The organism is Aquimarina sp. AD10 (assembly GCF_003443715.1).
In the GTDB taxonomy this organism is placed as follows: domain Bacteria; phylum Bacteroidota; class Bacteroidia; order Flavobacteriales; family Flavobacteriaceae; genus Aquimarina; species Aquimarina aggregata.
The window spans coordinates 748358-806028 of sequence record NZ_CP031965.1; the positions used below are offsets into that span (position 1 = coordinate 748358).

Genomic DNA, 57671 nt, shown 5'->3' on the forward strand with positions numbered 1-57671 from the left:
ACGAGCCCTTCTTCTCTTAAAATAGTTATACCATTATTCATTATGGCATGCGTAGTTTCAGGGTACTTAGTTGCTGATTGTTCTGCTCTAGCTTTTAATTCTTGAGTAAGTGACATTTTTTTGATTTTAAGTTTATTGCCCCTTAGCCGAAAACATGACTTATACATTACATAATAAATGCTATAAAACTGTTAAGTTTTTATAGCTTATCTTTTAAATATTTACCAGTATATGAATCTTTAATTTTAATAAGTTCTTCTGGAGTGCCTTGTGCTAAAATTTTTCCTCCATTTTTTCCTCCTTCTGGCCCTAGATCAATAATGTAATCAGCACATTTAACAAGATCTAGATTATGTTCGATAACTAATATAGAGTGTCCTTTACCTATTAATTCATTAAATGATTTTAAAAGTTTTTTAATATCATGAAAATGCAGTCCAGTTGTAGGTTCATCAAAAATAAAGAGTGCTTTGTCTTTTGTGTTTCCTTTTACTAAAAACGAAGCTAATTTTATACGTTGTGCTTCTCCACCAGATAGGGTAGAAGAGCTCTGTCCTAATTGCACATAACCTAAACCAACATCTTGTAAAGGTTGAAGTTTTCTTTGTATTTTGGTTTGATTATGGTCTTTAAAAAAGTCTATAGCATTGTCTATAGTCATTGTAAGAATATCATGAATATTTTTATCATGAAAAGTAACTTCTAAAACATCTTTTTTAAAACGTTTACCTCCACAGGTTTCACATTCTAAATGTACATCTGCCATAAACTGCATTTCAATAGTTACTTCACCTTCGCCTTTACATGTTTCACATCTTCCTCCGTCTACATTAAATGAAAAATGTTTTGATTTATAATTACGAATACTTGATAATTTTTGATTTGCAAAAAGAGCACGAATATCATCATACGCCTTTATATACGTAACCGGGTTGGAACGTGATGATCTACCTATAGGATTTTGATCTATAAATTCCACATGTTTGATATTGCTGAAATTACCTTTTAGTTCTGTAAACTGTCCAGCTTTTTCTCCATATCCGCCTAGTTCTTTTAAAACAGAGGGATATACAATTTTCTTTACCAAGGTACTTTTACCACTTCCTGATACTCCTGTAATAGCAGTAAACATACCTAACGGAATTTTAACATCTATATTTTTAAGGTTATTCTCTCTTGCTCCTATGATTTCCAAATAATACTTAGACGTTCTACGTGTTTTAGGAATTTCGATTTCTAATTGTCCGTTAAGGTATTTTGCAGTTAACGAATCAGCTTTTAAAATGCTTTCAAAAGTTCCTGTAGCAACAACATGACCACCATAGGTTCCTGCTTCTGGACCAATATCAATAATTTCATCGGCTTCTTTCATAATATCCTCATCATGTTCGACTACAATAACTGTATTACCCAGGTCCCTCAAGGATTGTAGAACTTTGATAAGTTTTTCGGTATCTTTTGGATGCAATCCTATACTTGGTTCATCAAGAATATACATAGATCCAACTAAGCTACTACCCAATGAAGTGGCCAAGTTAATACGTTGAGATTCTCCTCCTGATAATGAATTAGATTTTCTATTAAGCGTTAGATAGTCCAGTCCTACATTTTGTAAAAAAGTTAATCTACTATTTATTTCTTTTAATAAACGTTTAGCAATTTGAGCATCATATTCGTTAAGCGTAATGTTTTTGAAGAAATCTGCTAATTCATTAAGTGGTTTTTCTACTAATTCTGTGAGAGTAGCACCAGAAATTTTTACATTATTGGCTTCTGGTCTCAGTCTTTTCCCTTTACATGTTGCACATCTTGTTTTTCCTCGATAACGAGATAACATGACTCTGTTTTGTATTTTGTATGCTTTAGCTTCTAACTCTGCAAAAAAATCATTAATTCCTTGAAAGTATTCATTTCCGTTCCAGAGTAATTCTTTATCACTTTCAGATAGTTCGAAATAGGGTTTATGGATAGGAAAGTCGAATTTATAAGCGCTGTTAACTAGTTGATCTTTATACCACCCCATACTATCTCCACGCCAAGGAAAAACTGCACTCTCATAGATGCTTAATGCTGTGTTCGGAACAACTAAATCTTCGTCAATCCCAATCACATCACCATACCCTTCACATTCAGGACAAGCCCCATAAGGGTTGTTAAAACTAAATAAGTGTATATTAGGTTCAAGAAAAGAAATCCCATCTAACTCAAACTTATTGCTGAACTGCCTTTTTTCTTGATCAGAAAGACGTTCTATATAACAAGTACCCTTACCTTCAAAAAAAGCAGAATCTACTGCATCAGCGAGACGATTATAAAAATCTTCATCATCTTTTTTTACAATTCGATCTACAACAAGAGCGACATTATCTTTTTCATTGATGTCGGCTTCTTCAATTCTAGATATTACATCATTTATTTTAATACGTGCAAAACCTTGTTGCTGTAAAACTTTCAGCTTTCCCTCTAAAGTTCTACCACTTTCTATAATAATAGGAGCTAGGAGGAGTAACTTTTCGCCTTCTTCAAAGGATTTTACATATTCAATAACATCGGTTACCCTATCTTTTTTAACCTGGTTGCCAGAAATTGGAGAATATGTTCTTCCGATTCGGGCAAAAAGTAACTTTAGATAATCATAAATTTCTGTTGTCGTACCTACGGTTGATCTTGGGTTGGTAGAGTTTACTTTTTGCTCAATAGCAATTGCAGGAGCGATACCTTTTATAAAATCTACTTTCGGCTTATTAAGACGTCCTAAAAACTGCCTTGCATATGATGATAAACTTTCTACATATCTACGTTGTCCCTCTGCATATAAAGTGTCGAATGCTAAGCTTGATTTACCAGAACCTGAAAGTCCTGTAATTACAACTAACTTGTTTCTAGGGATTACAGCGTCCATATCTTTTAGATTATGAAGCTTGGCACCTTTAATAATAATATTGTCTTTAGGATCTAGGGTTGTAATATCTTGAATCATAGTAAAAATGCGGTATGAGCGCAAAGATAATGATTACTAAATAAGTAATGTAACCTATTGATAATGAAAGTTAAGTTAAAAAAATTAACAGAAAATTGTTTGTTTTTCAAGGATAGTTACTATATTAGCCCCTCGTAAGAACCAATTTTAAAAAACCAAACTGCCTATAGCATACTTTTACTTTTTAAGTTTAACATAGCACGAGCCCCAAGCTTGTTTGTACTAAAATTAAGTCGAAGTATGAAAAATTACACACTCACAGACGCAGTTCTGGTGAACAACTACATTAAAGGAGAAGAAAGCGCCCTATCTGTTCTAATCGAACGACATAAGCAACGTATTTACAGTTTTATTTATTCTAAGGTTTTTGATAGAGATGTATCAGAGGATATTTTTCAGGATACTTTTATTAAAGTTATTCGTACTCTAAAAAACGGGAAGTATAATGAAGAAGGTAAATTTTTACCATGGGTAATGCGTATTGCTCACAATTTGGTAATCGATCACTTTAGAAAAGGAAATCGTATGCCTAAGTTTGAAGATAATGGTGAATTCAGTATTTTTTCTGTTATTAGTGATGGAAATTTAAATGCAGAAAGAAGAATCATTAAGGATCAGGTAGAAGAGGATTTACGTAATCTAATACAAGAGTTACCAGAAGATCAAAAAGAGGTTTTGGTAATGCGTATGTACAAAGACATGAGTTTTAAAGAAATTTCTGATAAAACAGGTGTTAGTATTAATACAGCACTAGGAAGAATGAGATATGCTTTAATCAATCTGAGAAAGGTTATAGAAAAAAATAATATAGTTTTAACAAACTAATAACATTTTAATACAATAAAGTATATTAAGCCCCGTTATACTCTTAAATAACACATAAATTTAAGATTCCTAATATGGCAAAATTTTACTTTAAGTCTTCAAAGAAAGAAGAAAATCATTTAGTACCAAATAGAAGAACAATAGACTTTCTTCTAAGCTATTCAAAATCGTTAAAAGTTGTAGAATACAACAACTTGAAATTTGAAACGATTTTAAACTAAACTTATTAAGGCCTATTTTTTAATAGGCCTTTTATTTTTTTTATACTCTTCTAGCACTGTCTTTCTACCTATTGTTTTGGTAATAATATCTTTTTCTAAATCCCATCCTCTTGCAGGAGAATATTCACGACCATACCATATAATCTGAAGATGCAAATCATTCCAAAGTTCTCTTGGAAAAAGCCTTTTAGCATCTTTTTCTGTTTGTGTAACGTTTTTTCCATTTGTAAAACCCCAACGGTACATTAATCTATGAATATGAGTATCAACAGGAAAAGCAGGAACACCAAAAGCTTGAGACATAACTACACTTGCGGTTTTATGTCCAACTGCTGGCAACTCTTCTAAAGCTTCGAAACTTTGTGGTACTTCGCCATTATATTTATCTATTAAAATTTGTGATAAACCATGAATACCTTTTGATTTCATAGGACTTAGCCCAACAGGACGAATAATGTCTCGAATTTCTTCAACGGTTAATCTAACCATCGCAAATGGATTGTCTGCTCTGTCAAATAATAAAGGAGTAATTTTATTTACGCGTACATCGGTACTTTGTGCACTCATTAATACGGCTATAAGCAAGGTGTATGGATCTTTATGGTCTAGCGGAATTGGTATTCGGGGATATAGCTCTTGTAATGTTTTGATAGTAAAGTCTATCTTTTCCTGTTTGGTCATATTATGAGAAATAATTTATGCTAAAATATTAAATTATTAAAGGAGTCTAATACGAGATAATCATTAAATTTTTGATAAAACTAAAATCAAATTCCAATTTTTGTTTTATTTTTATCTTCAAATGTTAAACAAAACTTTTTAAATACATTAATATAATGACAACATTAAAAACAGGGGATAAGGCTCCAGAATTTTCTGCAGTAGATCAGGATGGCAATACAATAACGCTTAATGATTATAAAGGAAAGAAATTAGTAGTGTTCTTTTATCCTAAAGCAAGTACCCCTGGGTGTACAGCAGAAGCTTGTAATTTAAGGGATCATTATCAGACTTTTCAAAATCAAGGGTATGAAATTCTTGGAGTAAGTGCTGATAGTGAAAAACGTCAGCAGAATTTTAAAAATAAATATGAATTACCTTATCCATTATTAGCAGATGAGGATAAATCGGTTATTGAAGCTTTTGGTGTATGGGGCCCTAAAAGATTTATGGGGAAAGAGTATGATGGTATTCACCGAACAACATTTGTTATAGATGAAAACGGAATTATTTCAGAAGTAATCTTAAAGGTGAAGACCAAAGAGCACGCTGCTCAAATACTTTAGGTAGTTTGAAAATATATCTAATCAGATATTAACGAAATTTAAAATTTATATTCATTGCTTAAAAATTAATATCATTATTATTTCATGATAACATTATTTTAACATTATTTATAGTAACATAATAATGTATTAAGGACATTAATTTATGACATATAGACCGAATGTCTGTAAATGATCGGTTAAATTAAATTTTTTAAATCAATGATTATGTTACGAAACCTTTTAGAATTAAATGGTGTTAAAAAATTAAGCAAAACAATTCAATCTAAAGTTTCTGGTGGATCTGTAGGTCCTTATGAAGATTGTGAGAATGATAATTTCTGTGATTGTGGGTATGATCCAAATGATCCAACAGTACATATTCTACAGGATTGTTAATAATTTTAAGTATCCAATATTATAAGAAAAGCTGTATTTTTATACAGCTTTTTAATTTATATTTATGTAATACATGAGAATGGTAATAGCCCGCTTAAGGTTTTTATTTCAATACCTCTTTCTTGTGTTTTATGTTCTAAAAGAATTAGTATTGAAGAATACAAAGGTATTCACCGAACAACATTTGTTATAGACGAAAACGGAATTATTTCAAAAGTAATCTTAAAGGTGAAGACCAAAGAGCACGCTGCTCAGATATTATAAATTTTAAAAACGCCTACAAATACTATTTGTAGACGTTTTTTTTGTTATTCAGCAATCTCTTGGGTTTTATATCCGAAAAAATTATTCGCTTTAATCATTTCGGGAATAAGATCTGGTAATTGCTCTTCCCATCCTGGTTCCATATCTTGAATTTTCTGTAATACCTCTCTAGAAAAGATATCCATAATCGTGGGATCGTAATCTGTAATGTCTTGTAGTTTCCCATTGTATTTAAAGAACTTGTATAATTCTTTCATACGTGGGTGTACTTTTAGATTGTCACTATCAGTAAGACTGCCTGTTTTATGATTTTTAAGAGGATATAGATATACTTTTAAATCTTTAAAGAATAACTTGCCAAATGCTTCTAGTATACCACCGCTAAGGTGTCTGTAATACTTTTCATCAAATATATCAACCAAGTTATTTATCCCCATTGCTAAGGCCATTCGTTCTTTGGTATAATTTGAGAAATACTCTACTACTTTGTAATATTCTCTAAAGTTTGAAATCATAACTGTTTGTCCCAAAGAGCACAATAGTCTTGCTCGCGCCATGAAATCTTCTTCATCAATTTCGCCTTCTGCTCTAAGATTAGATAAAGTGATTTCAAAAATCACAACAGTCTTATCCTTTTTTACCTTATTCTCGTTCAAAAACATGTTGAGCGATTTCTTGTAAATATCCATATTAACCTTTGTAACAGGCCTAAAACTTCCTCTTAAGGCTAGAATATTTTTTTTGTATAGTATAGCAGCAGGTAAGATGTTGTTACCATCAGGACCAAACATAACCGCTTCAGTCATACCGTTTTTGACTAATTGTAAGCTCATTAGTCGATTATCTACCTTGGTAAATCGAGGTCCAGAAAAATTGATAGTATCAATTTCTATTTGATCTTTATCTAAATGATCATAAAGATATCGTAATAACTTTTTAGGATTATCATATTTGTAATATGCTCCATAAATCAAGTTAACCCCTAAGATACCCAAAGTCATTTGTTGTAATTTGGCATCATTTTCATGGAAACGAATATGGAGTGTGATTTCATTGTACCCCTCATTAGGCATTGTTTGGTAGCGAATTCCTACCCAGCCATGGCCTTTATACTTTTTTGCAAAATCAATAGTGGCTACTGTGTTTGCATAACTAAAGAAAAGTTTATTAGGATGTTTTTCACGAGTAATTCTTTGTTCAACAAGGCCTACTTCATGTTTTAGCATTTTTTTTAATCTAGCCTCGGTAACATATCGTTTATCATTTTCGATACCATAAATGGCATCACTAAAATCTTTGTCATAGGCACTCATTGCTTTTGCAATTGTACCTGATGCACCACCGGCTCTAAAAAAGTTTCTAACAGTTTCTTGGCCGGCGCCAATTTCGGCAAAAGTACCGTAGATGTTTTGGTTAAGGTTTATACGTAAAGCTTTACTCTTTATTGAAGGGACAGATTCAAATTCTTTATCTCCCATTATCGTAATAGGCATAGTAAAAAGGGCTTTTTTTGTTTAACGTAAAGGTAGTAATACCGTAATAATTAAAAAAACTTGGGCGTAATTTTCTATAGTTTATATTATGAATAAATAATAATTAGGAGATTCACATAATTATTGCCAAAAAAATATAATTACATTTGCCATAATCTTAGTCTTATGGATATAACATTTCTTGGTACAGGAACATCACAAGGTATTCCAATAATAGGAAGTACGCACCCTGTTTGTTTAAGTAATGACCCTAGGGATAAACGCCTTCGTGTTTCTGTTTTAATATCCTGGGAGGATTACAATTATGTTATTGATTGTGGTCCAGATTTTAGACAGCAAATGCTCTCTAATAATGTATCGAAAATCGATGGTATTATTTTTACTCATGAGCATGCAGATCATATTATGGGATTAGATGACATACGCCCCTTTTTTTTTAGACAAGGTGATATTCCTGTATTTGCTCATAAAAGAGTGCTTGATTCTCTTAGAATAAAATTTGATTATATTTTTGCATCAGAAAATAAATATCCGGGAGCGCCCAGCGTTGTGGAGCACCAACTAAATAACCAATCCTTTTCGCTGGGCAATCTTGATGTAATGCCAATTAATACAATGCATAATCGTTTGCAAGTATTTGGATTTAGATTTAAAGATTTTGCTTATTTAACAGATGTAAAAACAGTAGAAGATGAGGAAAGAGAAAAACTAAAAAATTTAAAAGTACTAGTGGTCAATGCTTTAAGAATAGAGCCTCATCATTCGCATTTTAATTTAGAAGAAGCATTAGAATTTATAAAAGAAATTAATCCAGAAAAAGCTTATCTCACTCATATAAGTCATATGTTGGGATTTCATGCTGAAGTTGAAAAATTATTGCCAAAAAACGTATTTTTGGCCTATGACAATTTAAAAATTACTATATAAAATATGAAAAGTAAAATTTTTCTATATCTATTTATTTTTACTGCATTATTCGTACTTTTTCAATTCATGAATGCTAAAAAGGCTAAAGAATCTTATGACGCAAAAATTGAAAATTTACAAGCTAAAATCACGACCAAAGAAACAGTTATTGATTCTTTGGTAGAAGTTACTTTGGATCAGACTTATTTTTCTTTAGAAAGTAATGAAGATGCCGCAGCCTATTTTGAAGAATTAGGGTATGAGCCTGGTAAATTGGCATTAACTATAAGTGATCAGATTATTGGTCAAAACAAGCCTGGTAAGGATAATCCTATTGTACCTTTTGCGGGTATGGAAGGAAGTATGGCTATTAATAAGGTACGTTTACTAAACCATAGGTGGATAATTGCCGATTTTACAGATGGTGTGTATTGGGGTGAACTTTTTATTTCTTATGAAGTTAGAAAAGATGGAGTTGTTGATTTTGAGGTAGAAAAGTCATTTTTATATCCCAAAGATTAAATTACAATATAATTTATAGATAAATAAAAAGCTGCTTTGTGTAAAAGCAGCTTTTTTTGGTTTGTAAATGTGTTAGGATTGATTAGGCAGTATTTTCTTTATTTTTTAATGAGTTTCTTTTTTGTAAATACTCCATCAATTTCGATAATAGCAATATAAATGCCTTGAGAAACTTTTTGATTTAAGTCGTTTGTAGCATTCCAGATAAAACTTGAAGCATCTGTGCTTTTTTCATGAACCAAAAGCTTTTTAACTACCGCTCCAGAAATATCATAAATCGTTATAGATACATCATTGCCTTTGCTAATGTTTGAAAACGTTACCTGTTCATCAAATGTATTTGGATAAGCTTTTATATCATTAACCATTGTCTCATTTTTAATGCCTTTAGGATTTCTCCAACGTCTCCCTAAGGGTTGGTCTAGCCACAAAAGAATAAACTCATTATCATCGGGTAATCCTGTACCAACATGTCTACCCACACTAAATGGATAGTTGTTGTCATTTAATACTCCTATCAAAAATGGATTAAAAACCACGACACTTTCTATAGTCACAAATGGAAATGCAAAGTCTTTTCCGATACCTATATCGCCTTCTAAACCGGGAAGAGAAATTTTACGTCTGTCATTTATTTTTAATAAATCAACATTTAGTCTTTTTTCAATTTGTCTTTTATTTTGATCTAATTGGATTTCATATATAGCTTTAAATCCATTTAAATCTCCTTGAGAACCATCACGTTCGATAATTAGACCTCTAGTATTACTAAACATAATGAAATCACCTATGGCACTTGCTTTTTCATTTAATGGATAATCAAATGAATTACCATTATATTTTTTATTTTCCAAGTCAAACTCATGAATTAGTAAACTGTTTGAGCTAGAACCTTCTAATGATTTTTCTAGTAAAGGAAGAAGTTTTGTGCCATCTGTACTTAATGCCATACCTTCAAAACCACCACTGCTTTTTATACGAAATGGAGTTTCTTGACTTGTATTTCTGTAGGGCCAGTATAACCCTGCTAACCAAGGCGTATTTTGTCCATTTTGATCTTGTAAATTTGTTCCGTCTCCAGCATCTCCAACTTTAGGGAAATCACCAAACAAGCATACTGTTCTAATTTCAGGATACTGTTTATGAGCAATTAATAACGTTCTAAAGTCAAAACTTTGTATATCTGCACGATCAGTAAGGTTGTTGGCTACGATTACATCTGCAATCGCTTTTGTGAAGGTTTCTGGATCTACAGTTCTATCAGAAAAGATGTCACCGCGATCATCTGTATCTGTTCTTGGGTTTATTTTTGTTTCGATATTAAAACGAACTTTCGAAGCATTTTTCCAGCGTTTAGATGCTTGGTTTGTAGTACTACCTGGTCCATTTTTATAATATTCAATATAGAAAGAAACAAAATCAAACAATTGTTGTAATGATGGCATTACATAAGGATCTATTAATTCGTTCTGTTTTGCAAAAGCAACGGCTACAGGAGATAAAGTTAAATCATTGGTCTGAGCTGGTCTACCGTTTAAGATTTTATCTGCAATGAATGTTTTTTGAATTTGGTCAAAAGTTAAATCTTTTACTAATACTTCGTCATCAAATTCATAGGTGGTTCCATCTGCTTTACGAGTTTTGGACGCTTCTATATGTGGATCATGGTCTAGAATAGGTACACCGTCTAGAGTAATTCCGCAATCAGTTTCAAGGGTAGGCATCAGAAAATCCAGTGCAGCTTCCATTGCTGGTAACGTGTTTTCTGGACGTAGATTCCTTGAGCCTCTATGTCCTTGAGCATCAAATATATTAACATCAATTAATCCATTCGCGTCTATATAATCCGGTTGTCCGTCTTTGTTTTTGTCAAAATTCTGAACAGCTTCTAATAAGATATCAGGACGATCAGATATAATACCTTGTACACCTAATTCAAGAAGTAAGTTCATATTCTCAAGATCATTTACGGTGTAAACAACGACCTGATGTCCTGCCTTGTTTAAAGAAGAAACATTATGTAGTTCACTGGAAGCTTTTTTAAGCCCTGCAGGTGGGTTTTCTCTACTGTTAACACTAGTGTTTTCATTATTATCATCTAGCATTACAAACCAAGGAGACATTACAGGTGATTTACTTCCGTTTGTTTTAGCATGAGCACGCATGGCATTCATTATTCTAAGTGCACTTGATTCTTCGCTAAATGGGTTTTGTTTGGCTCTAAGTTCTTTTCCTGGGTTTTCGTAATCTGGCAGAGGAATAGGAGGATCTAACAAAATTCCATCTTTATCAAAATGTAATAAAAATGGTCCAAATTCATCACCTATCCAATAATCACCATTTTTAGTCCTTTGGACAGATTCTATATCAAAGTCAGCACCAGTCAATACTCTAGACTCGCTAAAGTGATTTGTTATAGCAAATGGTATTAAATTATTTGGATCTCTTAATTCTATAAATCCTTTGGTTTCGATTGTTCCATTTCCGCTTAAAAAAAAAGTTTTAAATTTTGGTTTAATGCGATACAACCTTAAGTTGTAATCTGATGAATTTTCAATACTACCAAAACCATTGTCAGATAACGCTATAAAGGTACCATCATAATTATTTACTATTGCAGAAAAACCTTGTATAGGTTGTTTGTTTAAAAAAGGAACTGGTTGTTGATTGATTAATCCTGAACCTATGTATTGTCCTGAGGAAGGTCCTTCAGAAAAACTAGCAGCGGGTAGGATAGCTCGTGCTACTAATATATCTCCAAAGTTAAAAAAGGACTTCCCAGTTCCTTTTGGATGTACGGCATTATTAAAATAGGTGTCTTTAGGAATATTGAAATCTAATTTTTCTTCTTTTTTAGAAGAAACTTGAGCGTGGGCCAACTGTGCAAAAATAAATGCTGTGCATATGAGTAAGAATAGCGAAGGGCTGGCTATTATCTTACCAGAAAAAAAATGACGTTTCATGTGTTATATATTAAGATTTATCAGGTTAATTATACCCTAAAATTAAGGCTATTGTATGACACAATTGTTTAGCTTTTTTAAATAAATTATTAGCTAAATGTTATGTGCTTTATGATTGTGTAATCGACCTGTATTTCAGTAAATTGTAGACTCATTTTTTTACGCAATCGTTGTAGTGATATTTTGTCATTTATAAGCTATCTAAGACATTTTGTTGAAAATTTGATAATTCCACGCTACTATATCTTCCTTTATTATAGTTTTATAGGGATTCTCTTATATTTGATTGCTTTTCAGTAAACATTAAATAGATTACTTTTATGAGAAAGAAGATTAATACCTGTTGTGTTTTATTAACAGTAATAGCGCTGATCATATGTTCTTCTTGTAAAGAGAAATATGAGGGAGAATATCAAGGTTATAAGGTTAATGATAACTCTATCGAAATTTTTAAAGATTCTGGGAGATATCTCATTAAATATTACTCAGATAAGATTGTAGAAACGTCTTTTATTCCGTTAGGAGAGACCTTTAACCCCACGTCTCATGCAGTCGTTAAAGAACAATTGAAGACTAAAGTGATTGTGCATGAAAATGATAGCACATTAACTATAGAGTCAAATGGTATTGATATTCATGTTAAAAGAAATCCTTTTGTTATATCGTATACGTATAAAGGAAAGAAACTAATTTCAGAAAATAGAGGATACCAAAAAACAGATTCTACAGAAGTATTAGATTTTATGCTTGATGACACCGAAGTAATTTACGGAGCAGGATCAAGAGTTGTGGGAATGAATAGAAGGGGGAAACGATTACAACTATACAACAAGGCACATTATGGATACGAAACACAATCTGAATTGATGAATTTTACAATGCCATTGGTGTTATCATCCAAAATGTACGCAGTGCATTTTGATAATGCTCCTATAGGGTATTTGGATATAGATAGTAAAGGGGATAATGTTTTACAATATGAAACTATTGGCGGAAGAAAAACATACCAAATAGTTGTAGGTAATGATTGGAGAGATTTAATAGATCAATACACCAATCTTACAGGTAAACAACCATTGCCGCCACGATGGGCTTTTGGTAATTTTGCAAGTAGGTTTGGATATCATTCAGAGAAAGAGACAAGAGAAACAGTTGCCAAATTTAGCCAGGATAGTATTCCGTTAGATGCAGTGATACTAGATATTTACTGGTTTGGTAAAGATATCAAAGGACATATGGGGAATCTTGAATTTCTTAAAGATTCGTTCCCTACACCAAAAAAAATGATTCATGATTTTGCTGAACAAGGAGTAAAAACAATATTAATTACAGAACCATTTATACTAAGTTCTTCTAAAAAATGGGAAGAAGCTGTAGAAAAGAAAGTTTTAGGGAAAGATAGTACTGGTAATCCTTATACGTATGATTTTTATTTTGGAAATACTGGTATTATAGATATTTATGATCCTAAAGGGAAAGAATGGTTTTGGAATGTGTATAAGAAATATACCAAAGATTTTGGAGTTGCCGGTTGGTGGGGTGATTTAGGAGAGCCAGAGGTGCATCCAAAAGATTTGCTGCATGCTACCGGCAAAGCAGATGAAGTTCATAATGTTTATGGTCATGATTGGGCCAGATTAGTACAAGAAGGGTATCAAAAGGATTTTCCTGAACAAAGGCCTTTTATTTTAATGAGAGCAGGATATTCTGGTTCTCAACGTTTTGGTATGATCCCTTGGTCAGGAGACGTAAATAGAAGTTGGGGAGGACTAAAACCGCAAACAGAAATCGCATTGCAAATGGGTATGCAAGGTATGGGATATATGCATTCTGATCTTGGTGGTTTTGCTGGAGGAGAAGTTTTCGACCCGCTATTATATACGCGCTGGTTACAATATGGAGTATTTCAACCTATATTTAGACCTCATGCCCAAGAACATATTGCACCCGAACCTGTTTTTCATGATAAAAACACTAAAGCATTGGCTAAAAAAAGTATAGAGTTAAGGTATAGTTTACTACCATATAATTATACGATCGCCTTTGATAATAATCAAACAGGAATTCCTTTAATGAGACCATTATTTTTTGAAGAACCTGAAAATAAAGAACTCTTAGAAACTAGTTTTTCGTATTTATGGGGAGATAATTTTTTAGTAACTCCAGTCGTACAATCAGATATAGTATCTATGGATGTGCCTTTTCCTAAGGGTAGTAATTGGTTTGATTTTTATACCGATAAACAATATGCTGGTGGTGTTTTTAGATCTGTAGAAGTAGTAGAAGACCATATTCCTGTGTTTGTAAAAAGTGGATCTTTTATACCTATGATAAAACCAATTCAAACGACCAAACAGTATACGACTAAAGAGCTAGTTTTACATTACTATCATGACGCTTCTATAACAAACAGTACAGGAAAAATGTATGATGATGATGGTAAGACTCCTAATGCTTTCGAAAAAGGAGCGTATGAAATACTGAATTTTACAAGTAGGTCAACTAAAGATCAATTAACTATTGAACTGTCTGCAGAAAAAGGAGCGTCTCATAATCCTATTGAACGCAGCATTGCAATAAAAATTCATAATATCCAAAGTAAGCCAAAGGCTTTATTTATAGCTGGAGAGAATTCTTTGTTTAAATGGAATAAAGATACTAAGATGTTGATAGCTATCATATCGTGGAAATCTTCAGAAGTTAAAACGGTAGAAATTTCTTTGTAAATTTAACATAATGGTAAATGGTTAAATTTATATGGAGATGAATCATGGAAAAAAATAAATCAGTAGAAGAGTATATTGAGAGAAAAACTGAATGGAAGGACGCTCTTGAATTATTACGTTCTATTATGCTTTCTACAGAAATGAAAGAAACTATTAAATGGGGTAGTCATGTGTATACTGTTAATGGCAAGAACGTTGTAGGCTTAGCAGCTTTTAAATCTTATGTAGGCATTTGGTTTTATCAAGGTGTATTTTTAAGTGATAAAGAAAAATTGTTGATCAATGCTCAAGAAGGAAAGACAAAAGGATTGCGACAATGGCGTTTTATTGCTAAAGACGAAATACATCGCGATGTAGTACTTAAGTATGTTAAAGAAGCTATCCAAAATCAAAAGCATAATAAAGAGATACTACCAGAAAAGTCTAAAGTAATTGCAATGCCTTTAGAATTAAATATCTTATTAATTTCGAATAAGGATTTAGAAAAAAGTTTCAAAGAATTGACTCTATTTAAACAAAAAGAGTACATCGAATATATAAGTAATGCAAAAAGAGAAACAACGAGATCTACAAGGTTAAAAAAAATAACTTCGATGATACTAGAAGGTATTGGGTTAAATGATAAATATAGATGATATTTTGAGAATTTTGATCTTCAAAAAAATAATATTAAGACTATTTTGCTGTTGTTTTTTATTGCTGAATAATGCATGCGCTCAAGAAAATCTAAATCCATTAACCGAGTTGCCTCTTCAAATAAAATTAGGAAAAACTACCTATTCAGAAATAAAGGATAAAGGAGATTGTTTTAGAAAAAAAATGATCAATCAAAACGATTATATCTGTAAAACGATGTCTGTTGATATGGATAATGAAAGATACACTCTTAGCTTAGATGATGATCAAAGAGTAAATACTTTATATTTTTCTGACGAAAATAATATGACCAAAGCCTCAATACTACCAAAAAATTGGAAAAACCTCGGTTTGTTTTTAAGAAAAGGAGCTAGTGGTAGAGGTACTTCTAAAAAAGATTTTATTGCAATTATAAAAAGTCTAGGTATTAAGGATTTTATAGAAAAATGCGAGAAAGAGGATTGTAAATTTATATATGTAAGATTTAAGCTAGATAATGTATACTATAGTGCTATTTTCCGACAATATTCTACATGGGGTTTTGAATCAGGTCTTAAATCATTCTATATTAGCACAGTATCTTATTAATATTTTTTTAATAAACCGATAGGCATTGTATTCTTGAACTAAAGGTTTGTTTTGTTTCTAATTAAAAATAGATTAACATTTTATTTGTAGGAAAAAAGCGTACGTTCGCTTTTGATTCTACTTTGTCTTGAGTAGTGTGAAATTATGGTTAATTTTATGCAGTATTTAGATTACGGTAAATATAATCAAATCCTTATTTTAAATAAGGTTAAAACGTAACTTTGTCATGTAAATGTTAAGATATGATTAACTCCTGTTTTTAATTACGTTGGACCCTTGTTTCGTCATTGTAAACTATTAGATTAGTAGTGTGGTTGTAGGAATTTTGACAACTGCGCACCCAAAATAAAGTTTAAAAATGACAAAAGTAGAACATCACAAAGTGAAAGAGATTAAAGAAAACTCTCTATTCGAAAAAAGAATGTACAATTTATTTAGCGCTTCAATAAGCGATCAGGTTTCTCTACCGGATTTCAGAAAATTATTTTCAAAGTATGAGAAAATGGATGCTTATATTATGAAGAAAAATGGCCAGGATATTGGCATGTCTTATTTTATGCTATGTAAAAACCCAAATCGTAAAAAAGATATATATGTGCGTTTAGGTTTAGGTATTATAGAAGAAGAAAGAGGAAGAGCACATTTTCCTAAAAAAATAATTTTGAAAACAATGCTTAAAACTAAATTTCAAAATTTATTTAAAGACGTTTTTATGGTAGGAATAACAATGAATCCAATTGTGTATTCTGCAACGTGTAAGTATTGGAAATACTCGTATCCAAGTCCTGTATTAGAAAAATCAGCACCTATAAAACAAGCTAAAAATAGAATACTGAGTAGGTTTCATATGAATGAAGTAGCAAACGATGTTATTGGAGTGCCTTTTCGAATCACTGAAGTTGAAAAAGTTAAAAAACAGCTCTCGGTTGTTCAGAGTACTAACCCATATATTAAATTTTTTAATTCTAAAATAGGAAGTGATGAATGCGATAAGGGATTATTAAGTATTGTACCAATTGATACAGCAAATTTATGCATAGCGGCTAAAAGAAAAACAAAAGCGGATATAAAGAAGTTTTATGATAAAGTATTTGAAGAAAAACTGAAACCCATGCTAAAAGAATATAGTGCGGCCGGTTAAATTTTGAATGCTCCTATAATTACCCTTGTTAATTTGTTAATAAATAGCATTCTGTATCTTAATGATGCAGGATGCTATGCCTATTATTTATTTTAAGAAAAGTAACGCCTCTTCTAAATCACAATGCAGTAATTTTTTGCTTATACTATTTAGTTTATGTATTGGGCCTTCAAAATGATACGTATTGTGGATATGGATTATCTGCTCTCCTGTTTTTAATGCTTTTCCCGATGCAGTAGTTTCTAGTTCAAAAAATGTGGATACTCCTTGATTTCCATCATTATTATAAGAGTTGATTACATCCCCACCAAAAAGGATAGGGGAATTTTTTTCTGTACTACTTAAAAATTTTCCTTTAGGATTAAAAGAAAATGTTACTATGGTTAATACATTATTTTTTGCATCAAAATTTCCTAGTATTGGAATTACATTCTTAGATTTAACTCCAATTTTACTTCGATAAGAACCATCTGTTTTGAAGTAAATGACTTTATTGTTAATAGAGACTCTGTCATTTCCAAATTCACTTAAGTATTTTTGTACAGTTACAGTAGAATCATTAGCAGAAGTATACGGAAAAATACCTACAGATTTTTTATTTCCTTTAAACATTCCTAATACCCAAGGTGCAATTAATCCTTTAGATGCATCCCAATTTTCACCAATATTAGTTATACTATTTTTTGAACCAAAACCAACATATGAAATGGATTTTGGGATTTTAATCTTTAATTGTTCTTCAATTGTTGATTTTGAAAATAGTGAAACATAACGCTCTATTTTAATCATAAACGAAGTACCTATATTATTTTTAATTACTGCTTGTTTATTAAATGTTGCTGTCGTATCCGTTTTGTTAATTAAGTCAAAAGCTTCGATTTCCAGGAGTTTGGGGATAGTCCAATTATTTGATTTAATTTCTTTTTGATCATAATATAATGTAAAAGAACTTCCTAAAGGATTTAACCAAAAACGATCCTCTCCGCCATATGATTTTTTAGCAGTAGTAATTGCATTAGATCTAAGAGTATTTTCGTTTAACCACCCATAACTTCTTCCTTTTATGCCTTTTGAAGTACTAGTTAGTACGCGCCCTTGATACTTAGGGCTAACTAATATTTGTGCTTGGTTTTTGGTAAGTACGATACTATTGTTCTCTGATGTTTTTACCAGTTCCAGGTCATATCCAAAGGTATTCTTACCATATCCCTGCGCTAGAATTGAATAATTATGGTATACTGAAAATAACAATAAGTTGTATAAAAACAATTTTGATATATACATAAAAGATAAGGTGATTTGTGAAAATGTAAAATACTAAAATAGAATAGATTAATAGTATATGCTAGGTTGTAAAAAACGATTAGTGGTATAAAATGAGTAAAATGTTCTACAAGTACATTATCTTAAATTTTAAATTAGTAGCAATTGAAATTTAGTCATTTCGAAAGTGAAATTTTTAATCTATGAAAAGAATTATTGCCATTTTACCAGACTTCATTTCTATTGGGTTTAATTCATTTTCCTTAAAAACCGAAGAGGAACAGTTTTGGAATTGGTTTATAAAAAACCAAGAAAAATTGTATAGCGATGAAATACGATCTGATTTGAAAACAAAACTGAATAAAGAGTTATCTAATAGACTTAAACGATTTGGTTCTAGTATAAAGGGAATCTTAAAAGTAAAAAACACGAACGGAATTAAAGAGTTGATTATATCAGCGCAAGGAGTAGAGGAATTTTTTCCTAAAATTGCTAGATTGGTAAATAATTCTCCAACATTAAACAATTGGAAGTTTACTGCTCTTATACAAAGAACCTCAATAGAATCACTAATTAAATTTAGATATCCTCAGGCCACACATCAAGCTGTGCTAGTTAATAAAAATATTAAATGTAGACCCTTAGATATTGTGTTCGGTTTTGAAGATATACGATTTACGTATACAGAAGTTTCTAATCGGCTAAATTTAGATGTATTTATACCTAGTTATAATGGTGATGAACATAAGTATAGAATTAAAAGACTTTTAGATGATTTATTGGGTGAATATGACTTCGCGATAGAAATAGGTATTATTAATTGTATTTCGTTAAAAGAAGGGGATGAGGCTATGGGATATCCTATTGGTCATTTAAGAACGGTAGTTGACCAAAGAAAGTTAGAAAGAAAAAAGAGAGATTATCCGCCTGTAATTAATATGGTGAATACACATCCTTTACATAAGGAATGTAAATCTTTTCTGTAGGATTTGTATTTGTTATGAAAAGTAAAATCTGCATACTGGGATTATTTTTTTTATCATTTGTTTTTGGATCATTAAGGACGCAAACTACTGAAGATCGTTTTTGGAATTGGTTTGTTAAGAATCAAGATGTGTATTATAGTCAGACTTTTAAAAGAGTTGATAATATTTCAGGATATAAAGACTATAATGAAAGAAATAAAAATTATAAAAGGTTATCTGATAAACTTAGTCAAATAGATCCGTATTTGATTCCTGTTTTTCGACCGGTAGACACGAATGGAATTAAGGAATTGTTAATTTCTGCAAATGGGTATAAACCTACTTTTCCTAAAATAATAAAACTTATTAGAAAATCTCCGAAGCTTAAAAATTGGAAGATTACTGCATTTGAACAGAGAAATTTAAACGATTCTATTAAAGTAGGATATGCCAGTAAAGAACGTGCCGTAGTGGTGATTGACAAAGATACCCTACAAGGTGGGTATATAAGTATACAAATAGGTTATGAGGATGTCTTTTTTAAATATTCGAATCAATCAAAAGAATTGGATTTAAATATCTACGTGCGTAATTATGAAGAAGGTTTGATAAAGCATGGAAGAAAAAATGCAGTTAAAAAGCTTTTAAAAAATTTACTTGGCGAATATGATCTAGAAATGGAGATAGATTGGATTAATTACATCAAATTAGATGAAAATAATATGAATGGACTATATCCAATCATTCGACTCAGAGAATTAATTGACAAAAGAAAATTAGAAAGAAAAGGATTATTTAATACTTCGCAGAATTGAGATTAAAATTCGTTGTTCAAAATTAAAAATATTAAATATTGTTCATAAACTAAATTCTTGCGCTTAGCCATTCTTTAAATTGATAAAAATTTTGTGGAGCTACACCATGACCAACAGGAAATTCATTTAAATTAGTAGTTATTCCAAGTTCAGCAAAGCGTATTGGAGCTTTTCTTGCCCAGTCAACAGGTATTACTTGATCAACACTACCGTGGGAACAGTAGATATTTAGCTTCGCGAAATCATTTTTTTCATAATCTTGTTTTAAAATATCTTCATTTAAATATCCACTTAATGCAATCACATTTTTTATTTTTTCAGGATAAGAAAGAGCGACAGAATAGCTAAGAATGGTACCTTGACTAAATCCTAACAGGGTTACATTTTGAGAGTCTAATTGATAAGCCTGTACCGCTTCATCAATAAAACCAGCTATTTTATCTCTAGATTCAATGGCTTGTTTGTCATCACTAAACTTACCTTGGGTATCATCAAAATAGATGGCATACCAGGCATTACCATATGGTTGCATCGGATATGGTGCACGTACTGAAATAATAAAAAGCTCTTCTGGAAGTTCAGGAGAAAAAGAAAAAAGATCATTTTCATCGCTTCCATAACCATGAAACATAAATAATACAGGAGTTTTTTCTTTTTTGATTGTTGGTTCCTTAATGATATGGTGTAGAGATAGTGTTTTAGTTTGCATTTTTTTTCTTTTTATATCAATCAAATTTGATAAAATCTAGATTGATAAAGCTTGTAATTGTTTAAACTTTTAAATATGAAAAAATGTATTGTTTTTTCTTAAATATAAGTCTAGATTTTGGATTTTATTTCTTAACTTTTAAATACACAAATAAACAATATTTAAGCCACTAATTATGAAAAAAATTACTTATTTATTTTTCTTATTTCTCGTCCATTTTGGTTTTTCTCAAACACAAGAAGATTTCGAAAAAAATATGAAAACTATTGTAGAATCAATGAAAATAGATCAAACTGACAAGATTTTTGATATGTTTTCTGCCGATTTACAAAAAACACTCACCAAGGAAAAACTAAAAGAAATCGTAGGTGCTGCAATCAAAGAATTCGGAAAACCAATAGAATTTGACTTTATGTTAGACGACAATGGATTACGACGTTATCTTATCCAAACAGATAGGGATTCATTTATGCTTGATGTGGCCATGTCGGCGGACCTAAAAATAAATAAGTTGCAGATAGAGTAATTTAACTTATTTAATAAAATTAAACCATTGCTGGAAATACTTTCCTAGTATAGGCACTTCTTTTTGTTCTTCTTTTATAGCTGTTATAAGGCCATAAACCCATAAGACTAAAATAAAAATATAGAATGCAGAGGATATAAGGATAGAATCAAAAATGGTAACCAATGCGCCTAATATGTAAAAAGATATGTTTACTCCAAGTGCTTGTCTAATATGAAAGTTAGCGAATAAATTTTTATCATCCTGATTCATAAAATAAGCTATAATAGTACCAATAATAGTAATGTAGGCTACTATAGCAGCTGTTTTTCCTTGTTTTGCGTAGTCAGATTGCATGATTGATGTATTTGCGTTAATATCTAAATTCTTACTTGTATATAGCGCATATGTACTATTACTTAAGGATCATTTTTTTGTTTGCAATAATACCATATGATTGACCTTTTAAAGATTTTCCCAAAAAAGCACTATTTTTTGATGTGGATAAGATGTCCTTTTGATCGAAAATCAGTTCTTTTTTTGGTGAAAATAAAGTCAAATTTGCAGTACTACCTTTATCAATGGTGATATCTTCAATTCCAAAAATTTCTTTACCATTGGTTAGTAAATTTATGCAGGTTTCAATATCAAAGATAGAGTTAAGTACTCCAAAAGCGCTTTCTAAGCCTATTGTTCCGTAGCTGGCACTATCGAATTCTACTTTTTTATGTTCAATATCAATAGGTTGGTGATCACTCGTTACCATATCAATTGTTCCTTCTTGTATTCCCTTATGTAAAGCAGTGATATCTTTTTGCGTTCTTAATGGTGGTTGCACTTTGTAGTTAGCATCAAATTTTACAAGCTCATTATCTGTTAATTTAAGATGATGAGTAGTAACACTACAAGTAACTGCTAATCCTTTTGTTTTAGCTTCTTTAATTAAGGCTACAGATTTGGCCGTAGAAATAGTCGGAATGTGTAATTTCCCTCCGGTATACTCTAATAGAAATAAGTCTCTAGTTACTTGTAATTCTTCTGCAAGAGATGGTATACCTTTAAGACCTAATAGTGTACTTTGTTCTTCTTCATGAACCATTCCTTTTCCTGCTATACTATTATCTTGAGGGAAAGATTGTACTAGCCCATTAAAATTTTGAGCATAAAGTAGTGCTATTTTTAATAAATTAGGATTTGCAATAGCCTTTTTGTAATCACCAAATGCAACAGCACCAGCTTGTTGCATATCATAAAGTTCTGCTAGATCTTTTCCTTCAGATTTTACTGTAAGCGCACCAATCGGGTAAAGATTTACAGCATGTTGTTGTGATTTTACAGTAAGAAACCCAATAGATGCACTAGTATCTGTGATGGGTAACGTATTTGGGTTTAATGCAATACTTGTAAAGCCACTTTTAGCGGCAACATCAAGACCATGTAAAATAGTTTCTCTTTCTTCATAACCAGGTTCTCCGAAACTAACGCTGCTATCAAACCAACCTCGAGATACATGTAAGTCTGCAAGGTTTATTTCTGTAATATTTGGTATTGATTGTAAAGTAGAATCTATATCCGTAATAATACCATCTTCAATAAGAATATCTACTGTTTTATTATTGAAAGGTGATGTAGAATCAATTACAGTAGCAGACTTTAGTAAGACGTTCATTTTAGAAATTTTAATAATAATATTTCGATTAACAGGAATATCAGCGCAAAAATAACAAACCATTTCCAAAGTTCATTAATACTAGTCTCTTCTTTTATTTGATCAAAAAGTTCTGTTACCGAGCTATTTAAAGTATAGTTCTCGTTAGAGCTTAGCGAATAATATTGTAAGTCACTCTCTGAACTATCATAATTATAGCTAACATATTGAATAATTTTATTCTTATCCTGTAAAGAATAAATTCCGGATTTTGCGGGGATATCTTCTGTTGTAATACGCACCTTTGTAGGAAAACTTTGCTGTAATGGGATGCTGTTTTCTTGATCTGAAATCAACGAGATAATACCATCCTGCCCCAGAGAAATAGGCACATCATAAGAGTTTGAACGACCAATAGTATAAGAGATATCACTTAATTGTAAACTCTGTTTCCCTATATTGTAAAGCGTAGGAACAATTAAAGGAGAATTTTTAAAATTGGAGTTCTTAGTGTTTATTGCAGCAGTAAAAATGTATAATGAATTGGTCTTGTATAAAAATGGACTATTGTCTTCAAAAGACAATACAACATTTGTAGCGTTGGCTTGATAATAACTATTTACTTTTGGGTATTGAAAATTTGTTATAGTTTTATCAAAAACTCCTTTATAAAGTGGGTGTGAAAAATTAATTTTTGTAATTTTTTTCTCTTGAACTTTAGGAGCTAAAAGGCTCTGAGCAGAAAACGAATTTATAAATTGCTGATATGATACTAAATCTCCTTCTTCAGAAGGGATAATACATACTGTGCCTCCTTGTTCAACAAAAGGTTTTATAGCATTGATTAATGATATAGGAATTTGTTTCACTTCATTAATTATAATAAGATTAGCATCGCTAATATCATTATAATTAAAAGACTCTGTTGCATTACTAACCAAAACAAATTCATCGGTTGTAAAAATGTTTTTTATAAAATTATCATTTTCCCCATTTATGGCTACAACCTTAATCTTTTCAGGTGCATTAATCGTAAAAAACCTAGAATTATCAAATGTAATAGCGGGGTCTTCAAGAGTAACTCGACCATTAATTTTTATACCTTCATCTAAACGAAATTCGGTAGTGGCACTGCCATTTCTAGGAATTGAAACGGCTGTTTTTGCAATTAGCTTATCATCATTATACAGTGCAATTGATGTATTGTCAGCATTAGCATCTGTATCACTTACAAGCACTTTAAGAAAAAGCTCATTATCTGTATTTCGTTGTAAAAATAGACTGTCGATAGAGATATTTTGTTTTGTTACAGGTTTTAACTGTACAAGATTTGTCTGTGAACTTGCATCTGTTGGTAAAGAAAATGGCTCTTCTTTTTGTTGAAAATCAGAAATCATAATAATTCTTTTATTCGTTTCTGATGTCAATCCTAAAGTTTGTTTCGCCTTAAGAAACGCGGCATTATATGGTATTTGATTTGAGCTATATTCTAATTGAAGCAAATCATTTTGAATATCTTTTTTTGTAACATTGGTGAAAGTCTCTGTATTCGTAAAAATAGATACAGTTTCATCTTCGGGGAGCTCACTAAGAATGTCTTGAACAGCTCGTTTAAGTAAAGAACCTTTTGATCCTTTAGCCTGCATACTAAAAGAATTATCAAGGTAAATGGCAGTTTCATTCTTCTTTCCAACAACCTTTTCCGAAGCTAAAAATGGTTGAGCAAAAGCAATAATAATTCCAGTTAATGCTAGCAATCTGGCTAGAAGCGTTAGCCATTTCTTGATCTGTGAACTCTTACGAGTCTGAATTGTAACAGATTTAAGAAATTGCACATTGGTAAAGTCAACTTTTTGAAAACGTCGTAGCTGAAATAAGTGAACTAATATAGGAATGATAAGTGCAAAAAGAGCATAAAGAAATTCTGGGTGTTTAAATTGCATTCTTATAAAGTTAATATATATGATCAGTGTATCAGTTAGTTACAGAATATTGAAAGTAATTCTATAAACAACTAGTAAACGATTTCCTCTAAATTGAGGAATAAACTCGTTTTAGAGTAAAAAGTATATGTAAATATAGAGAAATTAAAGATAGTGACAGCTTAAGGATATAGTAATTTATTTAGCTTTAAACAAGGTTAAAATTGTATTGCAAAGCGTAACAAAGATTAGAGCAATTATTTGGCTAAAAAAAGTTTTTTTAATTATCTAATAACTAGTTCAGTAAAGAGATGAGTGTTTCAGAAACTAACTAATTTAGAAGATGGAAATGATTTAAATTAAACAGATTTTAAAATGTGGATATATAAATGTTTACCAATTTATCAGAAATATAATTAACTTGGTAACTCCATTATTTTTTTAATAATAATGGTATTTGTTTAATAATTAACGAACGTAGTAGTGTAAAGAATAAGAAATGAAAAAACAAAATAAGCGAATGCGAGTAGGAGAAGGAAGAATTAGTGGTGCCATATCAATTTTTCTTGGTTCTTTATCCTTAACTAGTATTTTATGTTTCAAATTTCCAGAACAGTTAACAACACCAGAGTTTCGAGAAGTGTATACTGCAGATATGGTCGAGAATTTAATGTTTGGAGCCATTATAGCGACTTTTCTTTTTGCTTTAGTGAGTATCCTTCTTAATAAAAATAAGAGTAATGCGGTTATAGGTATTATTCTAGGGGTATTAGCTATAGCTGTTGGTGGACTAACTGTTGAAGGAAGAGCCGTTGAAAAAGTAAGTTGGAGTATTGGTTTGGATTGGCTTATTCTAGATCTGTTTATTATGGCATTATTGTTTGTTCCTATAGAATTAGCTTTTCCAAAAAACAAATTGCAATCCAAATTTCATGATGAATGGCGAACTGATCTTATTTATTTTGGAATAAGTCATTTGGCTATTCAATTGTTTGGAGTTTTAACTAAAAAACCTGCTGTAGCTTTTTTTGGATGGATGAACCTGGAGCAGGTACATGAATGGGTTTCTGGATTACCCTTTGTAATTGAGTTGTTTTTGGCTTTACTTGTTACTGATATCTTTCAATATTGGGCACATAGATTTTTTCATTCTCATCATTATTTATGGCGATTTCATTCAATACATCATTCAACGCAAAATATGGATTGGCTTGCAGGTTCAAGAACTCACTTTATAGACATATTTTTTACACGAAGCATGTCATATATTCCACTTTATGTACTAGGATTTTCAACACTAACATTTAATGTATATATTGTATTTATAGCAATTCATGCAGTTCTGATTCATTCTAATACAAGTATTAATTTTGGTATTTTAAAATATATAATAACAACTCCGCAATATCACCATTGGCATCATTGTGAAGAACCAGAACATTATGGAAATAATTTCGCGGTTGTGTTTCCTTTTATTGATAAAATTTTTGGGACCTATTACTTACCTGGTAAGGAATGGCCCAAGGGTACTGGATTAATTGACGCCTCCTTTCCTAAAGGATTTGTTAAACAATTAGCTTTTCCTTTTACTAAAAGCCCATTTAAAAATGATCTTTTGCCAGAAGAAAAAAGTAAGAGATAGAGGAAATAAATTATTATATAAATAAATGTCTTAAAGGAAGTTTATATAATGATATCATATAAACTACTTCAATATAAACGTTGTTATAGTAACAAATTTGGTATTCTCATGACTGTGTAATTTGTTTTAAGGTAACAAATAGGTTTATAAAGGTACATATATTTAGTATTGCAAATATTTCTTAAAAACTAAAAATGAATGAAAATTTAATAGCCATAGCATTACTCCTGATATATTTTTCACCTGTATTTTACCAATTGATCATAGTTATAAAAGAAAATAAAAAGGGAAATAAAATTCCATTGAAGAAATTTTTCAAGTTTGTCAAGTATAGTTTTTTGATTTTAATTCCTTTGTTCATTGGATTAATAGTTTTAAATAATAATAACTATTTGAATTATGAAAGCCCCTTAACTTTTGATAAATATGATGAAATAACGTTTAAAAATTTTAGGGGTTTAGAATTTTTTAAAAAGTCACTATACGGTAACGAAAGGTTTGCTTATGTTGTTACTTCAATTGAAAGTGAAGTCAATGATAATTCTGTAATTGTTCAATCCTTATTTTATCCTTCACGTTCATTTGTTTATAAAAAAAACACTAATAGTAAAGAGCTTTTGAACCATGAAAAATACCATATTAAGATAACGGAATTGTTTGCTCGAAAAGCAAAGAAGAATATATCTAATTTAAGCACTTTTGATAAAGATGTTATAAAGAAAATAATTGAAGACGCAAAAACAAAAGAAAGAATTTTTCAAAAAGAATATGACTATAATACTTTTCACAGTTATGTTTTAAGTGAACAAAAAAGGTATGAGAAAATAGTAGACAGTTCATTAACTTTGCTAAGCAAATATAAAAAACCAAAAATCATAATTAATGATAATAATTAGATACTTCTTTTTAGCATTTCTTTGCTTAACCTTAATTAACTGTAAAACAGAAGATCATAAATTTCCTTTAGACAAAAGATATTGGGATACAAATGATTATAATGATGTAATTATTGAATTAAGATTTGGTTATAAGAAAGATGAAAAGAAACCAACATTTGATAATCCAGAGAAAAGAATGATTGTTCAAAAATTAACGGATGAGCAAAATTTCAAAATAGTACTTGATGATAAAGAATTAGGCATAAAACACAGAAGTAATATTGCCACAGAATTCTTTAATCAGTGGAAGGATATGCATCAAATTTATCAACAGACTGATCGTAAAGATAAATACCTTTACGATATTGAAATGTTAGCTGTTTGGCAATTTGGTTTGGACTTACAATTAGATTATTTTAAACTGGGAAATGATGATATTAAAGAAAGATCAGATGATCCAAATTCGTCAAAAGTGAAAAGTGTTATTAATTCGAATATAGGAACTCTTATTGAGAATTATACAATTTACTTAGATGAAATTAATAATGAAAAAGCTTTTTCTGAAGAAGGAAAGGTAAAGCTTGGAAAAGGAATAGATATTTACTTTTCAGAATTGATTAGAATCTATCCTAATGCAAATTATAGTGGGATAAAAAGGAAAGCAGAATTAATGCTTAAGAAAAGTAAAAATGATAATGTAAAATCATCTTTAATAAAATTAATTAAGTTAATCAATTCTACGAAAAATAAAGACAACACATAATAACCCTTGTGTTGAGTTTATATCTGGTGCTTAGAATTAATTATACTTGTTTTTTGATAGTAGTTTTTTTAAATAACCTTTTAGATTAAGTATAAACGATTGTATCCTAAAAATTAACTGTACATTTGCAGGCACATTCAGAAATGGCATTTAAGTAGTTAAGTATTGTTGTTTCTTAAACAATATACTATGTCATTTAATACTTTAGGTTTATCCGAACCCTTGTTACGTGCTGTTCAAAAAAAAGGATATACAACACCTTCTCCGATTCAAGAAAAGGCTATTCCACCAATTTTAGAAAAGAAAGATGTATTGGCGTCTGCCCAAACAGGAACAGGAAAAACAGCAGGATTTACATTACCTGTTTTACAACTGTTATCACAAGGACAACAGCTTAGAAAAAGACCTGTGCGTGCTTTAGTATTAACACCTACTAGAGAATTAGCTGCTCAAATATTAGATAATGTAAGAGCTTATAGTGAGTTTTTAGATGTACGATCAATGGTGATTTTTGGTGGAGTCAATGCTAAACCGCAAATAAGAGGTTTGCGTAATGGTGTGGATCTTTTAGTAGCAACTCCTGGTCGATTATTAGATTTACACTCCCAAAAAGCACTTTCTTTATCTAAAATAGAAGTATTAGTTCTCGATGAAGCTGATCGTATGCTTGATATGGGGTTTCAAAGAGATATCAACAAAATTTTAGGGTTGTTGCCTGAAAGAAGACAGAATCTTTTGTTTTCAGCAACATTTTCTAAAGAAATTAAAAAATTAGCAAACGGAATATTACATCATCCTGTATCTGTAGAAGCGGCTCCGGAAAATACAACCGCAGAAAAGGTAAAACAAAAAATATATAGAGTAGATAAAAGCAAAAAAACAACGCTTATTATCAAATTCATTACAGATGGAAACTGGGAACAGGTACTTGTTTTTACACGAACAAAGCACGGTGCTAATCGTCTTACTGAAAAAATGAATAAGAATAATATTTCGGCAGCCGCTATTCATGGTAATAAAAGTCAAGGAGCAAGAACGAAAGCCTTATCAGGATTTAAAAAAGGTACAATACGAGTATTGGTTGCTACAGATATCGCAGCGAGAGGATTAGATATCCCTTTGTTACCACATGTTGTAAATTTTGAATTACCTAATATTCCTGAAGATTATGTGCATAGGATCGGTCGAACTGGTAGAGCAGGGGCTAGTGGTGAAGCTATATCCTTGGTTAGCGAGGATGAAGTGGCCTATGTAAAAGGAATAGAAAAACTTTTAGGAGAAAAATTAGAAAATAATGTTGTAGAAGGGTTCGAACCCACTATGAGCGCTAGAGATGTAAAACAAGGCCCTAGAAATAATAACAACAGAAAACCTAAGGCAAAAAACAAATCTAGAAATTATAAAAGAAGATCCGGTAGGTAATTGTTAAGGTTTGCTATTTTGTTTCGCGCTATATACTACAATTGATCCTGCAAATGAATCATGAATAGCTTGTTTTTTTTCGTTACTCGATACAGTTAGTAATGAAATCCAACCCAATAAGGCTTTTACAAGATATCTTAAAATGGCCATGTGAAGTAAGATGTTTTTTTCTGGATTATCTAATTGCTTAACACGAATTCCTATGGCTTTATGTCCAATGGTACCTCCAAAAAAGCTGGTAAGTATGGGATCATACAATCCAAAAATAATAATAAAAGCAATAATTCGGGCACTATCAGGGATATGTTCAAAAGAAGAAAAAATATCAGTTACTATTACCATTAAAATTATTAAAATAATACTATCCACTATAATAGCTTTTACACGATCAAAGATACTGGGGTATTCAGTTTGAGAAATAGTATTCATCTGTAGTGCTTTATAAATTATTTATGGTAAGATACCTCTATTTTAATACAATAAAAAATAGAATAACTTTTGATCATATATAAAGAGGAAGCATAACTTCCTCTTTATATATTTATACTTTAACATTAGAATATATAGAATCCTACGGATATTTGGAAATTAGAATTTTTTCCATCTCTACCGTTTATTATTTCTGTTAAACCAAGGTTATACCGAGCTTGCATAAAAAAGTCATTATACTCAACACTTCCACCAAAGGCAAACCCAAAATCAAAAGTTTCTGCCTCTAAAAAAGATACATCTTGTAAACCTTCAGTAGCATTTTTAAAACCATCATTAACAATAAAACCAAATTGAGGACCTGTTTCGACGCTAAAAAACTTAGCAAATTTAAGCTTTGCCAAAACTGGAATATTGATATAATCAAGATCGATATCGTCAGTTCCTTGTGCAGAGTACAAAAGTTCAGGTTGAATAACAAAGGTTTCTAGTATACTCAATTGAAGTACGGTACCCAAATGAAACCCTGTTCTTCCATCTATTTGATCACCTACATCATTACCATTAATGGTAGCTAAATTTATGCCGCCTTTGAAACCGAATTTAATGTCTTGGGCTTGGGAGTTAAAAGTAAAACTGATTATAGCAAGTGTTAATAAAAATACCCTTTTCATAATTGTAAATTTAGATTTGTTTGATTCTGTAAGTTATAATAGCTGGAGTAGCCAAAACTATACCATTACTATAATGATTTTTACGCTATCAAAAATACTCGAGTATATGTTTGATTTATTATTATAATTTTCGAATTAAAACGAATGTTATTTAACTTTTAAGCATAAAAAAAGAGGAAGTTTTACTTCCTCTTTATATAATATAAATAGTATTATTAGAAAATATAATATCCAACAGATACTTGAAAATTAGAGTTTCTACCATCAAAGTCATCCACAACATCAGTAAAACCGTAGTTATATCTAAGTTGACCAAAGAATCCTCCAAATTCAACACCAGCACCGATAGCAGCACTTAAATCAAAGCTTTTCGCTTCAACACCAGCTTCTACTGATCCTGGAATATCCTCAAATCCATCATTTACGACAAACCCAAATTGCGGACCTGCTTCTACACTAAAAAATTTCGCAAATTTAAGTTTTGCTAAAACAGGGATATTAATGTAATCAATATCAGTATCATCAGTACCTTGAGCAGAGTATAAAAGTTCTGGTTGAATAGCAAATGTCTCTAAAATACTTAATTGAAGTACAGCACCAATATGATATCCCGTTCTTCCATCTATTTGATCAGCTACATCATCTCCATTAATGGTTGCTAAATTGATCCCACCTTTGAAACCAAATTTAATGTCTTGAGCTTGTGAGCTAAAAGTAAAACCGATTACGGCAATTGCTAATAAAAATAGCTTTTTCATAATTGTAAATTTAAGGTTTGTTTAAGTTCAAAGATAGGAAGTAATATCTTAAAAAAAGGTTAAACATCAAAAGAATTGGTTCCTTTGTCGATGTATTTTGGTTGTTTGTCCTTAATGCGATTGGTGAAAGTTAGAGGTGATAATATTGATTTTCAAATAAAATATATGAATTTTTGAAGTAAAGAATATTGTATCTTCGCTCGAAAATTGGAAATAAATACTCGAGTGCATGCAACACGAATTTACCATACAAGTTTCTCCAGAAATTGCAGCAAACCCTGAACAATTAAAAAATGATGTAGCACGTAAGAATGGGATTCCAATAGATGATATTAAACATATTAAAATTGTCAAGCGTTCTATTGATGCAAGACAGCGCAATATTAAGGTTAATTTGAAGCTAAATGTATATGTTCAAGAAGAATATATTTATCGCCCAATAGAGTTACCAGATTACCCAGATGTGTCTAATGCACCAGAAATAGTGATTATAGGCGCAGGTCCAGCAGGTTTGTTTTCTGCATTACAGTGCGTCGAATTAGGTTATAAACCTATCGTTATAGAACGAGGTAAGGATGTTAGAAATAGACGTAGGGATTTAAAAGCTATTAATCAAGACCATGTTGTAAACGAAGATTCTAACTATTGTTTTGGAGAAGGAGGAGCGGGAACGTACAGTGATGGAAAATTATATACAAGATCAAAAAAGAGGGGTGATGTACAACGTATACTGAAACTTTTAGTGGGTTTTGGGGCTACAGATCAAATATTAGTAGAAGCGCATCCTCATATCGGAACAAATAAATTGCCAAATATTATTGCCGCCATTCGTGAAAAAATAATAGCGCAAGGAGGAGAAATACATTTTGAGACCCGAGTTACTGATTTTGAAATAAAAAGCTCTAAGATACATGGTGTAACATTGTTAAATGGAGACAAAATAGCCACAAATAGGGTCATATTGGCTACTGGTCACTCTGCAAGAGATATTTTTGAACTCTTATATCATAAAAATATAGAGATTGAGGCAAAACCTTTTGCATTAGGTGTTAGAGTAGAGCATTCTCAAAAACTGATTGATCAAATACAATATAAATGCGAAGATAGAGGTCCATATTTACCTCCTTCTCCTTACAGTATTGTAAAGCAAGTAGATGGTAGAGGAATGTATTCTTTTTGTATGTGCCCTGGGGGCGTAATTGCTGCTTGTGCTACAAGTCCTGGTGAAGTTGTTACCAATGGCTGGTCTCCTTCAAAGAGAGATCAACCAACTTCTAACAGTGGTATTGTGGTTGAGTTACGAGAAGAAGATTTTAAACCTTTTTCTAAATACGGACCTCTAGCGGGAATGTATTTTCAAAAAAGTATAGAACAAAAAGCATGGAGTGTTGGAGGAGAAACACAACGTGTTCCTGCGCAACGCTTAATAGATTTAGTAGAAGGAAGAGTTTCTTCAGACCTTCCAGAAACCTCGTATGCACCTGGGTTAACATCTGCAGATATGGGTATGGTCTTTCCTAAATTTATACATAGTACATTAAAAGAAGGGTTTAAGGCTTTTGGAGATAGTATGAAAGGGTATTTGACCAATGAAGCTGTGGTGCATGCTCCAGAATCTAGAACATCTTCACCAATACGAATTCCTCGGGATTGGCAAACATTAGAACATACTCAAATAAAGGGGTTGTATCCGTGCGGAGAAGGTGCAGGGTATGCTGGTGGTATTATTTCTGCGGCTATTGATGGTGAGAAATGTGCTATAGCTTGTGTTAGATCTATCGAAAAAAAGAATTAATTATATTTTTTAATATAGAAATCAAAGGTAGTTTGAACTTTTTCTGTAGAGGTTACTTTGATTGAACCTCCAAGCTTACCTACAAGTTTTTTAACAGTAGATAATCCTATACCATTACCTTTATTACCACTTCTATCCGTAGTATTAGCGGTGGTAAACAAATCAAAAATAGTATCTAACTTATCATTTGGAATACCCATTCCGTTATCGGTAATTCTAAAAAAATAGAAATTTTCATCTTCATTGGCGTCAATAGATATTTCTATTTGTTCTTTATCATTATACTTAATACTATTAGCGATTAGGTTAAAAAACACTTGTTTCAGTACCAATTTGTTAGATTCAATTATAGTATTGGCAGTTGGAAAATTAATAGTGAAATCTGGTTTAATACTTAAAAGATCTACAATTTCTTGTAAAAGCTCATTCAAATCGAACTTTTCGGGTTTGTTTTGTAATAAGCTATCACTCTCATAATGATCAAGTACATCACTAATGTAACTACTCATAGAGAACGAAGAAGTTTTTATATAGTCAAAATACTCAGAACTTTCTTCATCTAGCTTACCATTAAGGATAAGTTTTAGCAAGTCTGTAGTTGTAATGATATTTGCCAAGGGCATTTTTAAATCATGAGATATTACTCTAGCAAATTCTCTTAAAGAATCATTTCTTTTTTTAAGTTTAGATTGTACTTTTTCTAAATCAGTATTCTTTTTATTTAGTTCAAAAAGCATGACTACTTGATTAGCCAAGGATTTTAACGATTCTAATTGTTTTTTAGATAATGTTTTAGGTTTACTATCAATAACACATAAGGTACCAAGAGCAAAACCATTTTTATCAACTAAAGGAATACCTGCATAGAAGATCACTAGTTTCTCAACCGTAGTCAACGGATTGTTCTTAAAACGATCATCTTTACGAGCATCTTCTACTATTAAGGGATTTTCGGGATCAAGAATGGCGTGCGCGCAAAAAGAAACATCTCTGGGAGTTTCGCAAACATCTAAACCATGTTTAGATTTAAACCATTGTCGATCGCTATCTACTAGAGAAATTAATGCAATCTCTGTATCACACAAAAATGCAGCAAGACTTGTAATCTCATCAAATTCTTTTTCTGATGGAGTATCAAGAATATTTAAAGACCTTAAAGCTTCAAGCCTAAATTCTTCATTTATAGGTATAGTTGCTGATATCATTCTAAATCCAGAGAACTGTTTTTTTGTAATACAATTCTTAATAAAATTAACAAAAATAAGTTACATATTACCAATTAATTAACATTACGTATTAATTTTGTGTGTTAACCGTAAAAAATACAAATAAGCAATCCAAGGTATACCTTGGTTTAGGCATAAATTGTATTATTTCATTTTAAATATGAGTTTGCGTTTGTATAGAACGAATATTTTAAACGAATCGTATGAAATAGACTTTTTATTACTCTTTTAATAGATAAACTATCAGTTGAGTGTGTAAAACCCGTAATTCATAATCATTCTAATTATTAACGATTAGGTAAACATTTAACCTTAAGTTAAGTTTAGGATAACGTAATCAAAATTATCAATTAACAATGTTTCTGAGTGTGAAAGATACTTTTACGAAAAAGTAATAACACATTAAATTTCAGAAAATGAAAATTTCACACAAAACGATTTTTAAAATATTTATGGTATCCATGATTGGGGTATTTTTTATGGCTTGTGACCCAGAAGATGGTAGAGATGGAGTAGATGGTAGAGATGGGGTTGATGGAGTAGATGGAGTAGATGGAGAAGATTTCGAACCTGAACCAACAATGTTTGCTGATAAATCGGCAACAAAACCATTAGTAGCATTAGCGCCTCAGTTTAATTTTGTAGAAGCATATTCATTAATAAGTACACCGGATGTAATTGATGGTAGTTTTCAATTAGCTGGTTCTGCAGATGGAGCTGGTTTTTTGAAAAATGAAAATGGTGGTTATGTATATGTAGTAAACTGTGAGGATAGTTATGCAGTTGCAAGAATTAATCTAGATGAAAATTTAATTCCAACATCAGGAGATTATTTATTAAACTCTGGAGTATCTGATTTTGCAAGACAATGTTCTGGAACGATGTGGGAAAAAGATATTCATGGGGGAACTAAAGATATATTTTTATCAGCTTCAGAAAGTATTAATTATGATGTAAAAGGAATTGACCCATTTATTGTAACTCCTACACCAACAGCAGATTTCGGATTAGATGCTCTTGGAGAATTTTCATGGGAAAATGCAGTTCCTCTTCCGCAAAACTCATATGCAGGAAAAACAGTTATTATAGGCGGAGATGATGATTCAAGTGGATCAGAAGGGCAAGTTACTTTGTATTATTCTGAAAACGGAGATGCAGACTTAGACAACGGAAAAATATATGTATTAAGATTGAAACAATTTTCTGATGGAGCCGGTGGAGTGCAAAACGTAGCTGCAAATACTATATATAATGAAGGACAACTTGACTTTGGTAGTACCTATGATGTTGAATTTGTAGAGATTCCTAATGGAAAAGATTTAACAAAAGATGAGATGGAAACTGCTTGTACAGGTGTTTTTGCATCTCAGTTTATGAGAGTAGAAGATGTAGACTACCAAAAAGGGAGTGACGCAAATGGTAGAAATGTATTTTTTGCTGTAACTGGTAGAGGTCCAGGTAGAGGAACTTATAATGACTGGGGTACTGTTTACAAATTAGAATTAGACGCAGCTTCTCCATTAACAGGTAAGCTTACTCAAATCATCAGTGGAAATACTGATACTAATAACATGGATGGTAATTTGGCAGCATTGCAAAGCCCGGATAACATTTGTGTTACAGAGAATTTTATATATGTTCAAGAAGACCCAAACTCTTTTGATAGAGGTCATGCAGCTCAGATTTATCAAACAGATATTAATGGTAATAACCCAAGTACTGTATTAGAATTAGTCGTACGTCAGGATTTAGATCCTAATAATAGTACTGGATTTAGCGGAGAATTTGGATCATTAATAGATGTTTCTGATAAAGTTGGTGTTCCAGGAACTTTCTTATTGGCAGTACAACCTCACTATTGGGAAAGTCCAGATTTTATGAATTTAGATGGTCATACTAATAGTGCAAGAGAAGATGATCAAGCGTCTCAAATTGTAATTTTAAAGGGGCTTCCTAGATAATTTTTTTTGAATTAGTCATACTTCAAAAGATCTCCATTTTTTTAAATGGAGATTCTTTTATTTATAAAAATGTAGTACCAAAATGTTTAAAATATCAAAACTAATATTAGTTATAGGTAGTTTTTGTATATGTATGTTTTCTTGTAAAAAAGAAGAAAAATATATTGAAAAAACGAGTCTGGATTGGAAGTCAACACAGGATTTTTATTTGCAAAATATCACAAAATCAATAACACATTTAGATGAACTTTTAAGTCATGGCGTAGATGGAGATCAAGCAAAAGAAATCTTTATTCAAGCAAGGATAGCATTTAAAAAAGCAGAACCCTATGCATCTTATCTTAATCCTGCTGTTGGACATAGAGCCAATGGTCCTGCATTACCCGTATATAAAGAAGATAATGGAAAAATTTTAAAACCTGTTGGTTTTCAAAAAATAGAAGAGAGTATCTACGAAGGAGAGGTTAGTAAGGAAGAATTTGAAAGAGAAGTAACTATTACTAAAGGTTTATTAATAAACCTTCAAAAAGGGATTAAAAAAAGAGAATTAAACCCACAACGTTTTTTTGTAGCAACTCATCAACAATTATTTAGGATTATTAGTCTAGGTATATCCGGTTTTGATACCCCTGTTAGTCATTTAGGAATTAATGAAACGATAGTTTCACTTGAGAGTCTTGAGCATGTATATCAAGAAAGTATTGCCTTTTTAATTAAAAAGAAAAACCCAGATTTAGATCAAAAGTTTAAAACTAGTATAGCATCAGCAATACAATTTATTCAAAGAAATACAGATTTTGAAAGTTTTGACAGATATACCTTTATTAGGGATTATATGAATCCTGTAACGCGTAATTGGGTTTCTATAAGAAAAGAAAGCGAACTATGGGAAGGAGTAAATACATTTCCTTTTAATTTTGATGCTCCAACATTTTTTGAAACAGATTCTTTTAATGTTACTTATTTTACACCTGCAACAAATCGCAACCCTTCCGAAAAAAGAATTGAACTTGGTAAAAAGTTATTCTTTGATAAAAATCTTTCTAAAAAAGGTGAGATGGCTTGTGCTACTTGTCATATTCCCGAAAAAGCATATGCAGACGGACTAGTAGTAAATCTAGATAATAGTGGAAATAAATTAGTTAGAAATACGCCGACCTTAATAAATACAGTATTTCAAAAAAGTTTCTTTTGGGACGGCAGATCTCCAACCATATTAGATCAGATTTCATCTGTATTTACTAATGATAAAGAGTTTGATGCTGGTGTACATCAATTTTCTGATGCAATTTTACAAGACACCACTTATGTTCGATTGTTTAAAGATGCTTATGGCACGATATCCAATAGAAATACAGATGTGATAAAAGCAATTTCTTCGTATATATCAACATTAAATGGTTTTAACTCTAAGTTTGATAAAAACATGCGAGGAGAAGAAAATACGTTTACAGCAGAAGAAAAACAAGGCTTTAATTTATTTATGGGTAAAGCACTGTGTGCTACTTGTCATTTTGTACCCTTAACTAATGGAACTGTTCCTCCTTTTTTTACAGAAACTGAAAAAGAAGTTATTGGAGTGCCTAATAAAGCTGATAATAAAGAATTAGATGATGATCTAGGATTTTATTGGAAATTTAAAGAAGAACTGCACAGAGGAATGTTTAAGACCCCAACCGTGCGAAATGCAGCACTAACAGCGCCTTATATGCATAATGGAGTATATACCACTTTAGAACAGGTTATGGAATTTTATAATCTTGGAGGTGGTGGTGGAATGGGATTTGATCTAGAACATCAAACATTACCTTTTGATGAGTTAAAACTTACAGATCAAGAATTAAACGCTTTAGTAGCCTATGTAAAGACACTTTCTGATGGTATCTCAGAAACATATTAGTTTGAAGAAAGGTTAATGTCTAAAACTTTTCAAAAACACCTAATCCAAATAAAGCATAATCATACTTTACAGGGTCTATTGGGTCTAATTTTCTGAGATTTTTGTCTAATTCTGCTAGAGCTTTTCCATCGTTTTGTTTTCGTTTAAGTAAACCCAGTTTACGGGCGACATTACCAGAATGTACATCAAGCGGGCAAGATAATTGAGCAGGTGTTAGGGTTTTCCAAATACCTAAATCTACACCTGCACTTGCATCTCGAATCATCCATCTTAGAAACATATTAATACGTTTTGCCGCAGAATTTTTATGTGGATCGCTAACATGTTTTTCTGTTCGTACTTGATGGGGTAGAGAGAAAAACTCTTGTTTAAAACAATGAATAGCGTTCTGAAGATCTTTTTCTGTATTAAATTGATTAAAAAAGGACTCCATATCACCATATTTGGTATACAACTCTTTTAATCCTACAATGAAATAAGACAAATCAATACTGTTAAAAGTTCTATGTACAAAACCTTCTAGGTTTTCAAGGTCTGTTTCTTTATGATTCATGATATAGTCATAAGGACTGTTACCGAGCAGTTTAATGAGTTTATGAGCATTAGTTAATATACTTTTTCGATTGCCCCAAGAAATGGTAGCAGTTAAAAAACCAGAAATTTCGATATCTTCTTTTATTGAAAATAAATGCGGAATCTGAACAGGATCAGATTCTATAAATTTGGGTTGCTCATAAAAAGCAGCTTTTTCATCTAGAAATTCTTTAAGTTCTTTGCGATTAAGTTTCTTCACTCTAAATTAGTTAATTATCTTTCCATCAACCATCTCAAGCTTTCTATCGGCCATGTCTGCTAACTCTTTATTGTGAGTTACAATCACAAATGTCTGTCCAAACTCATCTCTTAATCTAAAAAATAATTGATGTAAATTTTCTGCAGCTTCACTATCTAAATTTCCAGAAGGTTCGTCAGCAAATATTACTTTTGGGTTATTTATTAAAGCGCGAGCAACCGCTACACGTTGTTGTTCACCACCAGATAGCTCACTTGGTTTATGATCGTATCTATGGGATAGTCCTAAGAAATTTAAAAGCTCTTTTGCCCGTTGTTCTGCCTTAATCTTAGGTGTTTTTTTTATAAAAGCTGGTATACAAACATTTTCTAAGGCCGTAAATTCAGGTAACAATTGGTGAAACTGAAAGATAAAACCAAGTCGTTCATTTCTAAACTTCGAAAGTTGTTTTTCAGATAATGAGTTTATATTAGAATCATTAATTTGTAAGTCACTTTCTTTAGCTTCATTGGCACGATCTAACGTTCCTAAAATCTGTAGCAACGTAGTTTTTCCTGCACCAGAGGCACCTACAATAGATACGATTTCTCCCTGCTTGATATGAAGATCAACACCCTTTAAGACATGAAGTTCTCCATAATTTTTATGAATATTACTAGCTTTAATCATTTTGTTCTTGAACTTAAAGAAGTGAAAGTAATCAATCTCTATAGAATCCCCAAGTCTTATCCCTTTGAAGAACGTTTTAAGTTATTCACATCCAGAAAATATACGATTCTAAGAGATAATGTATGTCGTATAGACTGGTTAAACAGATTGTCAAGACTTTCAGTGTAATTTAACGTTGATTGTTCATCATCGTTAAAAATCTGATTACGATAGAGTAGGGTGGCCTCACTTCCTGGAGCAAATCTCCAGTTAAAACTTAAATCAAGATTCCAAATATTAAAATTGGTATTTGGATTATCTTCTGAGATATCATAATCTATTTGCGACCTTGTTCCATCAGTATTTAGTCTATAGAATATATTATCGGCATAATCGGCAGTACTCCAAAAGTTTCTGAAACGTAAATTAATGGCCTTATAAGAATCAAAATTATAACTAGCACTTAGAGAGTTTTCAAGAGATACAATATCTCGTTGTCCAAGAAATACATCTGTGCCATCATCATCGATATACCCAAAATTATTTGGTCTATTAAAGTATTCTGATCGCCATATTAATAATAAATTATCAGAAAATCGATATCTAGGTGAAACTTCAACTCTGTATATTTTTTGTCCATCATTAAACCACTGTCTTGTTCCGATACTAATATCATAAGCAAACTTTTTTCTAAAATCAGAAGATACGAATGCTCTACCACCGGCACTAGAATTAAAAGTAACAAATCGTCCTTCTAATCTAGGTTCAAAATAATCTTGAGTTTTGGAATTTAAAGACCCTCTAACACCGAATGCAAATCTTTCTCTAGTAACAAAAAATGAATCGAAACCGACCAGATTTCTAGTTTGAATACTAGGGTCAAACAATCGTTCGTGTCTTGCAAAAACATTAATTCTAAAACGATTAAACTTCCCTGTAGGTTCAAAAATTTGATATGAGGCATTCACTCTAAAATTATTGAAATTATTTCTAAAGTTAACACCAAGGTCATTTATATCATATGTTTTGTCTGCCAGATCGTGTCCAAAACCATATCTAATTTTACCTTTTATACGATCAAAATCGAGTTCTGAAGCAAACCCACCTATATTTTCTTCAGGTAAGTTAATTTGACTTACAATAGTCCTTCCTGTTAAGCGATAAGAATTAGCTTTATTAGCAAGGTTCCAAACCAATCCAGATACATTAGAATCACGAAATTCACTTCCTTTTCTGATAACACTTGTATTTATAAGTGATATTGATGAATTCTTATTAAATTGTTGATCCAATACCAAAATGTTATAGTTAGCCAAAGGTTCTACGACAGCTTTACGAATATCCCCAGTAATTGTGTCGGTAATATTTACTTCAGTTCTTTCGGTTATCGCATTAAAAACCCCAATTCCTAGATTACCTTTAGTTCTTCCTGATATTTTGAGAGCATTTAATAAATTTACTTTTGCAGGATTATCTGCGGCTATTTCATTTGTATTTAAATCATCTTCTGATATTGATGTTGAAGGGCCACTACCAACTCTTCTAGAGAAAAAGATATCTCCTTTATTAAATAATTCTGTGCCCTCTGTAAAAAACTGTCGATTTTCTCCAAAAGTTTGTTCAAAAGGTCCAAGGTTAAGTCGTACTTCATCAAACGCTGCCTGACCAAAATCAGGAATAAGTGTTGCATCTAATGTAAAACTATCGCTAAGTCCATATTTAACATCCATACCTGCACTAAAATCAGTTTCCGTTTTTCCATCAAAGTTTGATACTAAACCTTGTACAAAAGGAAAAAATGTAAGCCTAACAGGGGGATCAATATTCTGCACTCCTTTTACTAATCCATTATATTGTGTTCGCTGTCCAACTTTGTTATCAATAAAGTTCCAACTATGTGTTTGATTACGATGCTGTAATCGTCTATAAAAGTTAATACTCCAATCCTGTACGTCAACTTCAGGAAAACGAAGGGCGTTATATGGAATTTTAAACTCTGCATACCAGCCTTTTTCATCAAAAGACACTCGGGCATTAAAAACTACATTATAACTAAAATCTTCATTAAATTGATCGGCTCTGGCATCACCAATTGTACCGGCACTCGTGATAAAAAAACGAGTTTCATTAATACCATCATTATAGGTGTTAATAGCAATACTAAAGAAATCTGCTTGCACAAATATATTATCCCTTTGACTAAATTGGCGTAATACTTTATCCGGTTCATTATCATGGAGATAGGCGGCAAAATAAATAGCTTTATCATCATAAACCATTTTTACCTCGGTTTGCAGTTCTTTAGAAATTTCTCCTTCATTACCTGGTTGCCACATGTTGAAGTCACCAGACGATTCTACAGATTGCCATACAGTATCATCTAATATCCCATCAATTTTTGGAGGAGTATCTATTCTTTTAGCATTAATATTCTTCTTTTCTTGTGCAAAAGAATATATTGTGAAAACCAGTGAAAATAAAATACTAGTTTTGAGGTGTAATTTTATATTCATGAAGCTGTAATAAAAACCTTACTTTTTTAATCCGCTGCAAAACTATGGGTGTAGAGTTAGATGTGGTACTAATGAAAAGTTAAAAAGAACAAAAAGTGTTTAATATATATGTATTTTCGTTCAACAGAAAAATTGTTTTAACATTCTTATGGGAAAAATAAGTCAAGAAATAGCTGTTTTGGCTGGAGGTTGTTTTTGGTGTACTGAAGCAGTTTTTCAACGTGTTGAAGGAGTAGAAGAAGTTATTTCGGGTTATACAGGGGGGAATATTAAAAATCCAGCCTATAGAGAAATCACCACAGGTAGAACAGGTCATGCAGAGGCTATAAAACTTATATTTGATCCAGCTATTATTACTTTTAAAGAACTACTTGAAATTTTTTTTACCACACATGACCCGACTACATTAAATCAGCAAGGAGCAGATAAAGGCACACAATATCGTAGTGCTATTTTTTATACAAATGAAATTCAACAAACTACTGCAAACACAGTTATAGAAACCTTAAATAATCAAAATGTGTTTGATAGTCAAATTGTTACGCAAGTAACAGAATTAGGACCATTTTATACAGCCGAAGAGTATCATCAAAATTATTACAATCAAAATAGTAGTCAAGGTTATTGCCAATTTGTAATAAACCCAAAACTTAGTAAGTTACAGGAGAAATTTAAGACCAAACTAAAGAAAGAAATACAGAAATAAATACTATGCCATATAGAAACTTTGAAGAATACAATATAAAGGTTACCGATGATGTCAAAGACAAGTTTGAATCTATTATTGAAAACTTGGGTGAAGATACTACAAGAGAAGGAATCGTGAAAACACCAGAACGTGCCGCTAAAGCAATGCAATTTCTTACTCAGGGTTATCATCAGGATCCTGCAGAAATCCTAAGAAGTGCTATGTTTAAAGAAGGATACGATGACATGGTAATAGTTAAAGATATTGAGTTGTATTCATTATGTGAACACCATATGTTACCATTTTTTGGAAAAGCCCATATCGCTTATATACCTGATGGACATATTGTAGGGTTAAGTAAACTGCCAAGAGTTGTAGATGTGTTTGCTAGACGTCTTCAAGTACAAGAAAGATTAACACACGACATTTTAGAATGTATTAATAATACCCTAAAGCCAAAAGGGGTAGCTGTTGTGATTGAAGCTTCACATATGTGTATGATGATGAGAGGGGTTCAAAAACAGAATTCTGTTACTACAACTTCTGGTTTTAGAGGTCAGTTTGAGAAAATTGAAACTAGAACAGAATTTTTAAGATTGATTACATCGGATCTTACATAATTTTTTGGAATACTCTTTGCTTTATTTATTGTATATTAATCTTAATTGAATTTAACCAAAAATATGGCAGATAAGAAATACAAAAAATTAGCACTTAGCTTATTGTTTGATGGACTGGGTATGGTAACTTATGTAATCCCAGGCATCGGCGAGTTCGGAGATGTACTCTGGGCACCTTTATCAGGCTGGCTAATGACAAGAATGTATAAAGGTAATATCGGTAAAGCAGCTGGTGTTTTTACATTTGTAGAAGAGGCTTTACCAGGTTTTGATATCGTACCCACTTTTACTATAATGTGGTTGTATACCTATGTGTTAAAAAAGGAAAAAGCAGATAAAATAATTGATATCAATATTTCTTAATGCTACTGCTTTTTTTGTCAATACATAAAATTTTATAGGTTTAGAAAATAGACTTTAGTGTCGTTTCAAAAATTAAAATTACATTATACAAGAAATAAAGACTGCCATAAACGACAGTCTTTATGATCTATTTTTTTATTAGATTCTTTTCATTATTATTTTTCTGATGGCTCCAATTGCGTCTGTTATATATACAATTTTACCATCTGGAGTTGCTTCTATTCCATTTGGGTTTTTAAAGGTGGCTTGAGTTGCAGTTCCATTATTTTGACCTTCTTCACCAGTACCAATAGTATCAATGATATTTCCTTCTAAATCTAATCTAAACACTTTATGTTCCTGCCATCCAGTAATGTGTAAATGGTTATTCGCATATGACATATGACCAATAGAAGCAGGTGTTTTTGCAATTTCAGTTAAGGTATTATCAGTATCAACTAAAAATATCTTTCCGTCTTTAAAATTTGCAATATAAATATTGTCTCTATCTTTATCATAGGTCATGCCTACAGGTCCATTTAATAATGGACTGGAGATAAATTCTTCGACGGATCCTTCTTTGATTTTGAATATTTTTTGTACTGCAAAAAACGTATTGTAAATGTCTCCATTATTTGTAATTATAATACCACCTCCACCTACTAAAATTGGATTGTTAATTAAGATAGAATGATTGCCGGATGCATCAATTTTGTTAATGTTTGTACTTTGGAAATTAGTTACATACACTGCATTGTCATCACCTATAGTACAACCAACCGGAAAATTCATAGCATTAGATAGCTCGATGGCATTTCCATTTGTATCGATTTTATAAAGAGTTGATGTATTAAGACTACCTCCATTAACGTATAAATTTAAATCTTTGTCAATTGCAATATCTTCGGTTGCTTTAATAGTTCCAGATTTTAGTTTTAGTGTTGTGACTACTGTTTCGTTTTTAAGTTGAAAGCTTGTTTTACCAGTATGCAATATGGTATTCTGTTTATTGTCACGAATAAGTAGGTGAGGAGTATAGTTGATACCTTCTGTAATAGCAGTTCCTTCACTATCTAATAATATCTCGTCTATGTTTAAGTTTACTATTGCTTCGATTTTTATTTCATACAACGCTTCATCGGTTAGTTGCACGGCTTCTGTTTCTGTAATAGATTGATTCTCTTTTGTAAATAAAATATGAAGTGTTTCTATGTCAGATACCCCGTTCGAAACCTGAAACTGAAAACCAATATCCCTACTGTTATTATTATTTGCAATATCATTTACAGTGATTTCTGAGAATTTGATAGTATCTATATCCGTAGAAGGAATTGTTTCATCATCGTTTTTATTGCAGGCTATGAAAATAAAAATGATAAATATTGAAGTAATAATGATTTTAATATTCATTTTATAAAAGTTTAGGTTTTAAAGTAATGATCAACGTGCACGAAGATTTGTTTTGAAAATTCTAAACAAATAAAATAAAGAATTGATTGGGTTGCGGCTCAATTTTAGAAGTTGGTACCCTTTTTAAGAATTAAGTATACGTGTATCTTTTATACCCGTAATAATTACTTCTATTAAGTATAAAAAAATATGTGTTAATGAAGTTCTACCAAAAAAATAATAAGAAGGATTGCAGCGTTGACAGAAATAAAGATTAAAAATATTCTCCCAAAATTAAATTGACAGAATATTTTTAATCTTAAAGGTCATTTTTCAATTTTTGAAAAATGTACAAGTCCCATCTGGTTTGCAAGTACCTTGATAACAATATTGGATGGATCCGTTAGAATAAGCACAACATTTATCTGGTCCAGCACAAAATAATCCGTTTAATCCTGATGCTCCTTTAATGTTTTTTTTAGCATCTCTAGAAAGATGAACAATTCCTTTTAAGTTTAAGATTTCTTTCATTTTTTTATTTTATTTGTTAATACTTAACAAATGAAATAAAAGTTTAATTTAATTTAGACCCGATTTCAGAAGTTGACACTTGTTTTTGGGTCAAAAATTCACTTGGGGTTATAGATGTATGTTTTTTAAAAATTCGATTAAATGAAGTTTTACTATTAAAACCTACATCGTGAGCTATTGCTATAAGGGTTAAGTTTTTATATTCGGGTAAAACAACTCTTTTTTTAAATTCATTTACTCTATATTGATTTATAAAATCATAAAAATTTAAACCTAATTCTTTATTAATTTGATCTGATAAGGTATGAGAAGGGGCATTCATTAGACTTGCTAAATCATGAAGTTTTAGTTCAGGATTTAAATATGGTTTTTGATTAAGCATAAGGTCTAATAATTCATCAAGATGTACTTGTTTTTTTAGAAAATTTAAGCTTTGTTACCTTATTTTTCTGAAGTACAAATAATAACCTTTCTGGTTGTTGAATAGTTATAATAGCGATTACAATTAAGAATAGAGAATTTAATATGTGGATATATATTTCTAATTTATATATTTTGATATGATAGTTGTAATCAATGATAAAGAGAGCCATATGCGTAATTATACACAATCCAAAAATGTATGTAATAAGTTTAAAACGACGCAAGTAATTAATATTGGTATCAGATAAACTATTTTTTAGTGTTTTAATTTTCGTATTTATTAATCTAAATGCTATGAGTACATAAGCTAGCGTAATTGACTTTTTTAACAAAACGCTAATCAATATTGTAAAACTGAGGATGTAGTTTTCTTGGCTATAGATATATGGAATGGCTTCTATTTTTTGATATGCTGGCAGATTAATATAATCCCAATTTCCTGTAAAAAATAACAAATAAAAGAAAAACGAAAGATGAATGAAGTCATACCACTTCAAACCTCTATCCGGTGAAATTAAAAATAAGGTGTAGAAAAAAAATAATGGTCCAATAAGCCCATTAAAAGAAAAAAATAGAAGCGTGATATGTGCAAATTGATAATATAGTCCAGAAAAAACGATGAAATTCTGAAAAATAATAAGACTTTGTGCCAATAATAACGCAAATAAAAACAGATTGGCTTTTTTAGACCCTTTTCTTAAAAATAATAAGTTGATTGCAATTAGAAATCCTTGAAAGGTACCAATGCCAGTAGCTACAGATGCAAATACATCAGACTGTCCAATTTCCATCTTTTTTAAATTAATATATGACTGACAGGTACTAAGCTATAAAAAAGATAGATTTTTAAAGGAAATAAGACAGGATAAAAAATAAATATTATGAGATCATTAAAAATATGCCTACTTCAATAAACATACACTATTGATTAGCGGATTTAATCTTTAAGAAATCTAGCAAATCCCATTCTACTCAACATTTTCTTTTCAAAATTCCAGAAAAACTTAAATTGACCAAAGAGCCAACCAACAATGAGCAAAAGTACTTGGTAAATTGGAAAAATCAGCAATACTCTAACAGGCCAATATAACCAACCCGTTGTTGTAGATTTATTAAGACCTATAAAAGAAATTATGGGGTCAGAGATTCGTGCGGCTGTAGAACCTGTAATCGCGAATACCATAAAAATAGCAATTAACTCCCAGCGATATGTAACGACCCATCTAGTTTCTAGTATTTTAAAAAGTTTTAGGGTGATAACTAATAATAAGGAAGCAAAAAATATGGTTAACGCAATAATAGAAATACTGTATATGGTATCAGTTTGAAGATATCCAAATGATTTTAATATAGACTTGCCAATCAAGTAACCTGAAAATAGCAAACTAGTTAACCCAAGAAACGGAAAAAGTAGCTGCCAACCTGATTGTATTTCCCAGCGATCTTTAAATTTTTGCATGCAGCAAAAATACAATTAAAAAATAGTCAAATCAAAATCGACCGCCCCTAGTTGCAATAAATCTTTGTCTATATCGCTGTTCAAAAAAGCGAAAGTAATTAAAGAGTAAATAATTTACTTCATAGCCGTAACTTATGTTTTGTTCGTAATTTATTTGCTGCATATATACGTTTGGATTAAACCTTTGTGGTTGTAAAACACGTTGATTAAATTCAATTACATATTGACGGTTTCTAATTTCTAAAAATCGCTCTCCATAAAAACCTCTAGGAGGTTGAGTGACTAACCATTGAGTGAAACCGGGTTCAATAATAAGAATTTCGTACTCTAGGCTATCATTGGCAATTCGTAAGGTATCTGAAGTAGTATCAATTGAAGCCGTATCCATATCTTTTGTCTTTGTTGTGGCACAACCAGCAATAAATAAAGCAATTATACATGCGTAAATAAGGTATTTCATTATTCCAATTTATTTCAAAATACAAAAAAGCCGAAGAATTACCCTCGGCTTTAACCATTATTTAGGATTGTATTATTTTCCAAAAAGTCCTCCTAGTAGACCTCCAAGTCCTCCTTTTTTCTGTCCACTACCACTTAATAGCATTCCAGCAACATCATCAAGTACGCTACCATCTCCGTCAGCATCAAGAAAAGACTCTATAAGGGATTGTTGTTTAGATCCTTGTCCACCACCGGATAATGATCCAAGAATATTTGCCAGACCGTTAGAATCGCTTACATTATTTTGGGATGCTTGTTTTCCTAGAACTCCCATAAGAATAGGGGCCGCAACCTTAAGAATTTGACCTACAGAACCTGCATCCATTCCAGCTTTTTGACTTAAAGCATTTTCTACTGCTGGTTGTTTACCACCTAGAATATGCCCAAGAATTCCTGCACCATCATCGGTTACACTTTGATCTACGCCTCCTTCAAATAAGCCACCAAGATTATCTAATATTCCTCCTGAGTGTTTACCTGAGATTGCATTTAATAATCCAGAAGCTCCCTCTGGTGTTGAAGCATTACGTTGCATAGCTCCCATTAGAACAGGCATGGCCATACTTAATAAATTTCCTGTTTTATCGGCTGATTGTCCAGTTTGTGAACTTACACCGCTAATAATCTGCTTACCCATTGGGCTATTTAAAAGATCTAAAATTCCAGACATGTTAGTTGTTTTTAATTAGTACATCTAAATTTACACTTTTATAACTATGATCGAAAGAAAGGAATGGTATTATTTCATAAAATCAAGATGAAATACTTATTTTGCTGTTAAAATACACAAAGGCACTATTTTCAACAGAAAATAGTGCCTTAAAAGGTAATTTTGATTTTTATATTTTATAATTACTGTAAAATAGTAATTATTTGATCTGCTAGTTCTTGACCAATACGATCTTGGGCTTCTCCCGTTGCCGCACCAATATGTGGGGTTAATGATACTTTAGTATTCATTAACACTTTAATTGCCGGACTAGGTTCATTTTCAAATACATCAAGTCCTGCAAAACTTAATTTCTCTTTTTCTAAGGCATCTACAAGTGCTACTTCATCAACTACACCGCCTCGAGCAGCGTTTATAATCCCAGCACCATCTTTCATTTGTTCTATTTCAGGTTTTCCAATTACATATTCCTTTTGCGCAGGAACATGAAGTGTAAAGAAATCTGCTTTTTTAAGAACTTCTTCTTTAGAAACTGTTTTAATTTTGAAAGTAAGTGATTGTCCGTCAAAAAATTCAACAGGAATCTCAACTTCTTCGATATATGGATCGTATGCGATTACATTCATTCCAACACCGATTGCAATTTTTGCTGTTGCCTGCCCAATTCTACCAATACCAATAACACCAAGAGTTTTACCTCTTAATTCTGTACCGCCAGCATATGCCTTCTTTAAGTTTTTAAATTTACTATCTCCTTCTAGCGGCATGTTACGATTAGCGTCATGTAAAAAACGAACACTACCATACAAGTGAGCGAAAACTAATTCGGCTACAGATCCCGAAGAAGCTGCCGGTGTATTGATAACATGTAATCCTTTTTCTCTAGCATAGGCAACATCAATATTATCCATACCTACACCACCACGACCAATAATCTTTAAAGAAGGGCAATTATCAATAATATCTGTTCTTACTTTAGTGGCACTACGTACCAGTAAAACAGAAATTTCATTTTCATTGATATAGTTTACTAACTGATCTTGAGCTACAGTTGTAGTTAAAACTTCAAAACCTTTATTTTCTAATGCGTCAATACCACTTTGAGATACTCCGTCGTTTGCTAATACTTTCATTAGTTTTTATTTTAAATCAATTCTGCAACAAAGCAGAGTTTTATATATTATTACGCTTTTCTTTCTAAATCTCCCATGATATCTACAAGAGCGGCAACGCTTTCCATTGTCATGGCGTTATACATACTTGCTCTATATCCACCAACACTACGATGCCCATTAACACCATTTATACCAGTTTCTTTACACATTGTATCAAATGTTTCTTTTAGATCTTCGTTTACTAGTGTAAAAGTAGCATTCATATTAGAACGATCTTCTGTAGCTGCGAATCCTTTAAATAAAGGGTTTAAATCTATCTCAGAATAAATAAGTTTTGCTTTCTTTTCGTTCAATTCTTCAATAGCCGCAACACCACCTAGTTTTTTAAGCCATCTAAGTGTGAGCATAGATGTATATACTGCAAAAACAGGAGGGGTGTTAAACATACTTGCTTTTCCTAAATGTACTTTATAATCAAGCATAGAAGGAATTTGTCTTTCAACCTTGCCAAGTATATCTTCTTTGATAACCACTAAGGTAGTTCCTGCCGGACCCATATTTTTCTGAGCACCTGCATAGATTAAACTAAATTTTGAAAAATCCAATTGTCGTGAAAAGATATCACTACTCATATCACATACCAGAGGAGCATTAGACGAAGGAAATTCTTTGATCTGTGTTCCAAAAATTGTATTGTTACTTGTACAATGTAAGTAATCCAAATCTGTTGGAATTTCGTATCCTTTTGGTATGTAATTAAAATTAGAATCTTTAGAAGAAGCTATTTCTGCAACTTCTCCAAAGAGTTTTGCCTCTTTAATTGCTTTGTCACTCCAGCTACCAGTATTTATATACCCTGCTTTAGTTTGCAATAAGTTGTAAGCAGCCATCAAAAATTGTGTGCTCGCACCTCCTTGTAAAAATAATGCCTTGTATCCCTTACCCTCAAGGCCCAATAACTCTAAAGCCAGACTTCGGGCTTCTTCCATGATATCAACAAAATCCTTACTACGATGTGAAATTTCAATAATGGAAAGACCGGAGTCATTATAATTTAATACAGCTTGTGAAGCTTCTTTAAATACTTCTTGTGGTAAAATACAGGGTCCAGCGCTAAAATTGTGCTTTTTCATCAGTAGTTTTTATGATTATTTAATATTCCAGTTATATAATTTTTTGACCCATTAAAGTGAGTTAAAAAAACATCACAAAGGTGCTAATAATCTTATACAATTTCATTATCAAAATGATAAATTATTTAGCTAATTTTTGACAAAAATTTAATTATATCGATGCCATCAGCATAATCTGAAAGTTTTGGACATTGTGTTTCTCCAAAATTCACACTATTCTCTATTATATTATCACTAACGATACATTGTATTTTATCTTTATCTAGCTCTAATTTTTCGGTTAGTTCACTTTTAGAATTATATGTTTCATAAAATAATGTAGCTATCGGAGAAGCGTAGCTTTCATCTTCTTTTAACATTAAAAAACCATTTTCAAGAAGCTTATAATTACTCATTAAGTAAACAGCTTTATTATAATCGTAATTATTGGCATATTTAGCACCATTAATAATATCATTGTATGGATATAAAGCTTTAAAGAATTTATCGAAATCATACCCTTCAGGAATCATTAATTTTGAAACACTTCTGCATCCCAAGCCATAGTATCTAAAAATATCTTCTCCTAAACTAGTAAGTTGTGATTCTGTTTCTTTTCCTGTTAGAATTGCTACAGAATTTCGATTTTGACGAATAATATTTGGAACTTTACCAAAATAGTAATCAAAATATCTCGCCGTATTATTACTTCCGGTCGCTATTACTGCATTAAAATCTGTTAATCTCTCTTTGGTAAAAGAGATATACTCTGCAAATCTAGGCTCTATTGCAACTAGATATGAAGCTAAATAAGAAAGCAATTGATCATCATTTGATGATTGTTTAGTTATTATTTTGTGTCCAGAGAGTAATACTGATATAAAGTCATGAAAACCAACCAAAGGGATGTTACCAGCCATTATTACGGCTATAGTTTTTGGATTGTTATGCTCTAAATTGTACACTGAAACCCAATTATGAAGTTTTTCCTTTGTTAGGATATCAGCCCATTGTTGAATTGAAAAAAGAACGTTTTCTACTGTAAACCAACCATTATAATGATGTGCAGACATAATTTTATTGTCCATTCCTTCAAAAAAATCATCATTCTTTAAAACGGTATTAATCTTCTCATTACCAGTAGTTTTAAATTGCTTTAAGAAGTTCCCTAATTCAGAAAAAGCATGGATTCGATCGTTTAATAACATTTCTTATTTGTTTATCACTAGTTTACAAGTTATTTTTGTGTTGCAAATTTAGAATAAAAAAGAGCTATGGCAATTATAATAACAGACGAATGTATAAACTGTGGTGCATGTGAACCAGAATGTCCAAATACTGCAATTTATGAGGGGGCAGATGATTGGAGATATTCTGATGGCACAGATTTAGAGGGAGATGTTGTTCTTCCTGGTGGTAAAGGAGTAAATGCAGACGAGGCACAAGAACCTGTAAGTGATGAGCTTTATTATATTGTACCTGATAAGTGTACAGAGTGTAAAGGATTTCATGAGGAACCTCAGTGTGCTGCTGTATGTCCAGTTGATTGTTGTGTACCTGATGAAGATGTTGTTGAAACTGAAGAGTTTTTACTGGAGAAGCAAGCATTTATGCATAAAGAATAAAATATTGTACTGAAGAACATAAAAAACCTATCGTATGATGGGTTTTTTTATGGGCATGTTTTAAATTTTACTATTTTCGTCCTACAAATACAACCTCAAATCTAAACATGATATTATGAAAAAAATAGTTTTTTTTATTTTCTTAACCGCTCTTTGTACATCTTCTTATGCTCAATATCGCTGGGAAGTGTCGGCAGGCCCAACTTTTTCTAGTCTTAGTCTGGATTCTCCTACTGCAGTTTCAGATGGTACGGGAACAGGTTTTTATGTAAATGCTGGCTATGGGTATGTTACAGGAGTAAGGGCTAAAACAAGTTTTGTTTTTTCGCTAGATTTACTTCAAAGAAATACAGAGTTAACAAGTCGTATAGTTGATCCTGAAACAACTTTAGATGTTAAAGTACTACAAATTGGTTTAAACCCAAAATTTAGATATTTATTTGGACAAGGAAAAGATAGGTTCCGTGCTTTTGTAAATGTTGGACCATCTTTTAGAGTAAATGCAAAATTCGAAATAGGAGATGTAGAACTTGATGATGAACAATTTGAAAAAATTGTTATTGGTGGTGTTTATGGAGCAGGATTTTCACAGATGGTAGGTGAGATGTTTGATATTATGGCTGAAGTAGGAGTGATGAATGATTTTGTAGACAATCTTGTTGATACAGACAGTAAGTTTTTTGATTACTATGCAAGAGTAGGTGTTCGTTTTAGAATTTACGATGCAAGACGTTAGATAATTATAAAATATAAATTAAGATCCTGCCTTGGCAGGATTTTTTTTATACAATTAACTTTAATTTTTTGTAAATTAGTTACTTACAAAAAGTGAGCGTATGCAAAATTGGGGATACATAGTTGTTATTTTTTTGGTAGCATATCTTATTGCGAGCATAATTTTATATTACTTACAAGAATATTTTATTTTTAAACCCGAAAAGCTAGACAAAGATTTTCAGTTTCATTATAATAATCAAACTGTAAAGGAGTATAACTTAGAAACAAGAGACGGGGCTATAATTAATGGTTTGCATTTTAAAGTAAACAACCCAAAAGGGGTAGTTTTATACTTAAAAGGAAATTCTAAAAGTATAAAAGGTTGGGGCAAGTTTGCAGTAGATTTTACTAGGCATGGATATGATGTTATAATGTTAGATTATCGAGGCTTTGGTAAAAGTACTGGTAGACGTTCTTTTAAGGCTATTAAGAGAGATCTTCAGTTTGTGTATTCCAAGATCAAAGAAAAAGTTAATGAGAAATACATCATTTTATATGGTCGATCTATGGGATCTGGATTTGCAGCAAAATTAGCATCTATCAATAACCCTAAAATGTTGATTCTTGATGCGCCATATTACAGTTTAAATAAAGTAGCAGCAAAGTATATACCTTTTATGCCGATATCCTTAATTATGCGATATCCTATTCCCACGTATAAATGGCTTAAATACGTAAATTGTCCGATTCATATTATTCACGGTACACAGGATAAGTTAATTCCTTTTAAATCCAGTATTAAATTATCTAAAATAAGACCTAAACTTACTCGTTTGTATACGGTAATAGGAGGGGGGCATAAAAATTTAAATAATTTTGAGTCCTATCATAAAATGCTAGGAGAGATTATTAATTCTAAAATGAAACGCCTTAATCTTTCTGAAACGAGTATTGGAGTATTACATTCATCTAAAAAATTAAATGCGTAGATTTAAAAAGATAGTATACTGGTTAGTACTTTTATACATAGCTGCTCTTCTAGGGTTGTATTTTTATCAAGAAAAAGTCCTTTTTCAACCCCAGGAGTTACCACAAAATTATACCTATTCATTTAAGAATAATTTTAATGAGTTTTTTTTAACTGCTAAAGATGAAGTAGCTCTTAATGGAATTCATTTTAAAAGTATTTCTCCTAAGGGAGTTGTTTTATATTTCCACGGAAATGCAGGAAATTTACAAAGATGGGGAGAAATTGTATCACTCTTTGTAGACAAACAATATGATGTGATTATCATGGACTATAGAGGGTATGGTAAAAATAAAAGTAGTATTACCGAAAAAAAATTATACACCGATGCTCAATTATTTTATAATTATGCCGCGGAGAAATATTCTGAAAATGATATAATTGTTTATGGACGATCACTTGGAACAGGAATAGCTGTAAAAATAGCTTCAGAAAATCATCCTAGAAATCTAATACTAGAAACACCTTATTATAATCTTAAAGATGTAGCTAAAAACTGGTTTCCATATTTTCCTGTCGGACTACTTTTAAAATATAAGATTCCGTCAAATAGATTTATTCAAAACGTTAGATGCCCAATTGCCATTTATCATGGTACCAATGATAAAGTAGTACCTTACAGTTCGGGAAAATTATTATTTGAAAGTATTCCCGGATCAAGTAAAGAAATGTTCACTATAGCTAATGGATCACATAATAACCTAAGTGCGTATAATGAATATACAATGACTATTGATAGGGTACTAAATAATCGAATCGGTAAAGGACATTAAAATTAATATTTCTAAAAAAATATAGTTTAATAGGCCATAAGGGCATCTCTATATTCTCTTAAATCAGAAATATTCATTTTATTCTTAACACTTTTAGTTAGCGCTACCATGTATTTAAGGCTTTCTATTGGATCGACTGTTTCTTCCTTTGCGGTAGTAGTACCTTCCTCTTCTTCATCTATAGGCTCGTCATCTGGTATTGGTATAAGAAAAGAGTCATTTTCTTCAATGTGTTCATACGTATACCTCAGTACCTTCACTACTAGAGGTATTTGTTCTTCTAAAGCATATTCTCTTAACTTTTTTAGATCGTCTATCAATGAATCAGTATTGATTCCGTTTGCATCAAGATCAACTAGGATCTTATCTATCAATTTGATTGCCTTTTTATTTTCCAAAGGAGTAAAATTATGTGGTGTTAAATAATAATCAGTGCAAATTTAATTTTTTCCTGAATTATGTCGCCATCATTATGATTTTTTATTTAAACAAAGTTGTTTTTTTCTGTTTACAATTATTTAACATAATTACGGTTTTTTGAATAATTAACTGATTATCAATTATTTACAATGGTCAAAGGGGTAAAATGGTACTATTCCAGCTAAAGTTTGAGGTAAAACCGTAACCGCATATGCCTCAAACCTCTTTATCTTTGACAGGTATTCCAATTACAATTTTTCCCTTACTTTTTTTGTTTTCCCCAACACTTACCTCCTTAATCCTAAGGAGGTAAGTTCTTCTTTGGACCTTTCGTAATTCCCTTAGAGGAACAACTTATTCTAGAATTTCATAATTTATATTTATAAAAAAACCTTATTTTAAAGGGCGTACAAGCATGTTGTATAAAATTAACAAGTCTGTATCAATGTCGTAATTCATCATCAAAAATGTTATATAGGTAATGAACACCAATTTTAATATTCATATTTATACGCATAAATGCTTAGCAAAAACTTTTCAGTTGTATTGCATTTTTTTACTTAATTCAAATCTACAGAAATCTTAAATCATATCAATTACGGAAACCCATAAAAATTTTAAAGTTAAAAAGAGTCTAAATAATAATTTACGCATTTAATAATTCTTACTCTTATCTATGTATGATCTAAAAACAAGTAAAACGCCAATATCTAAGACTTTGGCGTTTTACTAATTCGACATTGTTAGTAATATTTATTTCTTTGCTGCTAATAGTACAATAGTAAAGTCAGAATTAATTGTTACGCTATTTTTGGTTACTATAGCTTCTTCGCCAGAATAGTGATCAACTAATACTGTACCTTCAGGAAAAACAGCATTAATACTTAATGTTTTTTGTCCTTTGGAAAGATCAAGACCTATAATTACTTGATCAGAAATCCCATTTTTATTATAACTTCTTGAAAAAGTATATGGTGATTTAGAGATCATTTTATGTTTTCCAGCGCCAATAGAGGGATGAAGTTTTCTAAATATCCCTAATTTTGACCAGTGATTATATAATTTTTTAGTGCTGGCTACGGTAAGTGAATCCCAATTCATATTGGATCTAAGAGTAGCGTCACCTATAGTACCTTCGACAACAAGTGATCTCGCGGTTTCATCACCATAGTACACTTGCGATATTCCAGGTGTTAACAATAGCTTTGTTGCTGATTCATAGGTTTTGGTTCTGTCTTTGTCAAAAGGCGATCCGTCATCATGAGAACTTATGTAATTCATGATACTTTTGCCTACTAGATTAGTGTTTAAAACATCACTATATTTTTTGAACAAACCTTCATAGTCTTTTTGGGCTGCATCATATTTAAATTGAAAATTTATTAAGTTGTTAAATCCGTGAGCAAAGTAATCTACTTTACGATCTCCAAAATCATAATACCTTTTTCCATCTATTCCATATCCATACAATTCTCCTATCATATAAAACTCATTGTCATCTAGAACTTTCTCAGGGTTTTTTGTTTTCCATTCTTTGAAAGCTGATTTTGCTTGATCAGCAAGTACGCTCCAAGCTCCTTCTTCGACATGTTTCACGGTATCGACCCTATATCCATCTATACCTAACTCTCTTATATAATCTGTAAGCCATTTTATAATGTAGTTTTTTGGAGATCTCTTTAAACCTGTTTTCACAAAAAAGACATCTAATTCTGCAAGTTCGATTTCTAATCGCCCTTCTGATTTCCATTTATTTATAAGCATTTCTGGTAATTCGACTTCTTCGTCACTTTCAGTTTTAACATCGGGTAGGTTTTCGACTAAAGTGCAGGTTACTGCAGAAGTATAATCTTTATAGGTGCATTTTGGTGCCGTACGCACCCATTTTTCGGGCCATACAGGATCTTTTTCTGTAACAGGCCCTGTATGATTTAACACAACATCCATTAAGACGCGTATACCATTTTTATGAGCAACTTCTATTAACTTTTTAAGATCTTTATAGGTACCGTAGTTTGGATCCAATTTGGTCCAATCCTTTGCCCAGTACCCATGAAACGCATAAGTATTTCCGGTACCCTCATCAACACTTTCATGAATT

55 protein-coding genes and 1 pseudogene (2 of these 56 running past the window's edge) are annotated in these 57671 nt (G+C 31.4%); 27 read left to right on the forward strand and 29 right to left on the reverse strand.

Going from position 1 to position 57671, the window contains the following annotated elements:
• Window positions 1-116 carry the beginning of a peroxiredoxin-like family protein gene (locus D1816_RS03085; protein WP_118501146.1) on the reverse strand. Its footprint begins 529 nt before the window's first position, so the window shows 116 of its 645 coding nt (coding positions 1-116); its start codon is at window positions 114-116; its stop codon lies off the left edge, out of view.
• 83 nt (window positions 117-199) lie between these two features.
• Window positions 200-2980 carry an excinuclease ABC subunit UvrA gene (gene uvrA, locus D1816_RS03090; protein ID WP_118501147.1) on the reverse strand — a complete coding sequence of 927 codons (2781 nt, stop codon included), beginning with the start codon at window positions 2978-2980 and terminating at the stop codon, window positions 200-202.
• Window positions 2981-3220: 240 nt separating this feature from the next.
• On the opposite strand from uvrA, the gene D1816_RS03095 reads away from it, so the two are divergent.
• A complete protein-coding gene (locus tag D1816_RS03095) occupies window positions 3221-3805 on the forward strand; it encodes an RNA polymerase sigma factor (protein ID WP_066310704.1) in 585 nt (194 codons plus the stop codon).
• A gap of 233 nt (window positions 3806-4038) precedes the next feature.
• Here the strand turns inward: D1816_RS03095 and nth are convergent, their stop codons facing one another.
• Complete coding sequence (gene nth / locus D1816_RS03100; protein ID WP_066310700.1) at window positions 4039-4707, reverse strand: endonuclease III; 669 nt, start codon at window positions 4705-4707, stop codon at window positions 4039-4041.
• 155 nt (window positions 4708-4862) lie between these two features.
• Here nth and bcp point away from each other — a divergent pair, with 155 nt between their 5' ends.
• From bcp to D1816_RS26010, 3 genes and pseudogenes are all read left to right on the forward strand, one after another.
• A complete protein-coding gene (gene bcp / locus D1816_RS03105) occupies window positions 4863-5312 on the forward strand; it encodes a thioredoxin-dependent thiol peroxidase (RefSeq protein WP_118501148.1) in 450 nt (149 codons plus the stop codon).
• Between the two features lie 207 nt (window positions 5313-5519).
• Window positions 5520-5690: a hypothetical protein gene (locus D1816_RS25555; protein ID WP_158597778.1), complete on the forward strand. Its 171-nt coding sequence runs from the start codon at window positions 5520-5522 to the stop codon at window positions 5688-5690.
• Between the two features lie 156 nt (window positions 5691-5846).
• A pseudogene (locus tag D1816_RS26010) lies at window positions 5847-5954 on the forward strand (peroxiredoxin); the annotation flags it as partial.
• 44 nt (window positions 5955-5998) lie between these two features.
• On the opposite strand, the gene D1816_RS03115 reads toward D1816_RS26010, so the two are convergent.
• Window positions 5999-7447, reverse strand: a complete 1449-nt coding sequence (locus tag D1816_RS03115) for a nicotinate-nucleotide adenylyltransferase (RefSeq protein WP_066310688.1) — start codon at window positions 7445-7447, stop codon at window positions 5999-6001.
• 165 nt (window positions 7448-7612) lie between these two features.
• Between D1816_RS03115 and D1816_RS03120 the strand changes: the two genes are divergently transcribed.
• The gene (locus D1816_RS03120) at window positions 7613-8374 is read left to right on the forward strand and encodes an MBL fold metallo-hydrolase (protein WP_066310686.1); all 762 of its coding nucleotides are present in this window, start codon (window positions 7613-7615) and stop codon (window positions 8372-8374) included.
• 3 nt (window positions 8375-8377) lie between these two features.
• Window positions 8378-8875 carry a hypothetical protein gene (locus tag D1816_RS03125; RefSeq protein ID WP_066310685.1) on the forward strand — a complete coding sequence of 166 codons (498 nt, stop codon included), beginning with the start codon at window positions 8378-8380 and terminating at the stop codon, window positions 8873-8875.
• 98 nt (window positions 8876-8973) lie between these two features.
• Here the strand turns inward: D1816_RS03125 and D1816_RS03130 are convergent, their stop codons facing one another.
• Complete coding sequence (locus tag D1816_RS03130) at window positions 8974-11838, reverse strand: esterase-like activity of phytase family protein (RefSeq protein ID WP_118501149.1); 2865 nt, start codon at window positions 11836-11838, stop codon at window positions 8974-8976.
• Between the two features lie 320 nt (window positions 11839-12158).
• Between D1816_RS03130 and D1816_RS03135 the strand changes: the two genes are divergently transcribed.
• The 4 genes from D1816_RS03135 (at window position 12159) to D1816_RS03150 (ending at window position 16929) form a co-directional block, all read left to right on the forward strand.
• Window positions 12159-14564, forward strand: a complete 2406-nt coding sequence (locus D1816_RS03135; protein ID WP_118501150.1) for a TIM-barrel domain-containing protein — start codon at window positions 12159-12161, stop codon at window positions 14562-14564.
• A 44-nt stretch (window positions 14565-14608) separates the two neighbouring features.
• Window positions 14609-15199, forward strand: a complete 591-nt coding sequence (locus tag D1816_RS03140) for a YdeI family protein (RefSeq protein WP_118501151.1) — start codon at window positions 14609-14611, stop codon at window positions 15197-15199.
• A gap of 109 nt (window positions 15200-15308) precedes the next feature.
• Window positions 15309-15788, forward strand: a complete 480-nt coding sequence (locus tag D1816_RS03145) for a hypothetical protein (protein ID WP_147405100.1) — start codon at window positions 15309-15311, stop codon at window positions 15786-15788.
• Window positions 15789-16146: 358 nt separating this feature from the next.
• Window positions 16147-16929, forward strand: a complete 783-nt coding sequence (locus tag D1816_RS03150) for a hypothetical protein (RefSeq protein ID WP_066310675.1) — start codon at window positions 16147-16149, stop codon at window positions 16927-16929.
• A gap of 87 nt (window positions 16930-17016) precedes the next feature.
• On the opposite strand, the gene D1816_RS03155 is transcribed toward D1816_RS03150, so the two are convergent.
• Window positions 17017-18213, reverse strand: a complete 1197-nt coding sequence (locus D1816_RS03155; protein WP_118501153.1) for a DUF6786 family protein — start codon at window positions 18211-18213, stop codon at window positions 17017-17019.
• Window positions 18214-18395: 182 nt separating this feature from the next.
• Between D1816_RS03155 and D1816_RS03160 the strand changes: the two genes are divergently transcribed.
• Together D1816_RS03160 and D1816_RS03165 are read left to right on the forward strand one after the other, a co-directional pair.
• A complete protein-coding gene (locus tag D1816_RS03160) occupies window positions 18396-19178 on the forward strand; it encodes a hypothetical protein (protein ID WP_118501154.1) in 783 nt (260 codons plus the stop codon).
• Window positions 19179-19192: 14 nt separating this feature from the next.
• Complete coding sequence (locus D1816_RS03165) at window positions 19193-19972, forward strand: hypothetical protein (protein ID WP_118501155.1); 780 nt, start codon at window positions 19193-19195, stop codon at window positions 19970-19972.
• 49 nt (window positions 19973-20021) lie between these two features.
• On the opposite strand, the gene D1816_RS03170 is transcribed toward D1816_RS03165, so the two are convergent.
• Window positions 20022-20681, reverse strand: coding sequence for an alpha/beta hydrolase (locus tag D1816_RS03170; protein ID WP_118501156.1), 660 nt, complete (start codon window positions 20679-20681; stop codon window positions 20022-20024).
• A 175-nt stretch (window positions 20682-20856) separates the two neighbouring features.
• On the opposite strand from D1816_RS03170, the gene D1816_RS03175 reads away from it, so the two are divergent.
• A complete protein-coding gene (locus D1816_RS03175; protein WP_066310664.1) occupies window positions 20857-21207 on the forward strand; it encodes a hypothetical protein in 351 nt (116 codons plus the stop codon).
• 6 nt (window positions 21208-21213) lie between these two features.
• Here the strand turns inward: D1816_RS03175 and D1816_RS03180 are convergent, their stop codons facing one another.
• The 3 genes from D1816_RS03180 to D1816_RS03190 are packed head-to-tail and all read right to left on the reverse strand — an operon-like array spanning window position 21214 to window position 24777.
• Window positions 21214-21543: a DUF4870 domain-containing protein gene (locus D1816_RS03180; protein ID WP_066310662.1), complete on the reverse strand. Its 330-nt coding sequence runs from the start codon at window positions 21541-21543 to the stop codon at window positions 21214-21216.
• A gap of 58 nt (window positions 21544-21601) precedes the next feature.
• Window positions 21602-22855: a dihydroorotase family protein gene (locus tag D1816_RS03185; protein WP_118506200.1), complete on the reverse strand. Its 1254-nt coding sequence runs from the start codon at window positions 22853-22855 to the stop codon at window positions 21602-21604.
• Window positions 22852-24777, reverse strand: a complete 1926-nt coding sequence (locus tag D1816_RS03190) for a BatA and WFA domain-containing protein (protein WP_066310657.1) — start codon at window positions 24775-24777, stop codon at window positions 22852-22854. Before D1816_RS03190 ends, D1816_RS03185 begins: the two co-directional genes overlap by 4 nt.
• A 478-nt stretch (window positions 24778-25255) precedes the next feature.
• On the opposite strand from D1816_RS03190, the gene D1816_RS03195 reads away from it, so the two are divergent.
• The 4 genes from D1816_RS03195 to D1816_RS03210 all read left to right on the forward strand — a co-directional run bounded on the left by D1816_RS03195 (window position 25256) and on the right by D1816_RS03210 (window position 29461).
• Window positions 25256-26398 (forward strand): sterol desaturase family protein, encoded by a 1143-nt coding sequence (locus D1816_RS03195; RefSeq protein WP_118501157.1) that lies wholly within the window; start codon window positions 25256-25258, stop codon window positions 26396-26398.
• Between the two features lie 194 nt (window positions 26399-26592).
• A complete protein-coding gene (locus tag D1816_RS03200; protein ID WP_066310647.1) occupies window positions 26593-27294 on the forward strand; it encodes a hypothetical protein in 702 nt (233 codons plus the stop codon).
• Window positions 27281-28039: a hypothetical protein gene (locus D1816_RS03205; protein WP_118501158.1), complete on the forward strand. Its 759-nt coding sequence runs from the start codon at window positions 27281-27283 to the stop codon at window positions 28037-28039. Before D1816_RS03200 ends, D1816_RS03205 begins: the two co-directional genes overlap by 14 nt.
• Window positions 28040-28228: 189 nt before the next feature.
• Window positions 28229-29461 carry a DEAD/DEAH box helicase gene (locus D1816_RS03210; RefSeq protein WP_118501159.1) on the forward strand — a complete coding sequence of 411 codons (1233 nt, stop codon included), beginning with the start codon at window positions 28229-28231 and terminating at the stop codon, window positions 29459-29461.
• Window positions 29462-29464: 3 nt separating this feature from the next.
• On the opposite strand, the gene D1816_RS03215 is transcribed toward D1816_RS03210, so the two are convergent.
• From D1816_RS03215 to D1816_RS03225, 3 genes are all read right to left on the reverse strand, one after another.
• Complete coding sequence (locus D1816_RS03215; RefSeq protein WP_118501160.1) at window positions 29465-29890, reverse strand: RDD family protein; 426 nt, start codon at window positions 29888-29890, stop codon at window positions 29465-29467.
• Between the two features lie 125 nt (window positions 29891-30015).
• Window positions 30016-30564 carry a porin family protein gene (locus tag D1816_RS03220; protein ID WP_118501161.1) on the reverse strand — a complete coding sequence of 183 codons (549 nt, stop codon included), beginning with the start codon at window positions 30562-30564 and terminating at the stop codon, window positions 30016-30018.
• Between the two features lie 215 nt (window positions 30565-30779).
• The gene (locus tag D1816_RS03225) at window positions 30780-31322 is read right to left on the reverse strand and encodes a porin family protein (protein ID WP_066310633.1); all 543 of its coding nucleotides are present in this window, start codon (window positions 31320-31322) and stop codon (window positions 30780-30782) included.
• Between the two features lie 229 nt (window positions 31323-31551).
• Between D1816_RS03225 and D1816_RS03230 the strand changes: the two genes are divergently transcribed.
• Window positions 31552-33117, forward strand: coding sequence for an NAD(P)/FAD-dependent oxidoreductase (locus tag D1816_RS03230; protein ID WP_118501162.1), 1566 nt, complete (start codon window positions 31552-31554; stop codon window positions 33115-33117).
• Here D1816_RS03230 and D1816_RS03235 read toward each other — a convergent pair.
• The gene (locus tag D1816_RS03235; protein ID WP_066310629.1) at window positions 33114-34322 is read right to left on the reverse strand and encodes a GAF domain-containing sensor histidine kinase; all 1209 of its coding nucleotides are present in this window, start codon (window positions 34320-34322) and stop codon (window positions 33114-33116) included. The genes D1816_RS03230 and D1816_RS03235 overlap by 4 nt on opposite strands.
• Window positions 34323-34759: 437 nt before the next feature.
• Between D1816_RS03235 and D1816_RS03240 the strand changes: the two genes are divergently transcribed.
• Window positions 34760-36304: a PhoX family protein gene (locus D1816_RS03240; protein ID WP_233565321.1), complete on the forward strand. Its 1545-nt coding sequence runs from the start codon at window positions 34760-34762 to the stop codon at window positions 36302-36304.
• A gap of 82 nt (window positions 36305-36386) precedes the next feature.
• Window positions 36387-38204 carry a cytochrome c peroxidase gene (locus D1816_RS03245; RefSeq protein WP_118501163.1) on the forward strand — a complete coding sequence of 606 codons (1818 nt, stop codon included), beginning with the start codon at window positions 36387-36389 and terminating at the stop codon, window positions 38202-38204.
• 19 nt (window positions 38205-38223) lie between these two features.
• Here the strand turns inward: D1816_RS03245 and D1816_RS03250 are convergent, their stop codons facing one another.
• Genes D1816_RS03250 through D1816_RS03260 form a run of 3 tightly spaced genes read right to left on the reverse strand, consistent with a single transcriptional unit; the run spans window position 38224 to window position 42158 of the window.
• Window positions 38224-38997: a TIGR02757 family protein gene (locus D1816_RS03250; RefSeq protein WP_066310623.1), complete on the reverse strand. Its 774-nt coding sequence runs from the start codon at window positions 38995-38997 to the stop codon at window positions 38224-38226.
• A gap of 6 nt (window positions 38998-39003) precedes the next feature.
• On the reverse strand, window positions 39004-39666 hold the full coding sequence (locus tag D1816_RS03255) for an ABC transporter ATP-binding protein (protein ID WP_066310620.1): 663 nt from the start codon (window positions 39664-39666) through the stop codon (window positions 39004-39006).
• A gap of 56 nt (window positions 39667-39722) precedes the next feature.
• Window positions 39723-42158: a DUF5916 domain-containing protein gene (locus D1816_RS03260; protein WP_118501164.1), complete on the reverse strand. Its 2436-nt coding sequence runs from the start codon at window positions 42156-42158 to the stop codon at window positions 39723-39725.
• 148 nt (window positions 42159-42306) lie between these two features.
• Between D1816_RS03260 and msrA the strand changes: the two genes are divergently transcribed.
• The 3 genes from msrA (at window position 42307) to D1816_RS03275 (ending at window position 43829) form a co-directional block, all read left to right on the forward strand.
• A complete protein-coding gene (msrA, locus tag D1816_RS03265; RefSeq protein WP_118501165.1) occupies window positions 42307-42864 on the forward strand; it encodes a peptide-methionine (S)-S-oxide reductase MsrA in 558 nt (185 codons plus the stop codon).
• A 5-nt stretch (window positions 42865-42869) separates the two neighbouring features.
• The gene (gene folE, locus D1816_RS03270) at window positions 42870-43466 is read left to right on the forward strand and encodes a GTP cyclohydrolase I FolE (RefSeq protein ID WP_066310612.1); all 597 of its coding nucleotides are present in this window, start codon (window positions 42870-42872) and stop codon (window positions 43464-43466) included.
• A 63-nt stretch (window positions 43467-43529) separates the two neighbouring features.
• The gene (locus D1816_RS03275; RefSeq protein ID WP_118506202.1) at window positions 43530-43829 is read left to right on the forward strand and encodes a hypothetical protein; all 300 of its coding nucleotides are present in this window, start codon (window positions 43530-43532) and stop codon (window positions 43827-43829) included.
• A 138-nt stretch (window positions 43830-43967) separates the two neighbouring features.
• On the opposite strand, the gene D1816_RS03280 is transcribed toward D1816_RS03275, so the two are convergent.
• From D1816_RS03280 to D1816_RS03325, 10 genes are all read right to left on the reverse strand, one after another.
• Window positions 43968-45218: a hypothetical protein gene (locus tag D1816_RS03280; protein ID WP_118501166.1), complete on the reverse strand. Its 1251-nt coding sequence runs from the start codon at window positions 45216-45218 to the stop codon at window positions 43968-43970.
• Between the two features lie 312 nt (window positions 45219-45530).
• Complete coding sequence (locus D1816_RS03285; protein ID WP_066310591.1) at window positions 45531-45728, reverse strand: hypothetical protein; 198 nt, start codon at window positions 45726-45728, stop codon at window positions 45531-45533.
• Window positions 45729-45771: 43 nt separating this feature from the next.
• A complete protein-coding gene (locus D1816_RS03290; protein WP_118501167.1) occupies window positions 45772-46110 on the reverse strand; it encodes an AraC family transcriptional regulator in 339 nt (112 codons plus the stop codon).
• Between the two features lie 16 nt (window positions 46111-46126).
• Window positions 46127-46942 (reverse strand): hypothetical protein, encoded by an 816-nt coding sequence (locus tag D1816_RS03295; RefSeq protein ID WP_118501168.1) that lies wholly within the window; start codon window positions 46940-46942, stop codon window positions 46127-46129.
• A 146-nt stretch (window positions 46943-47088) separates the two neighbouring features.
• Window positions 47089-47610 (reverse strand): DUF6787 family protein, encoded by a 522-nt coding sequence (locus D1816_RS03300; RefSeq protein ID WP_118501169.1) that lies wholly within the window; start codon window positions 47608-47610, stop codon window positions 47089-47091.
• A 31-nt stretch (window positions 47611-47641) separates the two neighbouring features.
• Complete coding sequence (locus tag D1816_RS03305) at window positions 47642-48070, reverse strand: DUF6146 family protein (protein WP_118501170.1); 429 nt, start codon at window positions 48068-48070, stop codon at window positions 47642-47644.
• A 72-nt stretch (window positions 48071-48142) separates the two neighbouring features.
• A complete protein-coding gene (locus tag D1816_RS03310) occupies window positions 48143-48781 on the reverse strand; it encodes a DUF937 domain-containing protein (RefSeq protein WP_066310575.1) in 639 nt (212 codons plus the stop codon).
• A 182-nt stretch (window positions 48782-48963) separates the two neighbouring features.
• Window positions 48964-49914, reverse strand: coding sequence for a D-2-hydroxyacid dehydrogenase (locus D1816_RS03315; RefSeq protein WP_066310572.1), 951 nt, complete (start codon window positions 49912-49914; stop codon window positions 48964-48966).
• A gap of 50 nt (window positions 49915-49964) precedes the next feature.
• Complete coding sequence (gene serC / locus D1816_RS03320; protein ID WP_066310570.1) at window positions 49965-51029, reverse strand: 3-phosphoserine/phosphohydroxythreonine transaminase; 1065 nt, start codon at window positions 51027-51029, stop codon at window positions 49965-49967.
• Window positions 51030-51154: 125 nt separating this feature from the next.
• Complete coding sequence (locus D1816_RS03325; RefSeq protein WP_118501171.1) at window positions 51155-52216, reverse strand: acyl-CoA reductase; 1062 nt, start codon at window positions 52214-52216, stop codon at window positions 51155-51157.
• A gap of 66 nt (window positions 52217-52282) precedes the next feature.
• On the opposite strand from D1816_RS03325, the gene D1816_RS03330 reads away from it, so the two are divergent.
• The 4 genes from D1816_RS03330 to D1816_RS03345 all read left to right on the forward strand — a co-directional run bounded on the left by D1816_RS03330 (window position 52283) and on the right by D1816_RS03345 (window position 55150).
• On the forward strand, window positions 52283-52633 hold the full coding sequence (locus tag D1816_RS03330; RefSeq protein ID WP_066310567.1) for a 4Fe-4S dicluster domain-containing protein: 351 nt from the start codon (window positions 52283-52285) through the stop codon (window positions 52631-52633).
• A 115-nt stretch (window positions 52634-52748) separates the two neighbouring features.
• Window positions 52749-53369 carry an outer membrane beta-barrel protein gene (locus D1816_RS03335; protein ID WP_066310564.1) on the forward strand — a complete coding sequence of 207 codons (621 nt, stop codon included), beginning with the start codon at window positions 52749-52751 and terminating at the stop codon, window positions 53367-53369.
• Between the two features lie 100 nt (window positions 53370-53469).
• Window positions 53470-54339 carry an alpha/beta hydrolase gene (locus D1816_RS03340; protein ID WP_118501172.1) on the forward strand — a complete coding sequence of 290 codons (870 nt, stop codon included), beginning with the start codon at window positions 53470-53472 and terminating at the stop codon, window positions 54337-54339.
• Window positions 54332-55150, forward strand: a complete 819-nt coding sequence (locus D1816_RS03345; RefSeq protein WP_118501173.1) for an alpha/beta hydrolase — start codon at window positions 54332-54334, stop codon at window positions 55148-55150. Before D1816_RS03340 ends, D1816_RS03345 begins: the two co-directional genes overlap by 8 nt.
• 26 nt (window positions 55151-55176) lie before the next feature.
• Here D1816_RS03345 and D1816_RS03350 read toward each other — a convergent pair whose 3' ends face one another.
• Together D1816_RS03350 and D1816_RS03355 are read right to left on the reverse strand one after the other, a co-directional pair.
• Complete coding sequence (locus D1816_RS03350) at window positions 55177-55548, reverse strand: hypothetical protein (protein WP_066310558.1); 372 nt, start codon at window positions 55546-55548, stop codon at window positions 55177-55179.
• A 775-nt stretch (window positions 55549-56323) separates the two neighbouring features.
• Window positions 56324-57671: the 3' portion of an alpha-amylase family glycosyl hydrolase gene (locus D1816_RS03355; protein ID WP_118501174.1), read on the reverse strand. 353 nt of this gene lie beyond the right edge of the window; only the last 1348 of its 1701 coding nucleotides appear in the window; its start codon lies beyond the right edge, outside the window; its stop codon occupies window positions 56324-56326.

Excerpts from the sequence above, each read along its gene's own strand:
- uvrA (WP_118501147.1), bottom strand. The coding sequence starts at position 2,980 with ATGATTCAAGATATTACAACCCTAGATCCTAAAGACAATATTATTATT.
- D1816_RS03095 (WP_066310704.1), top strand. The coding sequence starts at position 3,221 with ATGAAAAATTACACACTCACAGACGCAGTTCTGGTGAACAACTACATT.
- nth (WP_066310700.1), bottom strand. The coding sequence starts at position 4,707 with ATGACCAAACAGGAAAAGATAGACTTTACTATCAAAACATTACAAGAG.
- bcp (WP_118501148.1), top strand. The coding sequence starts at position 4,863 with ATGACAACATTAAAAACAGGGGATAAGGCTCCAGAATTTTCTGCAGTA.
- D1816_RS25555 (WP_158597778.1), top strand. The coding sequence starts at position 5,520 with ATGTTACGAAACCTTTTAGAATTAAATGGTGTTAAAAAATTAAGCAAA.
- D1816_RS03115 (WP_066310688.1), bottom strand. The coding sequence starts at position 7,447 with ATGCCTATTACGATAATGGGAGATAAAGAATTTGAATCTGTCCCTTCA.
- D1816_RS03120 (WP_066310686.1), top strand. The coding sequence starts at position 7,613 with ATGGATATAACATTTCTTGGTACAGGAACATCACAAGGTATTCCAATA.
- D1816_RS03125 (WP_066310685.1), top strand. The coding sequence starts at position 8,378 with ATGAAAAGTAAAATTTTTCTATATCTATTTATTTTTACTGCATTATTC.
- D1816_RS03130 (WP_118501149.1), bottom strand. The coding sequence starts at position 11,838 with ATGAAACGTCATTTTTTTTCTGGTAAGATAATAGCCAGCCCTTCGCTA.
- D1816_RS03135 (WP_118501150.1), top strand. The coding sequence starts at position 12,159 with ATGAGAAAGAAGATTAATACCTGTTGTGTTTTATTAACAGTAATAGCG.
- D1816_RS03140 (WP_118501151.1), top strand. The coding sequence starts at position 14,609 with ATGGAAAAAAATAAATCAGTAGAAGAGTATATTGAGAGAAAAACTGAA.
- D1816_RS03150 (WP_066310675.1), top strand. The coding sequence starts at position 16,147 with ATGACAAAAGTAGAACATCACAAAGTGAAAGAGATTAAAGAAAACTCT.
- D1816_RS03155 (WP_118501153.1), bottom strand. The coding sequence starts at position 18,213 with ATGTATATATCAAAATTGTTTTTATACAACTTATTGTTATTTTCAGTA.
- D1816_RS03160 (WP_118501154.1), top strand. The coding sequence starts at position 18,396 with ATGAAAAGAATTATTGCCATTTTACCAGACTTCATTTCTATTGGGTTT.
- D1816_RS03165 (WP_118501155.1), top strand. The coding sequence starts at position 19,193 with ATGAAAAGTAAAATCTGCATACTGGGATTATTTTTTTTATCATTTGTT.
- D1816_RS03170 (WP_118501156.1), bottom strand. The coding sequence starts at position 20,681 with ATGCAAACTAAAACACTATCTCTACACCATATCATTAAGGAACCAACA.
- D1816_RS03175 (WP_066310664.1), top strand. The coding sequence starts at position 20,857 with ATGAAAAAAATTACTTATTTATTTTTCTTATTTCTCGTCCATTTTGGT.
- D1816_RS03180 (WP_066310662.1), bottom strand. The coding sequence starts at position 21,543 with ATGCAATCTGACTACGCAAAACAAGGAAAAACAGCTGCTATAGTAGCC.
- D1816_RS03185 (WP_118506200.1), bottom strand. The coding sequence starts at position 22,855 with ATGAACGTCTTACTAAAGTCTGCTACTGTAATTGATTCTACATCACCT.
- D1816_RS03190 (WP_066310657.1), bottom strand. The coding sequence starts at position 24,777 with ATGCAATTTAAACACCCAGAATTTCTTTATGCTCTTTTTGCACTTATC.
- D1816_RS03195 (WP_118501157.1), top strand. The coding sequence starts at position 25,256 with ATGAAAAAACAAAATAAGCGAATGCGAGTAGGAGAAGGAAGAATTAGT.
- D1816_RS03200 (WP_066310647.1), top strand. The coding sequence starts at position 26,593 with ATGAATGAAAATTTAATAGCCATAGCATTACTCCTGATATATTTTTCA.
- D1816_RS03205 (WP_118501158.1), top strand. The coding sequence starts at position 27,281 with ATGATAATAATTAGATACTTCTTTTTAGCATTTCTTTGCTTAACCTTA.
- D1816_RS03210 (WP_118501159.1), top strand. The coding sequence starts at position 28,229 with ATGTCATTTAATACTTTAGGTTTATCCGAACCCTTGTTACGTGCTGTT.
- D1816_RS03215 (WP_118501160.1), bottom strand. The coding sequence starts at position 29,890 with ATGAATACTATTTCTCAAACTGAATACCCCAGTATCTTTGATCGTGTA.
- D1816_RS03220 (WP_118501161.1), bottom strand. The coding sequence starts at position 30,564 with ATGAAAAGGGTATTTTTATTAACACTTGCTATAATCAGTTTTACTTTT.
- D1816_RS03225 (WP_066310633.1), bottom strand. The coding sequence starts at position 31,322 with ATGAAAAAGCTATTTTTATTAGCAATTGCCGTAATCGGTTTTACTTTT.
- D1816_RS03230 (WP_118501162.1), top strand. The coding sequence starts at position 31,552 with ATGCAACACGAATTTACCATACAAGTTTCTCCAGAAATTGCAGCAAAC.
- D1816_RS03235 (WP_066310629.1), bottom strand. The coding sequence starts at position 34,322 with ATGATATCAGCAACTATACCTATAAATGAAGAATTTAGGCTTGAAGCT.
- D1816_RS03240 (WP_233565321.1), top strand. The coding sequence starts at position 34,760 with ATGAAAATTTCACACAAAACGATTTTTAAAATATTTATGGTATCCATG.
- D1816_RS03245 (WP_118501163.1), top strand. The coding sequence starts at position 36,387 with ATGTTTAAAATATCAAAACTAATATTAGTTATAGGTAGTTTTTGTATA.
- D1816_RS03255 (WP_066310620.1), bottom strand. The coding sequence starts at position 39,666 with ATGATTAAAGCTAGTAATATTCATAAAAATTATGGAGAACTTCATGTC.
- D1816_RS03260 (WP_118501164.1), bottom strand. The coding sequence starts at position 42,158 with ATGAATATAAAATTACACCTCAAAACTAGTATTTTATTTTCACTGGTT.
- msrA (WP_118501165.1), top strand. The coding sequence starts at position 42,307 with ATGGGAAAAATAAGTCAAGAAATAGCTGTTTTGGCTGGAGGTTGTTTT.
- folE (WP_066310612.1), top strand. The coding sequence starts at position 42,870 with ATGCCATATAGAAACTTTGAAGAATACAATATAAAGGTTACCGATGAT.
- D1816_RS03275 (WP_118506202.1), top strand. The coding sequence starts at position 43,530 with ATGGCAGATAAGAAATACAAAAAATTAGCACTTAGCTTATTGTTTGAT.
- D1816_RS03280 (WP_118501166.1), bottom strand. The coding sequence starts at position 45,218 with ATGAATATTAAAATCATTATTACTTCAATATTTATCATTTTTATTTTC.
- D1816_RS03285 (WP_066310591.1), bottom strand. The coding sequence starts at position 45,728 with ATGAAAGAAATCTTAAACTTAAAAGGAATTGTTCATCTTTCTAGAGAT.
- D1816_RS03290 (WP_118501167.1), bottom strand. The coding sequence starts at position 46,110 with ATGCTTAATCAAAAACCATATTTAAATCCTGAACTAAAACTTCATGAT.
- D1816_RS03295 (WP_118501168.1), bottom strand. The coding sequence starts at position 46,942 with ATGGAAATTGGACAGTCTGATGTATTTGCATCTGTAGCTACTGGCATT.
- D1816_RS03300 (WP_118501169.1), bottom strand. The coding sequence starts at position 47,610 with ATGCAAAAATTTAAAGATCGCTGGGAAATACAATCAGGTTGGCAGCTA.
- D1816_RS03305 (WP_118501170.1), bottom strand. The coding sequence starts at position 48,070 with ATGAAATACCTTATTTACGCATGTATAATTGCTTTATTTATTGCTGGT.
- D1816_RS03310 (WP_066310575.1), bottom strand. The coding sequence starts at position 48,781 with ATGTCTGGAATTTTAGATCTTTTAAATAGCCCAATGGGTAAGCAGATT.
- D1816_RS03315 (WP_066310572.1), bottom strand. The coding sequence starts at position 49,914 with ATGAAAGTATTAGCAAACGACGGAGTATCTCAAAGTGGTATTGACGCA.
- serC (WP_066310570.1), bottom strand. The coding sequence starts at position 51,029 with ATGAAAAAGCACAATTTTAGCGCTGGACCCTGTATTTTACCACAAGAA.
- D1816_RS03325 (WP_118501171.1), bottom strand. The coding sequence starts at position 52,216 with ATGTTATTAAACGATCGAATCCATGCTTTTTCTGAATTAGGGAACTTC.
- D1816_RS03330 (WP_066310567.1), top strand. The coding sequence starts at position 52,283 with ATGGCAATTATAATAACAGACGAATGTATAAACTGTGGTGCATGTGAA.
- D1816_RS03335 (WP_066310564.1), top strand. The coding sequence starts at position 52,749 with ATGAAAAAAATAGTTTTTTTTATTTTCTTAACCGCTCTTTGTACATCT.
- D1816_RS03340 (WP_118501172.1), top strand. The coding sequence starts at position 53,470 with ATGCAAAATTGGGGATACATAGTTGTTATTTTTTTGGTAGCATATCTT.
- D1816_RS03345 (WP_118501173.1), top strand. The coding sequence starts at position 54,332 with ATGCGTAGATTTAAAAAGATAGTATACTGGTTAGTACTTTTATACATA.